Raw genomic sequence first — 57671 nt, forward strand, 5'->3', positions numbered from 1 at the left:
ATGAACCTCTGCCACCACGCCATCGTGGGCTCCGCCACCAACCCCGTGGAGGTGCTGGAGAAGTCCCTGGCTGTCAACGGCGGCAAGGAGTACGACATCTCCATCCTCATCGTCAACGTGCCCGCCTGTGAGATGAGCGCCATTCTCCCCGTCCGGGACAACGGCACCGTCTACTGCTTCTCCATGGCCACCGATTTCGCCAAGGCCGCCCTGGGCGCCGAGGGCTGCGGCAAGGATGTCACCATGGTCATCGGCAACGGATACACCAAGGACCACGCCGAGATCACCCTGGCCGAGCTCCGGGAGAACCCCCAGCTCAAGGCCTACTTCGAGAAGAAGTATCTGTAAAGCGATCGACAGGCCAATAGAGCTCGGCCGCCGGCATCTGCCGGCCGCGCCTTCCGGCGCGCCCAAGGGTTTTGCGCAGCAAAACCTTGCCGCAGGGGCAATTCACTTGCCCCGAGGATGTCAAATCTCTGGGGTCCCCGCGCAATGAAATTGCGTGGGGCGCTCCGGGAGAACCCCCAGCTCAAGGCCTACTTCGAGAAGAAGTACCTGTAAGCGGAACCGGAGGGGCACGCCCCACCGGGGTCAAAAAAACGAATGTTTCTGTTCCGGTCCCGGCCTGACGGGACGGGGCCGGATCTTCAGAACGCCCACACCGGGCGCAGGCCGGGCCTGCGGGCCCAATACGACGAAAGGCGGTAACCAATTATGATCTATCAGAACGAATCTCGCCGTAAACAGCTTTTCCCCGATGTCTCTGATGCCGACTGGAACGACTGGCACTGGCAGGTCGCCAACCGGGCCGAGACTCTGGAGGATCTGAAGAAATACATCACCCTGACCCCCGAGGAGGAAGAGGGCGTCAAGGCCTGCCTGGGCACTCTGCGCATGGCCATCACCCCCTACTATCTCTCCCTCATCGACCCCAATGATCCTTACGATCCCATCCGGAGACAGGCCATTCCCACCGCCAAGGAGCTCCACCAGTCCTGCGCTGATCTGCTGGATCCCCTCCACGAGGACTCCGACTCCCCCGTGCCCGGCCTGACCCACCGCTATCCTGACCGTGTGCTGCTGCTGACCACCGACCAGTGCTCCATGTACTGCCGTCACTGCACCCGCCGCCGCTTCGCCGGCCAGCACGACACCAGCGTGCCCGTGGAGCAGATCGACAAGTGCATCGAGTACATCCGCAACACCCCCACCGTCCGCGACGTTCTCCTGTCCGGCGGCGATGTGCTGATGATCTCCGACGAGATGCTGGAGTACATCATCTCCCGTCTGCGTGAGATCCCCCACGTGGAGATCGTCCGTCTGGGTTCCCGCACCCCCGTGGTGTGCCCCCAGCGCATCACTCCCGAGCTGTGCAACATGCTCAAGAAGTATCATCCCATCTGGCTCAACACCCACTTCAACCATCCCAAGGAGATCACCAAGGAGGCCGCCGAAGCCTGCGCCCGTCTGGCCGATGCCGGTGTGCCTCTGGGCAACCAGTCCGTGCTGCTGGCCGGCGTGAACGACTGTGTCCACACCATGAAGAAGCTGGTTCAGATGCTGGTCCAGATCCGGGTCCGCCCCTACTACATCTATCAGTGCGACCTGTCCATGGGCCTGGAGCACTTCCGTACTCCTGTCAGCAAGGGCATCGAGATCATCGAGGCCCTCCGCGGCCACACCTCCGGTTACTGCGTGCCCACCTTCGTGGTGGATGCCCCCGGCGGCGGCGGCAAGACCCCCGTTATGCCTCAGTACGTCATCTCCCAGACGCCTCACAAGGTCATCCTCCGCAACTACGAGGGCGTTATCACCACCTACACCGAGCCCGAGCACTACGAGGAGACCTGCCAGTGCGAGTACTGCAAGGCTGAGCGCGAGGGCAAGCGCAAGGTGGAGCTCATGGGTGTGGCCGGTCTGGAGCGCGGCCAGGCGCTGTCCATGGAGCCCGCCAACCTGGAGCGCCACAAGAGAGAAATGCACTGATCCTTTGTCCCCCTAACGGGACGAGAGACCGGACGTGGACCTCAGACGGTGAGACCGCCGGTCCGACCCCGGACCCCAAGCCGGGTCCGGGGCGTCCCCTCTCTCGTCTCGTTCCCTTTTCCCAAATATATGGAATGGAAGTGATATGTGTTGGAATCCAAGCTCAATCTGAACTTTGACCTGGTGGAGCAGGCCCGTAACCATGCTTCCAAGGTGGCTGACGACACCCAGCGCTTCATTGACCGGCACACCACGGTGGCCGTGGAGCGCACTGTGTGCCGTCTGCTGGGTATCGACGGCGTCAACAGCTTTGACGTGCCTCTGCCCAACGTGGTGGTGGAGCACCTGACCGCCAAGGGCGCTCTGGCGCAGGGCGCCGCCTTCTGGATCGGCAACGCCATGGTGGAGACCGGTAAGGACCCCCAGGCCATTGCTGAGGCCGTGGCCGACGGTTCCCTGGATCTCACCTCCCTCCCCGCCCACGCCGACGCCGACATCGACAAGGCCCTTGACCCTGTGGTCCAGGACGCCCTGAAGAAGATCGCCGCCCGCCGCAACCGCCGCGAGGAGCTTTTGGCCAAGTACGGCGACAAGCAGGGTCCCTGGATCTACCTCATCGTGGCCACCGGCAACATCTATGAGGACATCGTCCAGGCTACCGCCGCCGCCCGTCAGGGCGCCGACGTCATCGCCGTCATCCGTACCACCGGCCAGTCCCTGCTGGACTACGTGCCCTACGGCGCCACCACCGAGGGCTTCGGCGGCACCTATGCAACCCAGGAGAACTTCCACCTCATGCGTGAGGCCCTGGACAAGGTGGGCGAGGAGCTGGGCCACTACATCCGTCTGTGCAACTATTGCTCCGGCCTGTGCATGCCCGAGATCGCCGCCATGGGCGCCTTCGAGGGCCTGGACGTGATGCTCAACGACGCCCTTTACGGCATCCTCTTCCGCGACATCAACATGCAGCGCACCCTGGTGGACCAGTCCTTCTCCCGCGCCATCAACGCCTATGCCGGCGTGGTCATCAACACCGGCGAGGACAACTACCTCACCACCGCTGACGCCGTGGAGGAGGCCCACACCGTGCTGGCCTCCCAGTTCCTCAACGAGCAGTTCGCTCTCCGCGCCGGCCTCCCCGAGGAGCAGATGGGCCTGGGACATGCCTTTGAGATCGACCCGGACGTGGAGAACGGCTTCCTTTACGAGCTGGCCCAGGCCGAGATGGCCCGGGAGATCTTCCCCAACGCCCCCCTGAAGTACATGCCCCCCACCAAGTTCATGACTGGCAACATCTTCCGTGGCCACGTGCAGGATGCCCTCTTCAACATCGTCACTATCCTCACCGGTCAGAAAATCCACCTGCTGGGCATGATGACCGAGGCCATCCACACTCCCTTCCTCTCCGACCGCTTCCTGGCCATCCAGAACGCCCAGTACATCTTCCGCACCATGCAGGACCTGGGCTCCGAGCTGGTCTTCAAGGAGGGCGGCATCATGCAGAACCGTGCCAACGACGTCCTCACCAAGGCCAACGACCTGCTGGCTGAGATCGAGCGGGTGGGCATCTTCGAGACCCTGGAGAAGGGCATCTTTGCCGACATCAAGCGTCCCCGTGACGGCGGCAAGGGCCTGGACGGCGTGTTCCAGAAGGCACCCGGCTACCGCAATCCCTTCATAGAGCCCATGATGAAAGGAGGCGCTCGCTAATGAGTTCCGGACTGTATCAAATCAGAGATAAGGACCTGGACACCACCCTGGACCTCACCAAGCTGCGCCCCTACGGCGACACCATGAACGACGCCAAGGTCCAGATGTCCTTCACCCTTCCTGTGAAGGACGACGACAAGGGCGCCGCCGCCGCTGTGCAGCTGGCCCAGAAGATGGGCATTGCCGATCCCAACGTGGCTCTGCGCCAGAAGCTGGACGAGAACTTCACCTTCTATGTGGTCTACGGCGCCACCACCCACAGCGTCAACTACAATGAGATCGAGGTCCTCACCGTGGCTGACGAGGCCATGAGCATGGAGGAGACCAACGAGTACATCAAGGAGCACATCGGCCGCAAGCTGGTGGTGGTGGGCGCCTCCACCGGCACCGACGCCCACACCGTGGGCATTGACGCCATCATGAACCGGAAGGGCTTCGCCGGCCACTATGGCCTGGAGCGCTACGAGATGGTGGAGGCCTACAACCTGGGCTCCCAGGTGCCCAACGACGAGTTCCTCCACAAGGCTGAGGAGCTCAACGCCGATATCCTCCTCATCTCCCAGACCGTCACCCAGAAGGACGTCCACATCAAGAACCTCACCGAGTTCATCGAGCTGGCCGAGGCCGAGGGTGTCCGCGACAAGATGGTCCTCTGCTGCGGCGGCGCCCGCATCACCCACGCTCTGGCCAAGGAGCTGGGCTTCGATGCCGGCTTCGGCGCCGGCACCTATGCCGACGACGTCATCACCTTCGCCGCCAAGGAGATCGCCCGCCGTATGGGCCGGGAATAAGCCCTTCCCACCTTATATATAATGAATGTATCCCCCCGTGCCCCGGCAGACATCCTGTCTGCCGGGGCACTTTTTACATATCAGGAGAGCTGTGTGGGAAAAATTTTCATGCCCAGGTGCTTTACAGGGAAGGGGATTTGCGGTATTCTGGTGGTACCAATTTTGAAATGAAAGGGACGAAGGTTTCATGAGAGGAGTAGAGACCCGGATCCAGGAGATCCGGCATCGGATCTTCCGGGAGGTGGCCCGGATGGCCTACCACACGGAGTGGCCGGTAGACAAGCGGATCGAGGCCCTGCCCTATAAGATCATTCCCGGCGAGGTAGGTAACTTCCGCAACGACGTATTTCTGGAGCGTGCCATCGTGGGCGAGCGCCTGCGGCTGGCCATGGGCCTGCCCTGCCGGAGCGCGGCGGAGCATGCTCCCCTCTCCGACAATATTGAGGCGGCAGACCGGCCGGAGACCTACTATACTCCGCCCCTCATCAACGTCATCAAGTTTGCCTGCAACGGTTGTACCGAGAAGCGGGTGCTGGTGACCGAGGGCTGCCAGGGCTGCCTGGCCCACCCCTGCGTGGAGGTGTGCCCCAAGGACGCCATCAAGCTGGACCGCTACAATGGCCGGTCGGTTATCGACCAGGAGAAGTGCATCAAGTGCGGCCGCTGTGCCGATGTGTGCGCCTACCACGCCATCATCACCCAGACCCGGCCCTGCGCCGCTGCCTGCGGCATGGACGCCATCCACAGCGACGCCAACGGCAAGGCCGAGATCGACTATGACAAGTGCGTCTCCTGCGGCATGTGCCTGGTGAACTGCCCCTTCGGCGCCATCGCCGACAAGTCCCAGATCTTCCAAGTCATCCGGGCCATCCAGTCCGGTGAGCGGGTCTACGCCGCCGTGGCTCCCGCTTTCGTGGGCCAGTTCGGCCCCAAGGTCACCCCGGGCAAGCTCCGTGCCGCCATGAAGCAGCTGGGTTTTGCCGATGTCTTCGAGGTGGCCATCGGCGCCGACCTGTGTGCCGCCCAGGAGGCCGACGACTTCCTCCGGGAAGTGCCGGAGGAGCTGCCCTTCATGGGCACCTCCTGCTGCCCCGCCTGGTCGGTGATGGCCAAGAAGCTCTTCCCCGACCACGCCAACTGCATCTCCATGGCGCTCACCCCCATGACCCTCACCGCCCGACTCATCAAGCATGAGCATCCCAATGCCAAGGTGGTCTTCATCGGGCCCTGCGCCGCCAAAAAACTGGAGGCCATGCGCAAGAGTGTCCGCAGTGAGGTGGACTTTGTCCTCACCTTTGAGGAGATGGACGGCATTTTTGACGCCAAGCATGTGGATCTGGAAAACATTGCAGAGGACCCCAATGGCGTCAACGACGCCTCGACGGATGGCCGGAACTTTGCCGTCTCCGGTGGTGTAGCCCAGGCGGTGGTCAATGTTATCAAGGACCGCTATCCAGACAAGGAAGTCAAGGTCACCGGTGCGGAAGGCCTCCGGGAGTGCCGCAAGATGCTTCAGGACGCCGTGGCCGGCAAGTATCCCGGCTACCTGCTGGAGGGCATGGCCTGTCCCGGCGGCTGCGTGGCCGGTGCCGGCACCATGCAGCCCATCAAGAAGTCCCAGGCCATGGTGGGCATCTATGCCAAGCAGGCCGGTCATAAGATCGCCAGCCAGACCGAACACATTAAGGAGCTGGACAAGCTGGTGGACTGAGTTCCACACATAAAAGACGGCGGACGCCGACCTGTAAAAGGTCGCGTGTCCGCCGTCTTTGTGGTATGATGGGGAGGAGAGGGGGAAGGCATATGGCCATCAGAGAGGACCGGCGGCCCACGCTGGCGTCCTGGCCCAAGCGCATTTACGACTGGGAGGAGCTGCCGGAGCGGTTCCGCCCGGCTCTGGAGGTGTGGCGGGCACAGGGCCTGCCGCCGGGGAACGTGACCTACATCCCAAAGGTCCACCAGTACAAGAAGGGCGTGGAGTATGTGACGGCCTGGCTGGGGGAGGAAGTCCTCCTGCTGGCAGGCGACGACCAGAAGGTGGAGTCCATTTTGGTCCGGCCCGGGGATGTGGCCCGGATGACCTATACCATCCAGCTCCTGAAATGTTTCGAGGAGGTGTTGCTGGACCGGGGTGGGGAGACCGTAACGGTGGGCTTTTCCTATAATCGGACCAAGGAGGACCAGCTTTTTCCTGTTTTGAACCTGCTGCTGGGCAACGCTCCGGACCATCGGCCTGGTTTGACGCACCCTGCCGATCCCCCTTTGGAGCGGCTCCTGACAGACAGCTATGCCATGTATAACAACTCCAAGCTCTGCTACCGCTTCGGAGATACGATACGGGACAGCCTATGGGTGCCTGGCCGGAATTACGGCCTTCAGACCTTCCGCAAGCAGAAGCCGGAGTATTTTGTGGGGAGAATGGACCGAGGTGTGGTGGCCATCCACACAGATTTCTACGCCCGCCGGACGGTCTACCTCACCTGGGACCGCATCAGAGAAGTGGCGGTGGAGGAGGCGGCCTTTCGGGGACCAGGTCCCCGGCGGCGTCCTGCCCTGGTCCTGAAGACCACCTGCGGCGAGCCGGTGGCGCTGCCCCTGCTTCCAGGCCAGGAGGAGGCGGCCAAGGCGTTCGCAGCCCGGCTTCTATAACAAAAAACAGAGGGATCTTGAAGATCCCCCTGTTTTGATGCAAAAATGGTTACAGCACGAAATCCTCGTCCCGCAGCCGGGAGAAATCGGGGGCGTTGGGCCGGGGAGGCACCCGCTTCAGGGGGTCGTACCGAAAGGCGCGGCAGTGGGAGGCGGCCGGCATGACGCCCTTTTTCAGGCACATGACGGTCTCCTCATCCAGGGGAGCGCAGCGGGTACAATAGGCGCACCGGGGTTCGATCTTCTTTTCAAACAGCATCACAAAAGGCTCCCCTCTGATCCAATGGGCCGGACCCGAAAGGGGACCTGGCCAGAGGACATTATACTACACCTTTGCGCCTTTTTCTACTGGTTTTTCCCACGGCTGCCGCGGCGGCCAGGAAAAAGAGGAGCCACATGATCCAGGCGGCGGCCAGGGAGATGGTGAGGGCGCTGGAGAAGTCCACCCCGGCGATGCCCTCCACCTGCTCTGCAAGGTAGGCCGCCACCGGCTCCTCTAGGGGGAAGACCCGCAGCAACAGGCCGATGAAGAGGGCGGAGAGGCCGCCGTGGAGGAGCTTGCCGCCGATGTAGGTCTTGACGGACAGGCCGCTGCCGCCGATGAAGGAGAGGACCTGGCAGTGGACGGAGAGGCCGGCCCAGCCCAGGAGGAAGGCGGCCATGGACAGCTTTCCCGAGGTGGAACCGTCGCCGGTGAGGGTCCACACCCCGCTGGTGAGCTCGATGAGGCCGGTGAGGAGCCGCTCCGCCCACCGGGTGGAAAAGCCCAGAGGGGAGAGCAGGGCGCCCAGCAGACCGGCCAGGCCGGGCAGCAGCCCGGAGAGGAACAGCAGCTTGATGACCACCGTGAAAAAGACCACAAAGGCGCAGATGTTCAGGGTGGAGAGGAAGGAATTTTTGATGGCGCCGGTGAAGGCGGTGGTGATCCGCTCCGCCTCGAAGGTGGGGGAGACCCGCCGCTCCCGGCGTTTCCCATCCCGCTTGTAGAAGCGGAAGAGGAGCCCTACGCACACCGAGGCGGCGGCGTGGGCCAGGTAGAGGAGGAGACCCACCCTGCTGCTGGCAAAGACACCGGCTCCCACCACGCCCAGGATGAAGGCGGGCCCGGAGTTGTTGCAGAAGGCAAGCAGCCGCTCCGCCTCTGTCTTGGTGCACATGCCCTTCTGATAGAGGGAGAGGGCGGTGCGGGCGCCCACAGGGTAGCCCCCCACGAAGCCCAGGGCAAAGGCGGAGGCACAGGCACCCGGCACGTTGAAGAGGGGGCGCATGAGCCCCTCCAGGGCCCGACCGATGTAGCCCGCCAGCCCCAGATCCACCACCAGTGTGGAGAGGACGAAGAAGGGGAAGAGGGAGGGGAGGATCACGTTGTAGCACAGCCTCAACCCCTCCCGGGCCGCCTCCATGGCCTCCTGGGGCCAGAACATGAGGGCCAGGGTGGCGCACAGCAGCCCCAGCCCCAGACACAGATCCCGCACCCCCTGCCGGGAGAGCAGCTTGGACATGGGACATCACCTCCGCAGAGAAAAGCCTATGCGGGACTGGGGCTGTCCCATGCGAGAAAAAGGAGGACAAAGACCCATGGCCGAGGAACTGCGCCGGGTGGACACCCCACTGGGGCCCATTGAATACTTCCTGACGGTGAAGAGCGTCAAAAACATCAATCTCCGCATCCGGTCCGACGGCACGGCGGCGGTGTCAGTGCCCCGGCGGGTGTCGAAGGCCAGGGCCGATGACTTCGTCCGCAGCCGGGCGGCCTGGGTGATGGAGCACCAGCGTCGGCGCTCAGAGCTGGGGATACCTCTGGCGCCGCCGGAAAAGAGGGAAGCCCTGCCGGTGCTGGCCGCCGCCCTGGAGCGGGTGTATCCGCTGACCGTGCCTTTGGGGGTGAAAAAGCCGGTGCTGAAGGTCCGGTTTATGACCAGCCGGTGGGGGAGCTGCCACTGGACCAAGGGGATCGTCACCCTCAACACCGCCCTGGCGGTGGTGGAGGGTGAGCTCCAGGACTATGTGGCCCTCCATGAGCTGGTCCACTTCCTCCACCCCAACCACGGTCCGGGGTTCTACGCCGTCATGGACGCCCTCATGCCCGACTGGCAGACCCGGCGGAGGGCCCTGCGGCGCTATACCCTGGAACGTCCGGCATCCTAGAGAAGGAGACTGACCACTTTGCCTGGGACAGGCAAGGTGGGCGGCCTTTTTTCATACACATAGCCCCAAAGGGGGAGGCGCCATGGAGAAGAAGCGCAGGGAGAGCCTGCTGGAAAAGACGGCGGAGGTCTTTGACCTGCCGGGGGACGTGGTGGCGGGGCTGCCCCGGGTGGAGCTGCTGGGGGACCACCAGCTGCGGATGGAGAACCACCGGGGTATCCTGGCCTACGGCACCGACGAGATCCACATCAGCGGCGGAAAGCTCATCATAAAGGTCCGGGGGAGCGGCCTGACCCTGCGGGCCATGAACGCCTCGGAGCTCCTCATCACCGGGGAGATCGCCGGGGTGGATCTGACCTGAAAACGGGGGAGCGAGCATGCAGTTTATCGTCAATTTTCTCCGGGGGAGCGTGTGCTTCACCGTCTGCGGACCCTTCCCCGAGCGATTTCTGAACCTCTGTGCCCAGAACGGAGTGGGCTTCTGGGGCCTGGTCTGGCTGGACGCCCAGACCCTGGAGCTGAAGGTGGCCCGGCGGGACGCCCGGCGGGTGCGGGGGCTGGCGGAGAAGGTCCAGTGTGAGGCCAGGGCCAAGGGGCGGAAGGGAATGCCCTTCTTCCTGGGGGGCTTCCGGCACCGGTATGCCCTGCTCATCGGCCTGGCCCTCTCCCTGGCGGCGGTGGGGGTCCTCTCCCGGTTCATCCTCACCGTGGAGGTCTCGGGCAACGAGAACGTCCCCTCCGCCGTCATCCTGGCAGAGCTCTCCCGGCAGGGGGTTCGCCCCGGCGCCTACGGTCCGGGGCTGGACCTGCGGCGGATCAGCCAGGAGACCCTCAGCCGCATTGAGGGCCTCTCCTGGATGTCGGTGAACCTCCACGGCACCCGGGCGGAGGTGCTGGTCCGGGAGCGCAGTCCGGCGCCGGAGCTCCGGGATGAGACCACCCCCGCCCACATCGTGGCCGCCGCCGACGGCGTTTTGGAGGACGTGGAGGTGCTGGAGGGGCAGGCCCTCTTCCAGGAGGGCCAGGCGGTGCTGGCGGGGGAGGTGGTCATCAGCGGAGTGGTGGACCTGAAGGAACCCCAGTATGCCACCGTAGACGCCGGACAGCGGCTGGTCCACGCCCGGGGGAACGTCTGGGCGGCCACCTACCGCACCCTGGAGGCCTGCATCCCCCTGGAAGCCGACACCAAGGTCTATACCGGGGAGGAGGAGACGGCGTGGAGCCTCAGCGTTTTGGGTCACACGGTGAATTTTTTTGGAAAGGGTAGTATTTCCACAGCCGGTTATGATAAAATGACTACGACCCACATCCTCACCCTTCCCGGCGGCCGGGAGATGCCTCTGGCCCTGGTGAAGACGGAATACCGGGCCTATGAGACCCAGTCCGCTGCCATTCAGACGGACGCCGCCCAGGCCCTGCTGGAGGACCGGCTGCTGGAGCGGCTGGAGGGGCTCATCGGGGACGACGGCAGCGTCCTGTCCACCACCTTCTCTGTGCGGGAGGGGGACGGCCTGCTCACCGTGACCCTGAAGGCCCGATGCCGGGAGCAGATCGGCCGTGAGGTGACCTTTGCCGGCCAGGTGGGGGAGATCATCCCGGGGACCCAGACAGGGTAAGGCCCGGGAACGTGCAAGGAGCGAAGGAATTTGATCGAACAGAGCATCAATGTGGAGCGTCTGGAGGAGGCCGCGGCCCTCTTCGGCTCCTTTGACGAAAATATCCGTATCATCGAGCGGGAGCTGGACGTGTCGGTGGTGAACCGGGACGGCAGCCTGAAGGTGTCCGGCGAGGCCGAGGCGGTGATGTACGCCGTCAAGGCCATCCAGGGCCTGCTGGAGCTCTCAGGCCGGGGAGAACCCATCAATGAGCAGAACGTACGCTATATCCTCCAGCTGGTGAAGGCCGGCCAGGAGGACAAGATCGGCCAGATGGCCCGGGACGTGCTGTGCGTCACCGCCAAGGGCAAGCCCATCAAGCCCAAGACCCTGGGCCAGAAGCGGTATGTGGACGCCATCAAGGAGAACACCATCACCCTGGGCATCGGCCCGGCCGGTACCGGCAAGACCTACCTGGCGGTGGCCGCCGCCGTGGCCGCCTTCCGGGTGGGGCAGGTCAACCGCATCATCCTCACCCGGCCCGCCGTGGAGGCGGGGGAGCGATTGGGATTTTTGCCCGGCGACCTCCAGAGCAAGGTGGACCCCTACCTGCGGCCTCTCTACGACGCCCTCTTCGACATGCTGGGGGCGGAGACCTATAACAAATACCTGGAGCGGGGCAACATCGAGGTGGCGCCCCTGGCCTATATGCGCGGCCGCACCCTGGACGACTCCTTTATTATTCTGGACGAGGCCCAGAATACCTCCCGGGAGCAGATGAAGATGTTCCTCACCCGTATGGGCTTCGGCTCCAAGATCGTCATCACCGGCGACGTCACCCAGATCGACCTGCCCAAGGACACCGTCTCCGGCCTGAAGGAGGCCATGCGGGTGCTCAACGGCGTGGAGGACATCGCTATCTGCAAGCTCAGCGGCGCCGACGTGGTCCGCCATGTCATCGTCCAGCGCATCATCAAGGCCTACGAGGAGGATGAGCACAGCCGCAAGTCCGAGGAGGGCAAGCGGAAGTGACCGCCAGAGAGGGGAGAGAGGACCCGTGAGCACGGAGCATAGTATCATCATCGAATCAGAGCTGGAGGAGGATACCGGTACCTGGGAGACGCTGCTCAGCAGGGTCATCCCGGCGGCCCTGGAGGCCGAGGGGGTGACCGTTCCCTGTGAGGTGGACGTGCTCCTCACCGACGACGAGGGCATCCACCAGATCAATTTGGAGCAGCGTGAGGTGGATCGCCCCACCGACGTGCTCAGCTTCCCCATGTTTGAGTTTGCCCCCGGTGAGCCGCCCACCGACGACGCCGACGCTGACCCGGAGACCGGCCTGGTGCCCCTGGGAGACATGGTGATCTCCCTGGAGCGGGCCAGGGCCCAGGGGGAGGAGTACGGCCACGGCACTGAGCGGGAGGTGGCCTATCTGGCCGTCCACTCGGTGCTCCACCTGCTGGGCTACGACCATATGGACGAGGGCCATATGAAAGCCCAGATGCGGGCCCGGGAGGAAGCCATTTTGAACAGCCTGGGGATCTCCCGGGACTGAACCAGTATGACAAGCAGATAAACTAAATGCTCAAGAAAGTTGAGGATCACCTATGAAAATCAAAAAATCCGGCATGATCTCTATTGTGGGCCGGCCCAACGTGGGCAAGTCCACCCTGACCAACGCCCTGGTGGGGGAGAAAATCGCCATCGTCACCAACAAGCCCCAGACCACCCGGAACCGCATCTGCGCCATCGTCAACCGGGGGGAGTGCCAGTATGTGTTCATGGATACCCCCGGCCTCCACAGAGCCCGGACCCGGCTGGGCGAGTATATGGTGGGGGTGGTGAAGGAGAGCGTGGCCGACGTGGACGCCGTGCTCCTGCTGGTGGAGCCCATCCCCAACGTGGGCGCCCCTGAGGCTGAGCTCATGGAGCGCATCAAGGCCCTGGGTGTCCCTGCCGTGCTGGTCATCAACAAGATCGACACGGTGGAGAAGGAGAAGCTTCTGGCCGTCATGCAGACCTACCAGGCCGCCCACGACTTCCAGGCCATCGTCCCCATCTCCGCCAAGACCGGCGAGGGGGTGGAGGAGCTGCTGGACCTCCTGGCGGCCTATCTGCCCGAGGGTCCCCAGCTCTTCCCCGAGGACATGGTCACCGACCAGCCCGAGCGGCAGGTGTGCGCCGAGATCATCCGGGAAAAACTCCTCCTGTGCTTGGACAAGGAGATCCCTCACGGCACGGCGGTGGAGCTCACCAAGTTCTCCGAGCGCATCGACAGCGGCATCATCGACATCGACGCCACCATCTTCTGTGAGAAGGCCAGCCACAAGGGCATCATCATCGGTAAGAACGGTGCCATGCTGAAAAAGATCTCCTCTCTGGCCCGGAAGGACATCGAGACCTTCATGGGCGCCAAGGTCTACCTGGAGACCTGGGTAAAAGTGAAAGAAAATTGGAGAGATAATTTGAATTTTATCCACGACGTGGGTTACCGGGAGGACTGACCGCAAAATTTACCGTGTATGACCCGTTATGGCATCAGGCAACCTAAGCACAAAGGGGGCCTGATGGATTGTGAACAGTCAGATGCTTTGGGAACTCTTTCTGGCCACCGGACTGCCGGAGGCCTACGCCCTCTACCGCCTCCTGCTGGAAGCGGAGGAGGCGGAAAAGACCGCATAGGGGCGCGCTCAGCGCCCCTTACATACAGGTGATGCTATGCACATCAAGACCCAGGGACTCATCCTCCGAGAGACCAACTACAAAGAGGCGGACAAGATCCTCACCGTGCTCACCCGGGAGGGAGGCAGGCGGACGGTGAAAGCCCGGGGCTGCCGCCGAAAGAACAGCCCCCTGGCCGCCTCCGCCCAGCTGTTGGTGTGGTCGGACATGACTCTCTTTGATTATCGGGACAGGCTCACCCTCAATGAGGCTGAGCCCCTGGAACTCTTCTGGGGCGTGCGCTCCGACGTGGACAAGCTGGCCCTGGGCTCCTACTTTGCTGAAGTGGCCGAGGCGGTGGCCGAGGAGGGACGGCCCGACCAGGCCCTTTTGTCCCTGGTGCTCAACTCCCTTTACGCCTTGGACAAACTGAAAAAGCCCCTCCCCCTGGTAAAGGCGGCCTTCGAGCTCAAGCTCCTCTGCGTGGCGGGCTATGAGCCCCTTCTGGACGCCTGCGCCGTCTGCGGCGAGGAGGAACCGGCAGATCCCCGGCTGGACATCGAAGAGGGCGTCCTCCACTGCGCCGCCTGCGGCCTTGGGGACGGCGCCAGCCGCACTCTGGACTGCACCAGTCTGGCCGCCATGCGCCATGTGGTGTATGGCGACCCAAAGCGGCTCTTCTCCTTCCCCATGGACGCCCCCGGCATGGCCAAAATGTCCACCGCCTGTGAAGATTTCCTTCGCACCCAGCTGGACCGGGGCTTCCGCACCCTGGACTTTTATCATCAGCTCACCGACGCCGCTCCAGCGGCGTCTCAACCACAACAAGGAGGTGCTGCGCCGTGAAGCTCTATATCGTGGACGCCTTTACCACTCAGCGTTTTTCTGGCAACCAGGCGGGGGTGGCCCTGCTGACTTCAGAGGAGCCGGAGCTCACTGATGCCTTCTGTCAGGCCCTGGCCGCTGAGCTCAAGCATTCCGAGACCGCCTTTGTCCGGCCCACCGGACCGGCCTCCTTCCGCCTGCGCTATTTCACCCCAGAGGGGGAGGTGGACCTGTGCGGCCACGCCACCATCGCCGCCTTCACCACCCTGCGGGAGGCCGAGGGCCTGGCGCCGGGTACCTACCGGGCCTCCACCCTGGCGGGGGAGCTGAGCATCCAGGTCTCCGACCAGGCGGTGTGGATGGATATGGCGCCGCCGGTAGAGGGACGGGGCTTCTCCCCTGAGGAGACGGCGGAGCTCTACGCCGCTTACGGCCTGAGCGCGGCAGACTGCCCGGAGGGCTATGCCCCCATGGTGGTGAGCACCGGCCTCCAGGACATCCTGCTGCCTGTAAGCAGCATGGCGGCCCTGAAAAAGGCCCAGCAGGACGAGCGGACCGTCACCGAGCTGTCTAAACACTACGGCGTGGTGGGCGTTCACATGTTCTGGCCCTGTCTCAATGAAGAGGCTACTGCCCACTGCCGGAACTTCGCTCCCCTCTATGCCATCCCCGAGGAGGCCGCCACCGGCACCTCCAACGGTGCCCTGACCTACTACCTTTACCGCCGGGGAAAGATCGCCGCCGGGGCGGAGAACCGCTTTGTCCAGGGGGAGAAAATGGGCAAGCCCTCCGAGATCCTCAGCCGCCTCACCGAAGGGGCGGACGGGGTCAAGGTCCAGGTGGGGGGACGGGCGGTGCTGGCCATCCAGGCTCAACTGCTCTGATACATCGTAAAACCTGCAAGGAGAACCATCCATGACCGATCTGTTTGAAAAATCCATCCAGACCCTGGAGCTGCCCAGAGTGCTGGAGTTATTGGCGGCCCAGGCGGCCACCGAGGAGGGCAAGGACCGGTGCCGGGCCCTGCGGCCATTTACCGACCCCGATGACGTCCAGCGTCTTCAAAAGGAGACCTCCGCCGCCTGCTCCATGATCGTCCTCCGGGGCACCCCGCCCCTCTCCGGCGTCCGGCCGGTTGCGGCCTCCCTCCAGCGGGCCGATATGGGGGGCGCCCTCAACACCCGGGAGCTGCTGGACATCGCCGCCCTCCTGCGCTGCGCCCGCTCCGCCAAGGAGTACGCCACGGGGGAGGGGAACGCCAAGACCTGCATCGACCACCTCTTTTCCTCCCTCCAGGCCAACCGGTATCTGGAGGACCGGATCAGCGGGTCCATCCTCTCCGAGGAGGAGATCGCCGACGCCGCCAGCCCCGAGCTGGCCGACATCCGGCGGCACATCCGGGCCTCCTCCTCCAAGGTCCGGGACATCCTCCAGAAGCTCATCTCCTCCTCTCAGTCCAAGTACCTCCAGGAGTCCATCATCACCATGCGCTCCGGCCGGTACGTGGTGCCGGTGAAGTCGGAGTGCAAGAACGAGATCCCCGGCCTGGTCCACGACGTGTCCGGCTCCGGCGGCACCTTCTTCATCGAGCCCATGGCGGTGGTCAAGACCAACAACGAGCTCCGGGAGCTCCAGTCCCGGGAGGAGAAGGAGATCGAGCGCATCCTCCGGGAGCTCTCCGCCGAGTGCGCCGCCCACAAGGAGGACATCGCCCAGGACTACGACCTCCTCGTCCTCATCGACTGCATCTTCGCCCGGGCCCGGCTCTCGGACAAGCTTCGCTGTACCGAGCCCAGGCTGGCCAAGAAGGGGATCACCCTGCGGAAGGCCCGCCACCCACTGCTGGACCCCAAGAAGGCGGTGGCCAACGACCTCCACCTGGGGGACCAGTTTGACACCCTGGTCATCACCGGCCCCAACACCGGCGGCAAGACGGTGACCCTCAAGACCATCGGCCTGCTGACCCTCATGGCCCAGTGCGGCCTCCACATCCCCGCCGATGACGACAGCACCGTGGTGGTCTTTGACCATGTCCTCTCCGACATCGGCGACGAGCAGTCCATCGCCCAGAGCCTGTCCACCTTCTCCTCCCACATGGTGAACATCGTGGGCATTCTGGAGGAGTGCGGTCCCGGCTCCCTCATCCTCTTCGACGAGCTGGGGGCGGGCACCGACCCGGTGGAGGGCGCCGCCCTGGCCGCCGCCATCATTGAGTCGGCCCGGGAGCGGGGCGCTCTGGTGTGTGCCACCACTCACTACGCCGAGCTGAAGGTGTACGCCATGACCACCAAGGGGGTGGAGAACGCCTCCTGCGAGTTCAATGTAGAGACCCTGGCCCCCACCTATAAGCTCCTCATCGGGGTGCCGGGCAAGTCCAACGCCTTCGCCATCTCCCGCCGCCTGGGGCTGCCCCAGGCCATCATCGACAAGGCCGCTGCCCGCATCGACGCCGAGAATGTCCGCTTCGAGGACGTCCTCACCCAGCTGGACCGGCAGCGTCAGCAGATGGAAAAGGAGAAGGATGAGGCCCGAAAGCTCCGCCGGGAGATGGAGGAGTCGGCTAAGACTGCCCGGGAGTACCGGGAGAGGCTGGAGAAGGAGAAGGCCAAGGCGGTGGAGAAGGCTCAGGCCGAGGCCAGGGCCATCATCCAGGAGGCCCGGGATACTGCCGACAAGGTCTTTGCCGAGCTCAACGAGATGCGCCGCCGCCAGGAGAAAGAGGCCGACTGGCTGGAGCAGAACCAGCGCCGGTCCGACCTGCGTCGGCAGCTCAATGAGGCCGAGGACGCTTTGGGGTCCCACGAGGACCTGCCCGTACCGCCGCCCACCCGGCCCGCCAAGGCGGGGGACACGGTGGAGCTGGTAAAGATGGGTACCCGGGCCAGCGTCATCTCCGTCAACAAGGACGGTTCCCTCCAGCTCCAGGCGGGCATTTTGAAGATCACCGCCAAGCAGGAGGAGGTCCGTGTGGTGGAGGATGCCGACGGCGGCAAGAAGCAGGCCGTTCAGATCGCCCAGCGGGCCGAGCACAAGCTGCGTTCTCTGGGCGCCTCCCCCGAGGTGGACCTGCGGGGCATGATGACCGACGAGGCTCTGCTGGTGCTGGACCGCTTTTTGGACAGTGCCGTCATGGGCCGGCTGGATACGGTGACGGTCATCCATGGCAAAGGTACCGGCGCCGTCCGCAAGGCGGTACGGGATCATCTGAAGCGGAGCAAGTACGTCAGATCCTTCCGACCCGGTCGGTTTGGCGAGGGCGAGGACGGCGTCACCGTGGTGGAGCTGCGCTGAATGTTTTTCTCCAAAAGGACTTGCGGAGAGAAAAGAGTTAAAGCTGGATAAAAGTGCCATGATTTCTCTAAAGAATGGGTAAAATGAGTCTATTTTGACGAAGCACTGAGCACAAGAGCGAATTTTTCTTGGGAATCTCCGTGAATTTGTGCAAAATGTCATTGACGGTTTCACCGAAATTTGGTATGCTAGATACGCAAACATTGCATTGTTTGAGGGGGGAACACAATTGTATATCAAAGAGGCTGTTGTGAACAATCAGGTGGGTCTCCACGCTAGGCCGGCTACGTTTTTCATCCAGAAGGCCAATGAGTTCAAGAGTTCCATCTGGGTGGAGAAGGACGAGCGCAGGGTGAATGCCAAGAGCCTGCTGGGTGTCCTCTCTCTGGGCATCGTAAAGGGCACCGCTATCAACCTGATCGCGGACGGTCCCGACGAGAAGGAGGCCGTCGAGGCGCTCATCGAGCTGATCTCCAGTAACTTCTCGGAGTAATCCGATCTCTGCAGAAAAAGCGCCGCAATGCGGCGCTTTTTTTGATCTTATGGAAGTGATACCATTGGGTGAGCTGGTACGGGAATACGACCGGCAGCTGGAGTGGCTCCGGCGCCGGGAGGAGCAGCTGTTTCGGCGGGATGCTGCCCGGCGAAAGGGGCGCGTGATGTCCTGGGCGGAAAAGCGGGTACCGGACAAGCTGATGGCCACTATGGACGCCGCCTTTTATACTGCTTTCCAAGTGCTGTTCCAGCGGGGGACCGGCCTGCTGGGACGAACCATTCCGACCAGAAAGCTGTTGGGAGAGCGGTATCTCAAGGAGTATGCCATCAAAAAGGCGCCGGGTGCCAGGAGCATGGGTGCCTTTCACCGGAGCGCCGCGCTCAGCGGCGCGCTGACCACGGCGGCGGCCACGGCGGAGGGGTGCGTGCTTGGTCTGCTGGGCATGGGGCTGCCTGATATCCCCATCCTCATGTCCATCCTGCTCCGGGCGGTCTACCACACGGCGGTGCGGTATGGCTTTGCCTACGATACCAAAGGGGAGCGCTCCTATATCCTCCTGCTCCTGTGTGCCGCCCTGACCACCGGTCCCGACCGGAAAACTTATAGTGACAGGGCGGATGAGCTGGGGCGGCTGCTGGATCAGGAGCAGGTCCCTTGGGTGGATCTGGAGGCCCAGATGCGGGAGGCGGCCAAGGCTCTGGCCGGCGCCATGCTGGTGGCCAAGTTCCTCCAGGGCATGACCATCATCGGCGTGGTGGGCGGCGCCAGCAACTTTTCCACCAGCCGCCGGGTGACTGAGATGGCCAATCTGAAGTACCAGCGGCGATTCTTGGAAAAAAAGCGCCGCAAACTGACCAAAGCCTGACCGGATGATAGGAAGAAAGGAGATGACCTCGGATGACTTTTGACGAATTAAAGGAAAAAGCCCATGCCCTGCCGCTGAAGCCCGGCGTCTACATCATGCAGGATGCCAAAAACGAGGTCATCTACGTGGGCAAGGCCAAGGCGCTCAAGAACCGGGTGAGCCAGTACTTTGCCGACCTGGCCTCCCACACGGAAAAGACCCGGGCCATGGTGAGCCAGATCGACCACTTCGACGTCATCATCGCCGACAGCGAGTTTGAGGCACTGGTACTGGAGTGCTCCCTCATCAAACGCCACCAGCCCCGTTACAACATCCTTCTGAAGGACGACAAGGGCTACCCATATATCCGCCTCACCGTCCAGGAGGCGTACCCCAAGTTCTCTCTGGCAAACCGGCCGGCGGAGGACGGCGCCCGGTACTTCGGTCCCTACGGCAGCCGGGGTGCTACCCAGGACATCGTTGAAGCCATCCAGTCCGCCCTGCGCCTGCCCAAGTGCCGGAAGAAGTTTCCACGGGATATCGGCAAGGAGCGGCCCTGCCTCTACTACCGCATGGGCCAGTGCGACGGCTACTGCCGCCCGGAGATGGACCAGAGCCGCTATCAGGAGAACATCGACCAGGCCATTCGCCTTTTGGAGGGAAAGTACGAGGAGGTCTGTGACGACCTCCGGGCCGAGATGGAGCAGGCCGCCGAGGAGCTGCGCTTCGAGCGGGCCGCCGAGCTCCGGGACCGTATCGCCGCCATGGAACTGCTGGGCAAGCGGCAGAAGGTGGTGGCGGGGAGCCTGTCCGACACCGACGTAGTGGGCTTTCACCGTGGGGAGGCCAAGAGCTGCTTTGTGGTCCTCCACTTTGTGGACGGCGACCTGGCCGCCAAGGACATGGACCTCATCGAGACCCCGGTGGAGGAGGCCAAAGAGGATACCGTCTCCGCCCTGGTGAAGCAGTATTACGGCGGACGGGGCGCTCTGCCCAAGCAGATTCTACTGCCCTGCGATATCGAGGACGAGGTGCCGGTGACGAGAATGCTCTCTGAGGCCTGCGGTCACCGGGTGGCCCTCATGACCCCCCAGCGTGGGGCCAAGATGGACCTCATCCGCCTGGCCAACAAGAACGCCGTGGAGGAGGTGGAACGGGCCACCTCCCGGGAGGAGCGGCAGTCCAAGCTCATGGAGGCCTTGGGGAAGATGCTGGGCCTTTCGGAGCCGCCCAGGCGGATCGAGGCCTACGATATTTCCAACACCGGAGACACCAACATTGTGGCCTCTATGACCGTCTTTATCGATGGACGGCCATTGAAACGGGATTACCGACACTTCAAGCTCAAGGACATGGTCCACGCTGACGACTACGGCTCCATGGAGCAGGTCCTCACCCGCCGGTTCCGCCGGTACCTGGATGGAGACGAGAAGTTCGGAGACCTGCCTGACCTTCTCCTCATCGACGGCGGCGAGAACCACGCCAAGGTGGCCGTTCGGGTGCTGGAGGAGGTGGGACTCTCCATCCCCGTCTTCGGCATGGTGAAGGACGACCGCCACCGCACCCGGGCCCTGGTGGACCCGGCAGGCAGCGAGATTGGCATCCAGCAGATCCCGGCGGTCTTTGCCCTGGTGGGCCGCATCCAGGAGGAGACCCACCGCTTCGCCATCGAGTTCCAGCGCCTCCAACAGTCCAAGGGGGTGAAGGGCTCCGCCCTGGACCAGATCCCCGGGGTGGGGGAGAAGCGGCGAAACGAGCTGCTGCGGCACTTCAAGAGCATCAAAAACATCAAGGCGGCCTCTCTGACGGCGCTGGAGGAGGCCGTGCCAAAGAATACCGCCCGGGCGGTTTACGACCATTTCCATCCGCGGACAGCGGAGGAGGGAGAGCCATGAAACGGAAAACGCCGATTTTGCTTCTGACGATGCTGTTCTCCCTTGTTCTCGCCGCCTGCGGCGGGCAGGAGGCGGCCACTCCAGCCCCCGCCGACGTAACGGCGGCGGAGCTGGCACGGACGGTGGTGGAAAGCCAGGATGATCTGTCCGGTCTGCCCACTCTGGAGGGGCAGGACCTCACCGACCACCTCTCTGCCTTCTGCGGCCTGGAAACATGGGAAGACGGAGCGGTGTACGCCGCCGGCGGCATGGACGCCCGGGAGGTCACTGTGGTGCTGCTCTCTGACGAAGAGGCGGCGGAGACGGCGGCGGACATTTTGGAGAACTACCGGCTGGAGCGGCAGGGGGACTTCTTCGGCTACGCCCCGGAGGAGGCCGACCGGCTGGACCGGGCGGCGGTCCTCCAGCGGGGCTGCTACGCCGCCCTGCTGGTCTGCGACGACCCGGAGTCGGCCAGGGAGGCCTTTGACGCCTGCCTGGCAGGAGAACTTGCATCACCGGTGGAAGAAGAGGGGGAGCCGGTCCTCTCCGTACCCCCTGAGGAGCCGGAGGCCACCCAGGTGATGGCGCCGGAGACCGAGCTTCCGGAGCCCACGACCACACCCACGCCTAGTCTTACGCCGGAGCCTTCAGAGCTGCCGGAAGAGTCGCAACGGCCCATCCTGAACCCGGATTTGGACACCAGCGGTTTTGTCCCGTTCACGGCGCCCAACGACGCCAACATGGAGCTCTACGAGACCTCCGCTATCCAGACGGCGTGGGAGACCGGCAACGAGGACGGACTATCCGACAAGGATGCCGCCATTCTGGAAAAATGCCGGGAGGTGCTGGGGGAAATCATCACCGATGACATGACCGACTTCCAGAAGGAGCTGGCCGTCCACGACTGGATCGTGGAGCACGGCAGCTATGACCAGACGGTGCACAGCAATCCCGGCCACAGCGGCCGTACCGGCTACCGGGACCCCTATGGCATCCTGGTGGGGGGCTATGGAAACTGCCTGGGCTACTCCACCACCTTCCAGCTCCTCATGGATCTGTGCGATGTAGAGTGCATCACCGTGGTGGGTGCCGCCTTCGACTCCATGGAGGACCACGCCTGGAACATGGTGAAGCTGGACGGGGAGTGGTACTGCGTGGACGTGACCTGGGACGACCCCACCATGGGGAACGGCAACACCAATTCTGTGATCCGCCACCGCTACTTCAACGTGACCAGCGACCGGATGCGGGACACCGACCACCAGTGGGACTATCTGTACGTACCGGAGGCCACCGCCACCCATTACTTCTGGGATGGGGCGGGGGCGCTGCCGCAATAAAGCAAAAGGAGGGTGACCGCCATGCGCGTCATCACAGGAACGGCCCGGGGCCGGAAGCTCAAGGAGCTCCAAGGTATGGAGACCAGACCCACCACCGACAAGGTGAAGGAGTCTCTCTTCAACATCATCCAGTTCGACATTGAGGGCCGGAAGGTGCTGGACCTCTTCGGCGGCACTGGCCAACTGGGCATCGAGTGCCTGAGCCGTGGGGCGGCCCACTGCACCTTTGTAGATCTGCGGAAGGAGGCCGCCGCCCTCATTCGGGACAACGTGGCCCTGTGCGGCTTCACTGACCGGGCCAAGGTGATCCAGGGGGACTACCTCTCTTTCCTCACCAGCTGCCGGGAAAAATTCGATCTCATTCTGCTGGACCCGCCCTACGCCAGTGGATTGCTAGAAAAAGCCCTGGAGACAGCGGCGGGAATTGACATCTTGTCGGAAAATGGTATAATGGTCTGCGAAAGTGCCGCGGAAACTGTCCTGCCCACGCTTTCCGAGCCCTATCGGAAGGGGAAGGACTACCGCTACGGCAAGATCAAGCTCACCGTCTACCGCAGGGACGCGTGAGCCCATTCCCGCATTAGGGGGCAAACGACATGAAGACCGCCATTTACCCCGGCAGCTTCGACCCCATCACCCTGGGGCATTTGAATATCATCAAGCGTGCGGCGCTATGCTTTGACAAGCTCATCGTCTGCGTAATGGTCAATTCCCAGAAGAATGGGCTGTTCACCCCGGATGAGCGGGTGGAGCTCATCCGGCGGGTGGTCTCCCAGCTGCCCAACGTGGAGGTGGACGCCTCCTCCGTACTCCTGGCCGAGTACGCCAGGCAGCGCCGGGCCAGGGTCATCGTCAAGGGACTCCGGGCCGTGTCCGACTTCGAGAGCGAGGTCCAGATGGCGGTGGTCAACCGGAAGCTCAACCCCAATGTGGACACCATGTTCCTTCCCTCCAACGAGAAGTATACCTACCTCAGCTCCACCGTGGTGAAAGAGATGGTGCGTTACGGTGTGGAGCTGTCCGACTTTATCCCGCGGGAGATCATCGAGGACGTGAAAAAGAAAATGAACGACAGCAGGAGGGACGTCTGATGGCGACCGGCGTAGAAGAATTGGTGGATATGCTCTTTTCCATGATCGACGAGGCGAAGGGTGTGCCCCTGAGCAGCGATAAGTGCATCATTGAGCGGGACAAGGCCCTGGATCTGCTGGATGAGATCAAGGCCCAGTTCCCCGTGGAGCTGGGTGAGGCCAAGAAGCTCCTGGCTGCCCGTGCGGATTACATCGCCTCTGCCAAGCGTGAGGGAGAGCTCATCCGCAAGCAGGCCGAGGAGAAGGCCCGGCAGATGCTGGCTGAGGACGAGCTCACCGCTCAGGCCAAGCAGAAGGCCAACGAGATGATCAAGGTGGCCGAGGACCGCAGCCGGGAGCTGCGCCGGGCCGCCAACGAGTACTGTGAGGATGCCCTCCGCCGTACCGAAGAGGCTGTCAGCGAGGCCTATGATGAGATTAAGCGTTCCCGTGCCCGGTTCCGGGCGGCGGCGGCCGGTGTGCAGCAGCCCGCCGCCGGCGGTGGCGCCCCCGCTCAGGGCAGCCGTACCGTTTATGACGCCGCGGCTGACGAGTAAAAGAAGAGACCATTTGCAGCGGGACAGGTCCAGGGACCTGTCCCGCTGAGCCTGTCGACAAAGTCGACAGGCTCTCTCAAAAATGCAGGCATTTTTTCGAAAAGATGCAGGCCGCTGCATCGCACTCGCTTCGCTCGCACGTTTGCGGCCTGAGCAGTGTTTTTTCCGAGGCACATGTCCCCGGAAAAAACAGACTGTACTTGATTCCGTCGTCTGCGGACGACGGAACTCTGCGAGGCTCTTGCACAAAATCTGACGTATATGCCCTTTTTCGACAACCTGAGCGGGACAGGTCCAGGGACCTGTCCCGCTTTTTTGATTTCTTCTGTGATGCGAAAAAGTTTTCCACAAACGGTGCAAAAATGTACCGAGAAGTGACCCCTCCGGAAAAGAACGGACCCTTTTCTAAAATAATGCCAAAAAAGGGCAGAGAAAATCAGCTTCAAAATTACAATAGAACAAATGTTTTATTAAAAAATGGCCGATTTTTCCCGAAATATCTAGGATATTCAGAGAAAAAAGAGGGAATAAACCCTTGCAATTTTGGGGCGGAACCATTATACTGGAACTACTGGTGGAGCGAAATGGAGTAAAGTAGAGCGAAATGGAGGGAGGGGCACAGCTTGGGCAGCGTGACCGGCACCTATGAACACAGTGTCGACGCCAAGGGCCGGCTGTTTATCCCAGCCAAGCTCCGGGAGGAGTTGGGCGAGACCTTCTATCTGGCCATGGGCGTGGATACCTGCCTGGCCATCTACCCCCAGGAGAGCTGGGACCGCTTTACGGAGAAATTCTCCTCCCTGCCCATTAGCAAATCAAAAGCCATGCGCTCTCTGTTTGCCAACGCGGTGAAATGCGTTCCGGACAGCCAGGGGCGCATTGTCATCCCCCAGCGGCTGCGGACGTACGCTGACCTGGGGAAGGACGTGGTGATCATCGGCGTCCACGACCGGGCGGAGATCTGGAGCGCGGAGCGCTGGAACGCCGAGGAGGAGGAAATGACGCCCGAGAAGATGGCGGCGCTCATGGATTCCCTGGAGCTGTAAGACAGAGGGAGGCGTGCCGCCGTGACCTATATCCACAAGCCTGTACTCCTGCAGGAGTGCCTGGAGGGCCTGAAGATCCGCCCAGATGGAACCTATGTGGACGGTACCCTGGGCCGGGCGGGCCACTCCCGGGAGATCGTCTCCCGTCTCACCACCGGCCGGCTCATCTGCATCGACCGGGACCAGGCTGCTCTGGATGCGGCGGAGGACAGGCTGGCCGGCCACATGGACAAGGTGAAGCTCATCCACGGCAACTTCGGCGATCTGGCCGAATTGCTGGACGAGCGGGGGATTTCCGGAGTGGACGGCATGCTCTTTGACCTGGGGGTGTCCTCCCCTCAGCTGGATGACCCGGAGCGCGGCTTTTCCTATATGCACGACGCGCCGCTGGACATGCGGATGGACCGCTCCGAGGCCCTCACTGCCCACACGGTGGTGAATGAGTGGTCCCAGGAGGAGCTAAGACGGATCCTGTGGCAGTATGGTGAGGAGCGGTATGCCCCTCAAATTTCTGCTGCTATCGTGCGTCGGCGGGCAGAGGCGCCCATCGGCACCACGCTGGAGCTGGTGGATGTGATCCGCAGCACCATGCCTGCACAGGCCCTGCGTGAGAAGCAGCACCCGGCCAAGCGGAGCTTTCAGGCCATCCGCATCGCCGTCAACGACGAGCTTGCCGCCGTGGACCGGATGCTCCGGGCAGCGGTGCCCCGGCTCTCGCCGGGCGGGCGTCTGTGTGTTATCTCCTTCCATTCCCTGGAGGACCGCATTGTGAAAAACGCCCTGGCGGAATTCGCCAAGGGCTGTACCTGTCCGCCGGACTTCCCGGTGTGCGTGTGCGGCAAGAAGCCGCAGATCACGCTGACGCCCCGGAAGCCCATATTGCCCACAGCGGAAGAGATTGAGGAAAATCCCCGTGCCCGCAGTGCCAAGCTGCGGGTGGCGGAGAAGCGATAGAGAGGCGCCCCCGAGGGGGCGGGAGGGAGCGCTGCGCTCCCAACACGAAAGAGATTGGAGTGACCTGCATGGCGAGCGCTGCGGCCAGGAGAAAAAGCAGATACGACCACCCGCGTGGTACCTATGGAAACCTGGCCTATGCCCAGCCCGCCACCCGTCCTCTGGAGCGAGGCGGGTCTGAGGTCCTTCGTCCCCAGCCCAAGGTCCGTCCCAGAGAGCGGGCCCTCACCCGGCCCAAGGTACGGGTCCGGGAGGCGGGGCAGATCTCCGTCTTCGCGGTGGTGGGCTTCCTGGCGGTAGGTGTCTTTGCCGTGCTGCTCATGCTGAGCACCGTGCAGCTCACCATGGTCAGTGACGAGGTGGTCTCCCTGCGGAGCGAGCTCTCCGACCTTCAGAGTGAAGAGGCCAAGCTCATGGCCCAGTACGAGCTGGCCTTTGACCCCAGCACCATCGAAGAAAAGGTGACCGCTGACGGGAGCATGGTTAAGCCCGCGGCGGGACAGATCTATACCCTGGATCTCTCCGAAGCCGACAGTGTGGTCCACTACGACCAGGAAAGCACGGGCACGGGTTTCCTGGCTACGGTGCAGGGGATGATCGACAGCGCACTGTCATATTTCCGCTGAACCCACGCATACAGTGGGAGAGAAGCGGGCCATAGAGAGAACGAAAGGGCGTAAGAAAACAGAGCTTTTCTTACGCCCTTGTTCATCATCCAGAGCATAAGGAGACCAGAATGGCACAGAAAGAGCGCAAAAACAATACAGGCGGTACCGACCGCCGCCAGAACCGCACCATCCTGGGGCGCACCATCTTCCTCATGGTGGTGTTCGGGGTGCTGGCCTTTGTCCCCCTGCTGTGGAAGCTGTGGCAGATCCAGATCGTGGACTACCGCTTCTACCAGGAGAAGGCCATCAGTCAGCAGACCAGAGACATGCTGGTCACCGCCCCCAGAGGGACCATCTATGACTCCCAGGGAAATATTCTGGCGGTCTCCACCGACGTCTACAATGTGGTCATCTCCCCCAAGGACATTCTGGCCGCGGAGGAGACCAAGGCCGAATCGGGGGAGAAGAAGGCCGCCAAGGGCGACGAGCTCACCGACGCTGAGAGTGCTGCCATGGCCGGCCGGTACCAGGAGTACGTGGCCGAGGGCCTGGCGGAGATCCTGGGAATGGAGACCGACACCATCCTCAAGCGCATGGAGAACACCTCCTCCCAGTATGAGGTGCTCCAGTGGCGGGTGGATGACGACGTCTCCACCGCCGTGCGCACCTTCCAGGAGGAAAACGGCCTCTATCCCGGCGTCTACCTCCTGCCCGATACCAAGCGGGTCTACCCTTACAGCTCCCTGGCCGCCCAGGTCATCGGCTGGGTCAATGTCAATGACGGCAACCGGGGCGCTTACGGCATCGAGGCCAAATATGAGGACCAGTTGGCCGGAGAGCCGGGCCGGGTGGTCACCGCCAAGAAAAACGACGGCACAGAGATGCTCTCCAGCTATGAGAGCTACGTGGATGCCCAGCCCGGTCTCAACGTCCAGCTCACCATTGACGCCACCATCCAGAGCTATTGCGAAAAGGCACTGGCCGACGGCATCACCTCCTATGAGGTCCGCAATGGCGGCTTCTGTATTGTCATGAATCCCAAGACGGGGGCCATCCTGGCCATGGCCTCTTCTCCCAACTACGACCTCAACCAGCCCCGGAGTGTCACCGATCCTGTCCTGGCATCCTATCTGGAGAAGGTCCAGAACGACCCCTCCGCCAGCGAGGACGCCTATGCCGAGGCCCTTCAGGAGGCACAGTACACCCAGTGGACCAACCGGGCAGTCACCGATACCTATGAGCCCGGCTCCACCTTTAAAATCATGGTCCTGGCCGCAGCCCTGGAGGAGGGCGTGGTCAATGAAAACTCTCACTTCTACTGCCCCGGCTATAAGGTCGTAGCGGACTGGCGCATCAGCTGCTCCAAGCACGAGGGCCACGGAGACCAGACCTTGGCCCAGGCGGTGGCCAACTCCTGTAACCCCGCCTTCATCGAAATCGGGCAGGCCTTGGGGGCGGAGAAATTCTACCAGTATCTATTGGACTTCGGTGTGATCGGTAAGACGGGCATCGATATCCAGGGTGAGGCCGACAACACCAACCTGGTGTGGACCCGTGATTACTTCACTGGCATCTACGGCGAGACCTCCCTGGCCACAGCCTCCTTCGGTCAGACCTTCCGTCTCACCCCCATCCAGCTGGTTACCGCTGCCAGCGCCGCCGTCAACGGCGGCCACCTGATGCAGCCCTATGTGGTGCAGGCCCTCACCGACCAGGACGGCAACGTGGTGGAGCAGAGCGAGCCCACCGAGGTCCGTCAGGTGGTCAGTGAATCCACCTCCGCCATGGTCCGGGAGATGCTCTACGGTGTGGTCAACGGCGGCACCGGTAAAAACGCCAACGTAGAGGGCTACCGCATTGGCGGCAAAACGGGTACCTCCGAAAAGCGAGACGAGGACACCGGCGACCTCATCGTCTCCTTCCTGGGCGTGGCCCCCGCCGACGATCCTCAGATCGTGGTCCTCATCGCCTTCGACAGCCCCACCCCCGTGGTGCCGGGCAGTGACTACACTTCCCATGGCTTCTACATCAGCGGCGGAAATATGGGCGCCCTGTCCGCCGGTTCCCTCATCGCCGACATCCTGGACTATCTGGGTGTGGAAAAGGTATACAGTGACAGCTCTTATGCCGATGTGGTAGTGCCCAACACCGTGGACCTGAGCGAGGCCGACGCCATCAAGCTCCTGCAGTCCAAGGGCCTGGGCTACCGGGTGGTGGGCGACGGCGCCGCCGTCACCGATCAGCTCCCCGCCCAGGGCGTCTCCATCCCGGGCAAGAGCGAAGTGGTCCTGTACCTGGGTGCCGAAAAGCCCACGGATCAGGTCTCCGTCCCCGACCTCACCCGCATGACGGCGTCGGCGGCGGAGCAGGCACTGGAAAAGCTGGGCCTGTATATGCGGCCCATCGGCGTCACTGACTATTCCGATACCACCATCGCTACTGAACAATCCATCGCGGCGGGTACCATGGTAGACCCGGGCACCGTGGTGGAGGTCCACTTCATGGATACCGCGGTGCAGGATTACGCTGCCAACGGAAACATCTCCAACATCCATTGAGTGAGGGAGGCGCGTCATGCGACTGGAGGAGCTGCTGAAGGGAGTGCCCCTGACGGGCGGGACGTGGAAAGATGACACGGAGATCACCGGCATCAGCTACGACACCCGCACCATAGCGCCGGGGAATCTCTTCGCGGCCCTACCGGGCTACAAGGCCGACGGTCAGGACTTCATCACCGAGGCGTTGGAAAAGGGAGCATCGGCGGTCCTCTGCCGCTGTGCCCCGAGTGTTCCCGGTCCTTGGCTGGTGACGGAGGACCCTAGGGCCACCCTGGCCCTGATCTCCGCCAACTGGTTCGGCCATCCGGCGGAAAAGCTCACCTGTGTGGCTGTCACCGGCACCAACGGCAAGACCACCACCACCTATCTCCTGAAGGCGGTGCTGGAGAGTGCGCTGGGAGCCAAGGTGGGCCTCATCGGCACCAACCAGAACCTGATCGGGGACCGTGTGCTCCCCGCCAGCCGCACCACCCCGGAGTCCTATGAGCTCCAGGCCCTGCTCCGGGCCATGGTGGGAGCCGGCTGTACCCATGTGGTGATGGAGGCCTCCTCCATCGCTCTGGACCAGCGGCGGACCTTCGGTATCCGCTTCGCCGCCGGGATCTTCACCAACCTCACTGAGGACCATTTGGACTACCACAGTACCATGGAGGCCTACCGGGACGCAAAGGGCCTGCTCTTCAACCAGACCGATCTGGCCGTCCTCAACCTGGACGACGAGGCGGGGAGATGGTACGCCGAACACGTTTCCTGTCCCGTTTTCACCTACTCCGAGCGGAGGGACCTGGCCGACCTGGTGGCCAAGAACCTGCGGCTCTATCCCAGCCATGTGGAGTTCGACGCGGTGGCCCGGAATACCATCGGCCGGGTCTTCCTGCCCATCCCCGGCGGATTTTCCATCTATAACGCCCTGGGCGTTATCGCCTGCGCCCTGAATCTGGGCATCGGCATGGAGCGGATCGTCACCGCCCTCCGGTCGGCCCCGGGTGTCAAGGGCCGGGTGGAGGTGGTGCCGGTACCGGCGGCCTACACCGTTATCATCGACTACGCCCACACTCCGGATGCCTTGGAGAACATCCTCACCACCGTCCGGGACCTCACCGACCGGCGGGTGCTGTGCCTCTTCGGCTGCGGCGGCGACCGGGACCGGACCAAGCGGCCGGTGATGGGGGCCATCGCGGCGGATCTGGCCGACCTGGTGGTGGTGACCTCTGACAACCCGCGCACCGAGGAGCCGGAGGCCATCATCGGCGACATTCTCCGGGGTATGGATGGAACGGCCACCCCGGTGGTGGTGGAGCCCGACCGGGTGGAGGCCATCCATAAAGTCCTCACCCTGGCTGGTACCGGCGACGTGGTGGTGCTGGCGGGGAAGGGGCACGAGACCTACCAGGAGGTAGGGGAAGAGCGCCGCCACCTGGATGAACGGGAAGTGGTGGCTCAGCACTTCGCCCGGCGGACGACATTTGGAAAAAAAGAGGCCTGATGTCCACAATCTGTGGATTTCTCCGATTGTGGTTTCCAGTGGGCCGTGATATAATCCCCTTTCGGGACTTTCCCCAGGAGGTTGAAAATATGAGAATTTTAATTGCCGCGCTTTGTTCCTTTGTGTTGTCGGCTGTGGCCGGCAAGTTCCTCATCCCCGTACTGCGCCGGATGAAGGCAGGCCAGTCCATCAAGGAGGACGGCCCCACCTGGCACATGTCCAAACAGGGGACCCCCACCATGGGCGGACTGATGTTCATCTTTGGAATCCTGGTCACCATTATCCTCATCGGCTGGCCCGACCTGCTCCGGGGGGATTTTCGGGCCCTCTTTGTCTTCTGCTTCGCCCTGGTCTTCGGTGTCATCGGCTACCTGGACGACTATGAAAAGGTAAAGAAGCGGGAGAACACCGGTCTCACTGCCGGTCCCAAATTCTTGCTCCAACTGGCTGCCGCCATCGCCTTCACCGCCCTGCTGCGGTATTTCGGCTACCTGGCCCCCCACCTCTATATCCCTTTCCTCCAGATCACCATTGAGCTGCCCTGGGTGGTCTATATGGTCTTTGCCGCCTTCGTCATGGTGGGCACCGTCAACGCCGTCAACATCACCGACGGTGTGGACGGCCTGAGCTCCAGCGTCACCCTGCCCGTGGCAGCCTTCTTCTCCGCTGTGGCCTGGTATTGGGGTGTGGCCGACCTGGGCGTCTTCGGCGGCGCCCTCTTTGGCGGTCTGTGCGCCTTCCTCATCTACAACCACTATCCCGCCAAGGTCTTTATGGGCGACACCGGCTCCCTCTTCCTGGGCGGCGCCGTGTGCGGCCTGGCCTTTGCCTTCGACATGCCCCTGGTCCTCATCCTGGTGGGCATCGTCTACATCGCCGAGACCCTCTCCGATATCATCCAGGTGGTCTACTTCAAGGTCACCCACGGCAAGCGCATCTTTAAGATGGCTCCCCTCCACCACCATTTTGAGATGTGCGGGTGGAGCGAGAAGAAGGTGGTGGCCGTCTTTGCCCTGGTGTCCCTGATCTTCTGCGCCCTGGCCTTTGTGGGTGTGATGGACCGGTACGCCGCTTTCCTGGATGCAAATCTTTTCTAAAATCCTCAATTTTCCCTGAAAGGCAGGAGATCCCATGGCCCGAAAACTCAAACGTGACCTCACCGTGGAGGAGCAGCTGGCACGGGGACCACTGGACCTGCCCTTTCTCATGCTGGTGCTGCTGCTCACCGCCATCGGCGTCATCATGATGTTCTCGGCCTCCTATGCCGACGCTCTCTACAACATGGATGACCCCACCTATTATTTTATGCGTCAGGGTCTCTTTGCCATCGGCGGCGTGGTCATCATGTATGTCATAAGCAAGATCAACTACCAGACCCTGCGGTGGCTCTCCGTCTTCGCCCTGGTTGGGTCCATCATCCTGCTCATCATGGTGAAGATCCCCGGTATCGGCGCCAGCGGCGGCGGCGCCAACCGCTGGATCCGTGCCATCGGTCCTCTGCCCCGGTGGCAGCCCTCCGAGGCCGCCAAGCTGGGTGTCATCCTCTACTTCTCCGCACGGCTCTCCAAGCGAAATACGGAGAAGAAGCGCCATTTCGACAAGCGGACTTATTCCGGTCACTTTTTGGAGCTGCTGGACCGCATCGGTTTTCTGGAGCTGGTGCCCTACGGCGTGGTACTGCTCATCATCGCCGGATTGCTGCTCCTCCAGCCCCATCTGTCGGCTACCATCCTCATTCTGGCCATCGGAGCCTCCATCCTTTTTGCCGCTGGCATCAAACTGGGCTGGTTCGTGGCAGGCGGTGCCTTTATGACAGCTGCTTTGTGGCTGGTCATCAACACCACCGACTATATGGCCGACCGTATCGCCATCTGGCAGAACCCCTGGACTGATACCCAGGGAGACGGCTACCAGATCGTCCAGTCCCTCTACGCCATCGGCTCCGGAGGGTTGCTGGGCCTTGGACTTGGGAACTCAAGACAAAAATTCCTCTATCTGCCCGAGCTGCAAAACGACTATGTGTTCCCCATCGTGTGTGAGGAGCTGGGCTTTATCGGTGCGGCTATGATCCTCCTCCTCTTCGCCCTGCTCATTATCCGGGGTTATTGGCTGGCCCTCCACGCCCGGGATCGGTTCGGTGCCCTCCTCATTGTGGGCATCACCACACAGGTGGCCGTTCAGGTCTTTTTGAACATCGGCGTGGTTACCAATCTCATTCCCCCCACTGGCATCTCCCTGCCGTTCTTCAGCTACGGCGGCACCGCCCTGGTGATCCAGCTGGTGGAGATGGGCATCGTCCTCAGCGTATCCAGACAGATCCCGGCTCCCAAAGCCGGATGAGAAGGTGTTGAAGTGAAGATCCTTTTTACCTGCGGCGGAACCGCCGGCCACATCAATCCGGCTATCGCCCTGGCCCGGCTCTTTCAGGCCCGGCATCAGGACTGCCAGGTCCTCTTCGCCGGGGCAGACAACGGCATGGAGCGGACCTTGGTGCCCCACGAGGGCTATGAGCTGCGCACCGTCCATGTGAATACCATCCACCGGGCATGGAAGTGGAAGGACATCAAGCACAATATCATGACGGTGGTCACCCTGCCTCAGGCCCGGCGGCAGGCCAGGGCCATCCTGGATGAATTTAAGCCCGACCTGGTGGTGGGCACCGGCGGCTACGCCTCCTACCCCGTGGTGAAGGAGGCCGCCCGACGGGGCATCCCTACCGCTGTCCATGAGTCCAACGCTGTGCCCGGCCTCACCACCAAACTGCTGTCCAAGGTGGTGGACCGGGTCATGGTGGGTTTTGAGGACTCTAGAAAACACTATCCCCACCCGGAGCGTGTGGTGGTCACCGGCACGCCGGTGCGCCGGGATTTCTTCGACCACACCCGGAAGGAGGCGCGGCAGGCCCTGGGGCTGGACGATGACCGTCCTCTGGTGCTCTCCTACTGGGGGAGCCTGGGGGCCGACGTCATGAACCGGTATATGGTCGACTTCTTCCAGGCGGAGGCGGCGGAGAGTTTTCCCTTTCACCACGTCCACGGCGCCGGGCGGAACTATAAGAGTCTCACCGCCGCCCTCAAAGAGCGGGGGGTGGACCTGACCGGCGGAGCGGAGGTACGGGAGTACATCTACGATATGCCCCTGGTCATGGCCGCCGCCGACCTGGTGGTGTGCCGTGCAGGTGCCTCCACCGTCTCGGAGCTCACCGCCATCGCCAAGCCCTGTGTGCTGGTGCCCTCCCCCAACGTGACCAATAACCATCAGGAGAAGAACGCCAGGGTGCTGGAGCACCACGGAGCGGCGGTGGTGCTGCTGGAGCCGGAGATCGACGGCGCCGCCCTCTACCGGGAGGTCAAGGAGCTGCTGGCCGACCCAGAGAAACGCTCCAACATGTCCAAGGCGCTGACCGAGCTTTCGGTCACCGACGCCGCCGAGGAGATCTATCAGACCCTGATGTCCCTCATGAAGCGGGGGGAGTAACGTCCTCTGCTGTCACCTGTCCGCCCAGACGCATAGTATGGCCTGAAACCATCAACATGCGGAGGGTGGACGGTCATGAGCATTTATCAAGTGGAAGGCGGCAGAACGCTGGAAGGGACGGCCATAGTCCACGGGGCCAAAAACAGCGTCCTGCCCATTCTGGCGGCGGCGGTGTTGTGCCCCGGCGTCAGTGTGGTACATAATTGCCCGGATCTCTCGGACGTGCGGGCATCCATAGCGATTTTGGAGCATTTGGGCTGCCGGGTGGAGCGCTCCGGCGACACGGTAACGGTGGACGCCTCGGGGCTTACCCGAAACGATGTGCCCGATGCCCTTATGCGGGAGATGCGCTCCTCGGTGATCTTTCTGGGAGCCATCCTGGCCCGCACCGGAGCGGCAGAGCTGAGTATGCCTGGAGGCTGTGAGCTGGGCCCCCGGCCCATCGACCTGCACCTGGCGGCTATCCGGGCCCTGGGGGCGGAGATCCGGGAGGAGGGGGGCGCACTCCACTGCGCCCTGCCGAAGTGCGGGCTCCGGGGCTGTCAGATCGATCTCTCCATCCCCAGTGTGGGGGCCACGGAAAACGCCATGCTCTGCGCCTGCGGAGCGGCGGGGACCACCGTCATCAACAACGCCGCCCGGGAGCCGGAGATTGTGGATCTCCAGGGCTTTCTGCGCGCTCTGGGGGCCGACGTCCGGGGGGCGGGGACCTCCACGGTCACTGTCACCGGCAGAAAGACACTTCACGGCGGTGAGCATACCGTCATGCCCGACAGGATTGTGGCGGCCACCCTGCTCTCAGCGGTGGCGGCCGCCGGGGGAGAGGCGGAGATCCTGGGCACCGACTACCGCCAGCTCTCCACTGTCACGGCTATCCTGACGGAGGCGGGCTGCCGGGTCCGCAGCGGGGAACAGCGGATTACCATCCGCCGGGACGGTCCCCTCCAGGGGGTGCGGCCCATCCGCACGGCCCCCTATCCGGGCTTTCCCACCGATGCCCAGCCGCCGGTGATGGCGGCTCTGTGCAGGAGCCGAGGGACCACCGTCTTTGTGGAAAACATGTTTGAAAGCCGCTACCGCCATGTGGATGAGCTCTGCCGCATGGGTGCCCGGATTCGGGTGGAGGGCCGGGTGGCTGTGGTGTGCGGTGTGGAGAGACTCCACGGAGCGCCGCTGCGGGCCGCCGACCTGCGGGGTGGTGCCGCGCTGGTGGTGGCCGCTTTGGGGGCGGAGGGTGTGAGCCGCATCGAGGGCCTGAGTCACATCGACCGGGGTTACCACGGCCTGGAGGAGACGCTGCGGGGTATGGGCGCCCAGATCCGCCGTCTGGAGGACGGCGGGGGAGGCTTGCCCAACTTGTAAGGATTTCTTAACGATTTCCTTACCTTTGTATGGTATACTGACCCAACAAGGAAGAAAGAGAACGAATCCGGAGGCGTACCCATGGCATCACGGCGTTCCAATAAAAGAAAACAGCGAAACCGGGGACGCTTCGGTTTCCTCTATAAATTGCTCTCTCTCATCATCATCCTGGTGGTGATTGCTGCTGGCTGCGTGGTCTTTTTCCGTGTGGAGGAGATCACCGTCACCGGCGTGAGCCGGTACACAGCACAGGAGATCATCGACGCCTCCGGGGTGGAGACGGGGGATAACCTTTTCCTGGTGGGTGGGTCGCGGACGGCCCAGAAGATCTATTCCACCCTCCCCTATGTGGATGAGGTGAACATCCGCCACGCCCTGCCCGACGGACTGGTCATCAACGTCACAGAGCGTACCCCGGCCGCCGTCATTCAAGGGGATGAGGGCTGGTGGATCATAGACGCCAAGGGTAAGATTCTGGAGCAGGTCTCCAAGCCGGAGCAGGCGGGTGTGGCGGAGGTCTCCGGACTCACCGCCCTGCTCCCCGCTGTGGGGACCACTCTGGCGGTGGAGGATGCCGAGAGCCTCAAGCTGGAGAGCCTGATGGACCTGCTCTATGCTCTGGAACAGCGGGACATTCTGGGCGAGGTATCCTCCATCGACCTCACCTCCGCCGCTGAGATCTCCATGGTCTACGATGGGCGGCTTACGGTGAAGATGCGCATGAGCGACGATTTCATGTGGCAGACCCGGGTGCTCACCGAATCCCTGGCCCAGGGCATCATTCAGTCAAATGAGACAGGAGTGGTGGATCTCACCCTGGATCAACCCCGATTTATCCCGAAAACGGACGGAAGCTGACGGGGAAAGTGGAACGAAATCTTACGCAGGCTATTGACCTAACTGGGAAAGAGAGATACAATACAGTATATTGGAATCAGTCTGCATAGATTTACTATCACTAGTTGTTTACATAGGAGGAACGGGCATGGCTTTTGGATTGGATACAGGGCCTGAGAGTGTCGTCACCATTAAGGTCATTGGTGTGGGCGGCGGCGGCAGCAACGTTGTCAATCGCATGGTGCGCTCCGGCGTACAGGGCGTAGATTTTATCGCGGTCAATACGGACAAGCAGGCGCTGACCACTTCCAGCGCCACTTACAAGATCCAGATCGGTGAGAAGCTCACCGGTGGCCAGGGCGCCGGCTCCAATCCGGAGGTGGGCCGCAAGTCCGCCGAGGAGAGCCGCGGCCAGATTGCCAAGGCGCTGGAGGATGCGGACATGGTCTTCATCACCGCCGGTATGGGCGGCGGAACCGGTACCGGTGCGGCGCCCATCGTGGCCGACATCGCCAAGGAGGCCGGTCTGCTCACCGTGGGCGTGGTTACCAAGCCCTTCGCATTTGAGGGCCGCCGCCGCATGCTTCAGGCTGAGGCCGGCATCGAGGAGCTCCGGGGCAAGGTGGACTCCCTGGTCATCATCCCCAACGAGCGTCTGAAGTTTGCCACCGATCAGAAGATCACCTTCCAGAACGCCTTTGAAATTGCCGACGATGTGCTGCGCCAGGCGGTGCAGTCCATCTCCGACCTCATCAAGAACACCGGCTTCATCAACCTGGACTTCGCCGACGTCACCGCCGTCATGAAGGACGCCGGTATGGCTCACATGGGTGTGGGCCGTGCCGCCGGCAAGAACAAGGCCGAGGAGGCCGCCAAGATGGCCATTTCCAGCCCCCTGCTGGAGACCTCCATCAACGGCGCCCACGGCGTGCTGGTCAACGTCACCGGCTCCATGGACATCGGCCTGGAGGAGGTGGAGACTGCCGCCAACCTGGTGCAGCAGGCTGCCCACCCCGACGCCCTCATCATCTTCGGCGCTGCCTTCGACGAGGAACTGGAGGATGAGATTCGGGTCACCGTCATCTCTACCGGCTTTGAGGAGGGCGCTGGCGGGCTCTCCAACAATGTGTTCTCCAGCGGCCGTGATGCGGCCAGCAAGGAGCGGGCTGGAGGCGGCTCCAAGACACCGAGCGGAGCTAACGATCGTCCCGCGCTGGAGCCTCTTTCCGAGGAGCCGGAGGAGGACCCCTTCGTGGATATCTTCAAGATCTTCAACCGGGACAAGTAAAAAGTGGATCAGCAGGCCCGGAGCCGTAAGGTTCCGGGCCTTTTCCGTCGAAACTGCGCTGCTGCTGTCTGCGGCGGTATTTTGGCGGGAAAAGGATGGCATCAGCTCCAAAAAGGCTTGCAATCCGAGGGAAAGGGGCTTATAATAATACCTGCTGAATGAACCATAAAGTGGTTGATTCGTGGGCATACATCCCACAATTTGGAATAAAAGTGCTTTTCCACAGTGGGAAAGACGATTCGTAAACCGAAGGAGTGATATGCGCCGTGAGCGGTGACCCTTTGAGTCGAAGACATCATGTACGTAGCACGGCGTATGGGCTCTGCGTCTGACCGATTTGGCCGGTGAGGACCGCACGCCTGATTCGCCGTTCAAGCCCGGGCGGGGAGACCCGCAGGGGCGGCAAAATGAGGCGGTGCGGGATTTTTATACCCATTTTCCCGTACCGGGAAAGGCGTGATACCAATGCTGACCATTCACAAGACCATCAACGGCCAAATGACCAAGCTTGACAAGGCGGAGGACGGCTGCTGGGTGAACCTCACCTACCCTACGGAGGATGAGATGTCCACCGTCACTGCGCTGCTGGGCATTGATCCTGGCTTTCTGAGAGCTGCACTGGATGAGGAGGAGACCTCCCGAATCGATACCGAGGACGGCCAGACCCTCATCATCATTGACCTCCCGGCTGTGGAGAAGGGGGACGCGGTGGTCTATTCCACCCTGCCTCTGGGCATTATTGTGGCGGAAAAGTGCATCATCACCGTCTGTTTGAAGGAGACGCCGATCATTCGGGATTTCCAGGACGGCCTGGTGAAGAACGCTGAGACCCAAAAGAAGACCAGCTTTATTCTCTATCTGCTGCTTCAGGTGGCCAAGCGCTTTCTCCAGTATCTGAAGCAGATCGACAAGATCTATAACTATATGGAGCGGCAGCTCTACAAGTCCCAGCGGAATAAGGAGCTCATCCAGCTCTTGGACCTGGAGAAATCCCTGGTCTACTTCAACACATCCCTAAAGGCCAATGAGGTGACGCTGGAGAAGATCCTCCGCGGCCGCATCATCACCCTCTACGAGGAGGACCACGACCTGCTGGAGGACGTGCTCATTGAGGTGCGTCAGGCCATCGAGATGGCCAACATTTACTCCTCCATCATCTCGGGCATGATGGACGCCTTTGCCAGCGTGATTTCCAACAACCTGAACGTCATCATGAAGGTATTGACCTCCATCACTATCCTGCTCACCATCCCCAATATCGTCTTTGGCTTCTATGGTATGAACATCAATGGCAGCGGGCTGCCCCTGGATCAGTTCTGGTGGGTGCCGCTGATCATCACCGGTATTATCATTGGTGTCATTGCCGTCATCCTGAAGAAGAAGGACCTGTTTTAAACCAGCGACCCCGGGCCATGTTTTTGGCCCGGGGTCCTGTGTTTTTTGGCCTGTTCCCGATACGCGAGACAGAATTCTCGGACGGTGGGGTGGCGTCGGGAGCCGATTCCATGGTACAATGGCGCCAAAGAAAGGGGGCGAGACCCAAATGGAACAGAGCTTTTCAGATCGATTGAAGCAGTACCGGCGGGATAAAAACCTGACCCAGCAGGAGCTGGCCGATATGCTGGGCGTAAGCAATAAGACGGTCTCACGTTGGGAGAGCGGTGGGGGATACCCAGACATCCCTCTGTTGGTGCCTCTGGCTCGTGCACTGGGGGTGACGGTGGACGACCTGCTGGATGGGGAGAAGCCCATCCGGTCCCTGAGCCGGGCCGACTGGCAGAGCTTGCTGTCCTTCGCCTTCGCTCTGGGCGGCGGCGTTCTCTTCTATCTGTTGGACCTCTTTATGCCCATGGTGCTGTGCTACTGTGCCTACCTGGGCTGTATGGCCTATGGCGTCTACCTGCAAAAGTATTACACCTACCACAGCCGATGGTTCCGGATCGCCAACGCCCTGATGTGCCTGGCGGTGAATTTCACCTTTGTGACCAAGACAGTTATCACCGCAGCGGCTTTGGTGCTGTTCGGTTCCTCTCAGGTCATGATGGCGGGTTCTGCCCAGTCGCTCCTGCTGAACGGAAGGGACGAGTGGATCCTGCTGGCGGCGCTGGTGGACCTGGTGTGTACCCTGCTCCTGACCGCCGTGATTCAGACCATGATCTATCACTGGAGCGGTGACGATCTCCGGCGGCTCCCACGGCTGGTGCTGGTGCGTCCACCCCTCCGGCGGCTGCTACCGGGGCTGGTACCCTGGCTGGCAGCGGCCTTCTGGCTCTTCTACGAGCGGACTGACCTGCCTGTGGCTCTCTATGAGGAGCAGGAATCGGCCTTCTGCCTCTGTCTGGTCATCCTAGCGGTGCTGGGCTCTCTGCCCCTGCTGGGCCGGGGACATCGCCGGTGGATTCCGGGCGTGTGGTGTATGACGGCCCTGTGCTGGGGAATGATCGGTCTCCGGGTATATAAAATTGCCTGGTCGCCGGTCACCCAGCGGATCATCCCCTATTCCACCACTCTGGGGAGCATCTATGAGCCCATGGGTCAGGCCTCCTGGGCCATGCCGGTGGCGGCGGCGGTGTTGTGCGCCCTATGGGTGCTTCTCCAGTGTGTTCGGTTCTCCAGCGAGGAGAAAAGAAAGTTTGTCCCTCCGGAAACGCCGCCGGAGGAAGCAGAAAAAGAGCACGACCCATCTGAATGATGGGTCGTGCTCTTTTTCTCAATGATGGCCAGCTCCGATGTGTTCTTCTGTGGGGTCATCGGAACGTGGGACGGTGAGGGTCTGCTTATCATCCAATCCAGGAATGAAGAGAAATTTGCGGACAAGGAAGAGGGCGGCAATGGCGGCCACCATCAGCAGATTTTCCGCAGGGGAGGTGTGCTCAATGACCATCTGGCGGGAGATGGCGAAGAGGAGGACCTCCACTACGGAACTCAGGTTGTGTCGGCTGAGCATCTTTAGAAACTCGATACCGATGACGACAGTAAAGGCGGTGGACAGGAACGACTGAAGGCCGTCCACATCACTGGGGTTTGTAGCCATAAGGCCCAACTGATGAAAGATGGTGACAAAGGAAAACAGGATCGCAAGGATCACCAGAACGCTGACCAGAATTTCCAGCAGCTGAGCGATGCGGTAGATGGTGTTTGGGATCTTGATCTTCAGATAGTACATGATGTCCACAGTTGAGTCCCTCCTGTCTGTCAGCGCAGGGCGGCCAGGAAGCCGTCCACGTCCTCGGGGGCGGTGGCGAAGCAGGCAACAAAGCGGATCACAGTATGGCCGGGCTCCTGGGCGGGGCACCAGTCCTCATAGGCACACAGGGTGTCCAGCTTGGCCTTGGTGGCGTTGTCCACCACAGCAAAGACCTGGTTGGTGGGGGAGTCCACCCACAGCTTCCAGCCCAGGGACTTCAGACCGGCCTGGAGACGGGTGGCCATGGCGTTGGCGTGGCGGGCCATCTCAAAATAGAGGCCGTCCTTCAGCAGGGCCTCAAACTGGACCCCCAGCAGCCAGCCCTTGGCCAGCACTGCGCCCAGCTGCTTTTTGATGCGGAAGAAGTCAGGCTGGAGGGCGGGGTTGGTAATGACCAGGGCCTCGCCCATAAGGGCGCCGTTCTTGGTACCGCCGATGTAGAAGGCATCGGTGAGCCGGGCCAGGTCGGGGAGGGTCAGGTCATTTTTGGAAGAGGTCAGGGCGCAGCCAAGCCGGGCGCCGTCCAGGAAGAGGAGCAGGTCATTGGCCCGGCAGTACTCGGAGAGGGCGGTGAGTTCGGCCTTGGTGTAGACCATGCCGCTCTCGGTGGCGTCGGCGATCTCCACCAGCCGGGGCTTGACCAGATGTACGTCCTTGTGCCGCTCCAGAATGGGGGCAATCTGCTCCGGGGTGATCTTGCCATCTGGACCGGTCTGTATCTGGAGGAGCTTGTGGCCGGTGGCCTCCACGGCACCCACCTCATGGCCGTTGATGTGGGCGGAGTCGGCGCAGATGACACCTTCCCAGGGCCGCAGGAAGGCGGCAATGGCGGTGAAGTTGGTCTGGGTGCCGCCGATGAGGAACTGTACCTCGGCCTGGGGGCACTGGCACAGGTCCCGGATCAGAGACTTGGCCCGGTCACAGTAGGCGTCATCGCCGTAGCCGATGTTGCCCTCCAGGTTGGTCTCGGCAAGAGCGGAGAGGACCTTGGGATGGGCGCCGAAGGAGTAGTCGTTGCGGAAGAGATACTGCTTCATCTTATATGACCTCCAAGTGCGGAATCAAAAACGGCGGGCGGCCTCTGGCCGTCCGCCGTTCGCTGCCGCTTAGAATTTGAAAGAATCCTTCAGGCTCACAGAGCGGTTGAAGACCAGATGGCCGGGCTTGGAGTCCTTGTTGTCCACGCAGAAATAGCCCTGGCGCAGGAACTGGAAGGAGGCGGGGGCCTGGGCATCGGCCAGGCAGCGCTCCACCTTGGCACCGCTGAGGACCTCCAGGGAGTTGGGGTTCAGGCAGTCCAGGAAGTTTTTGTCGCCGGCGTCGGGGTCGGCGTCGGAGAAGAGGTTGTCGTAGAGCCGGATCTCGGCGTCCACGGCGGTGGCGGCGTCCACCCAGTGGATGGTGGCGCCCTTCACCTTCCGGCCGTCGGCAGGGTCGCCGCCGCGGCTGTCGGGATCATAGGTGGCGTAGATCTCCACCACATTGCCGCTTTCATCCTTCTTGCAGCCGGTGCACTGGATCAGGTAGGCACCCTTCAGGCGGCACTCGGGGCCGTTGGGGTAGAGGCGCTTGTACTTGGGCACGGGGGTTTCGAGAAAGTCCTCGGCTTCCACATAGATCTCCCGGGAGAAGGTGACCTCACGGGTGCCATCCTCGGGCCGGTTGGGGTTGTTCTCCACGGTGAAGGTCTCGCTCTGGCCCTCGGGGTAGTTGGTGATGACCAGCTTCACGGGGCGGAGGACCGCCATCCGGCGCTGGGCCACGTCGTTGAGGTCCTCCCGGAGGCAGTGCTCCAGGAAGGCGAACTCCACGGTGGAGGCGGCCTTGCTCACGCCGTTGCGCTCGGAGAAGTTGCGGATGGAGCGGGGGGTGTAGCCCCGGCGGCGCAGGCCGCACAGGGTGGGCATCCGGGGGTCGTCCCAGCCGGAGACCCGGCCCTCCTCCACCAGCTGGCGGAGCTTACGCTTGGACATGACGGTGTAGTTGATGCCCAGGCGGGCGAATTCGATCTGACGGGGCTTGGCGGGGACGGGGCAGTTGGCGATGACCCAGTCGTAGAGGGGCCGGTGGTCCTCAAACTCCAGAGAGCACAGGGAGTGGGTGATCCCCTCCAGGGCGTCCTCGATGGGGTGGGCGAAGTCATACATGGGATAGATGCACCACTTGTCGCCCTGGCGGTGGTGGTGCATGTGATTGATGCGGTAGATAACAGGGTCCCGCATGTTGAAGTTGCCGCTGGTGAGGTCGATCTTGGCCCGGAGGGTGTACTTGCCGTTGGGGAACTCACCCGCCCGCATCCGGGCAAAGAGGTCCAGGGACTCCTCGATGGGACGGTCCCGCCAGGGAGAACGGGCGGGGGTGTTGACGTCGCCCCGGTACTCCTTGAACTCCTCGGGGGTGAGCTCACAGACGTAGGCCAGACCCTTCTTGATGAGCTCTACGGCGTACTCGTACATCTTCTCAAAATAGTCGGAGGCATAGTAGAACCGGTCGCCCCAGTCATAGCCCAGCCAGTGGATGTCCTCCTGGATGGCCTCCACGTACTCCACATCCTCTTTGGTGGGGTTGGTGTCGTCCATACGCAGGTTGCACAGGCCGCCGTACTTCTCGGCGGTGCCGAAGTCAATGAAGATGGCCTTGGCGTGGCCGATGTGCAGGTAGCCGTTGGGCTCCGGGGGGAAACGGGTGTGGACGGTCATGCCTTGGAACTGCCCACCCTGCCCCAGGTCCTCGTCAATAAAATCATGGATGAAGTTTTGGGTCATCACGGGAGTCTTGGCTCCGGTGGCGGACTTGTGTTCCTCGGTCATGGTTTTGTCACTCCTTTAGTTTTCATGCAATTCTATATTTTACCCTGCCCTCGTCAAAAAAGCAACGGATTTCTCATAAAAAACAGGCGTGCCCTCTGTACAGCGGACACGCCTGAGAGAGACACAGAGAAAGGGACTCAGCCCAGGGTGCTCTCGTTGGTCTGGGGATTGAGGATGGTGATGCGGCCCTCCAGCGCGGGGGCGATGGTGCCCTGCTCCTTGATGTACTCGCTCACCACGGTGCGGTAGTAATCGTTGGTGCGGTAGACCAGCTTGCAGCCGGGCAGCTCCTGAACGGCCATCTCGCCGTTCCCGTCGCCGCCGTCCTCCGGGTTGAGGACGTTGAACATGGTGTAGCCGTCGCCGCCGCCGCACATGAAGTCGTTGCAGGCCAGGGTGTACCAGCCGTCCATATCCAGGGGAGTGCCGTCAGGCAGGGTGACGGAGACGATGCGCTCTCCGGCGGGCTTGGAGCCGTCAAAGGTGTAGTGGATGCCGGAGACCTGGGGGAACTGGCCGTAGGTGTCGGGATAGCCGCTGACGCCGTTCTCCAGGGCGTCCCACACGGTCTGGCCGGTGACCTCCACCAGAGTGACCTTGTTGTCGAAGGGCAGCATGGCAAAGATGTCGCCCACGGTCACGTCTCCTGCGGTGAGACCGGCCCGGATGCCGCCGCCGTTCTGGATGGCGATGTCGGCGTCACAGTAGTCCCGCAGGGCGTCGGCGGCCAGGTTGCCCAGGGGGCTCTCCTGGGTGCGGACCAGGGGGCTGGACCAGGCGATGTCGGAGGCACACTGGCCGATGACCTCCTCCATCTGGGCGTCCAGATCGGCCTGATAACCGGCGATGATCTCGTTGACAGCCTCCACCTCAGGCACGTCGGAGGAGAGAATGATCTGGTTGAAGGTGTAGCCCAGCACCTGACCATCCTTCACGTTCAGGTTGGTCTGGTTGACGCAGGTGCCCACGCCGCCGGGATTGACCACCACGGTGTCCTCAATGTTCAGAGGACGGCCAAAAATGTCGTTGCCGCCGCCGATCTCCATGTCGATGCCGTCGATCTTGGTGGGGACGTCGTTGTTGGCGCCGTGGAGGTGAGAGAGCAGGATGACCACGTCGGACTCAGCGTCGGCCTTTGCCACCACGTCCTGGCCCACCTCCCACTGGTCGTGGAACTCGATGTCCTGGGTGTTGGAGAAGTGGGTGGTGGCCTTGCTGCCGTCGTCGGTCAGACCCACAATGGCCACGTCCACGCCGCCCACCTCCTTGACGATGTAGGGGGCGAACTGCTCAGGAAAGGAGCCGTCCTTCCAGTAGGTGTTGGCAGAGAGCATGGCGTACTCCGCACGCTCGGCCAGGGAGAGAAGGTTTTCAAAGGAGTAATCGAAATCATGGTTGCCCAGCACAGTGGCGTCATAGCCCTGGGCGTTCATCACGTCCACGCTGGACTGGCCCAGGGAGATGTTGGCCAGGTCGGTGTTGTAGGGGGAGTCGCCACCGTCCAGGATCAGGGTGTTGGGGTTGCGGCGCTCGGCCTCCTGGAAGAGCCAGGCCGCCTTGGCGGAGCCGCCCACCTCGATGGCGGAGCCGGAGGGGGTGTGGGGGGTCATGTGGCCGTGGATGTCGGAGGTGGACATGGTGGTGATGATGGTGAGGTCACGGGTGGCGGTGTCCAGCAGCAGGGCGGCTTCGCCGCGGGTCATCACGGTGTCGTCCAGGGTGAGTTCCTCGGGCAGCAGACCGTCGCTCTGGCCCTGGGCCAGGAAGTCCATGTCCTTGTCCGCGCCGTAGATGGCCTTCATTACGGCCAGGGCAAACTCACTGCGGGTCATGGTTTTGTCGCCCTGGAAGGAGCCGTCGATCTGGTCCATCAGCTGGGCCTCCAGCACGGTGTTGGCCACGGTCTCGGCCCAGGTGCCCACGGCGTCGGGGGCGGCGGGCATCAGGACGGCGTCCAGCGTGGCCACGGTGGTGGAGGTGGAGTAGAACTGCTTGGTCAGAGGCTCAGGTATGGAGCCGTCCTCGTTGGCCTGGGGAGCGGGTGCCTCCATGGAGAACACGGGGACCAGGTAGAAGGCCTCGTAGAGCAGGGAGGCGGCGGCAGACCGGGTCAGGGGGTCCTCCGCCCGGTAGGAGCCGGTGCCGTCACCCTTGATCACACCCCGGTCGGTCAGGGCTTGGATGCTCTCGGCATAGGGAACAGCAGGTTCAGCGGCAGCGACGGGCGCGGCCAGGGAGACGCTCAGGGCCATGGCAAGAGACATCGGAAGGATACGCTTGCGCAGGTGTTGCATGTGGATACTCCTCTCTATTAAATTGCCGTTCCATTATATCATAATTCTGGAGGAAGGCGCAGTAAAATTCCAAATAAACACGTAAAAAGCCAGTAAAAGAAAAAAGAGGCAGGGGGAGAAAAATTTTTTGAAAAGGAGTTGACAAATTAGAATATTCGAATATAATAATATTAGAACAAGCGAATGAGGTGAGGACCATGGAGGACAGCAAGGTGCTGTACCAGGAGAAGACGGAGCTGCTCAAGGCCCTCTCCCACCCGCTGCGGCTCCAGATTGTACGGGGGCTGCTGGTGGGCGGCTGCCGAAACGTGCGCTGTATGGAGGAGGGGACGGGCCAGAGCCAGTCCACCATCTCCCAGCATCTGATGCGCCTGAAGGCGGCCGGAGTGGTGAAATGTCAGCGATCCGGAAATGAAATGTACTACGAAGTGGCCGATCCGGGCGCCGCTGCCGTGGTGGCGGCCCTGTTCGGAGATGAAGCGGGGGATTACAGCTGCCCCTGTGCCGGACTTCAAAGCGAGGAGGGGTGACCGTTGCCTTATGATATTGCCGTGGTAGGCGGGGGTCCTGCTGGACTCAGCGCCGCTATCAATGCCCGTGCCCGTGGCAAGTCGGTGGTAGTGGTGGGCAATGACTACCGGGAGAGCCCCCTCTATCGGGCCGAGCGTGTGGACAACTATCTGGGTATGCCGGGCCAAACCGGCGCGGAGCTGATGGAGGCCTACCGGCGCCATGCCGAGGCCATGGAAGTGGATTTCTGTGCCGGACGGGTACTGAATATCATGCAGATGGAAGGCACATGCTACCTGAGCATCGGCAGTGAGATGGAGATGGCCAAGGCCGTGGTCCTGGCCACCGGAGTGGTCCGGGGGAAGAAGCTGCCCGGTGAGGCTCGATACTTGGGCCAGGGCGTGAGCTACTGCGCGACCTGTGACGGTATGCTCTACCGGGGCAAGCCGGTGGTGGTGGTGGGCATGGCCCCCGACGCACCGGAGGAGGCCAACTTCCTCCAGGGCATCGGCTGCCAGGTGACCTATGTCTCAGCCCACGCTCCCAAAAACCTGATCCCCGCCATCCCCCATATGAAGAGCGGAAAGCTGGAAATCGTAGGGGAGGAGACGGTGACTGCCCTTCGGGTGAACGACACCGAACTCCCCGCCCAGTGTGTCTTCCTCCTCCGCAGCGCCATGCCACCCACGGACCTGCTCCCCGACCTGGCGTTGGAGGACGGGTACATCACGGTGGACCGGCAGATGAGGACCAACCTGCCCGGCATCTATGCCGCCGGTGACTGTACCGGGCTGCCCCTTCAGCTCTCCAAAGCGGTGGGTGAGGGACTGGTAGCCGGTCAGGCCGCCGCCGAATATGTGGATCAACTGTCCAACAGCTAACATACTATTTTACTGATAAAAAGGAGAATGAATCATGTCTGTTCTGCATCTCAATGAGTCTGAATTCAACGCTAAGATCCCTGCTTCCTCCCTGGCCATGGTGGACTTCTGGGCCACCTGGTGCGGCCCCTGCAAGATGCTGGCCCCTGCCATCGAGAGCATTGGCGGCAAGTACGGTGACAAGGCTGTCATCGCCAAGGTGGACGTGGACGCCAACCCCGGCCTGGCCGCCAAGTACGGTGTGATGAGCATCCCCACCGTCATCTTCTTCAAGGATGGCAAGGAGATCGATCGGAAGGTGGGAGTCCAGCCCGCTGATGTCTACACCAAGACCCTGGACGCCAACCTGTAAGCAAAAAGCGAAAAACCGGAGGTCCCGCAGCGGCGGGATCTCCGGTTTTTTATCTTTCCTTTTCCATGATGAAATTGGGGAGAAGGATGCCATGGCGTTCCACCTGCTGTGCCTTTACGGCCCGGTAACCACGTTTTTCAAAAAAAGGGCGGGCGGTGAGAGAGGCGTGGGTGGTGAAGCAAGGAGCACCACATGCAGTCTCCAAGGTATCGCACAGAGCGGTGGCGATTCCCCGGCCTTGGTGGTCCTTATGGATATAAAGACGGTCCAGATAGCCGTCCGACGCCATGTCGGCAAAGCCCAAAATGATACCATCTTCCTCCGCCACCAAGGTATGGTGAGCGATAAAGGAGGCATCCCAGGCGGCCAGATCTACTGTTCCTGTTGCCCAGGCATCCACCTGAGCCTGCGTGTAGTCCCGCCGGTTTACCGTATGCACCGTTTCATAGAAAAGCTGTGCCAAGGTGGGGCAGTCCCGGCTCTCATAGTCCCGCAAAAACATGACGCTCTCTCCTCAGTGCTGCTTGGCCTCCAGCATGGACCATACCTCGACCCGGTTGCAGCGGTAGTCGCCGTCGCCGCTGCGGCGGTAGGAGCCCCGGAAGGGATCGCTGCCTAAATAGATGGGGAGCTGGTCACGCTCTCCCTGGGGGACCTGGATGACCACCACACTGCCGTCGTCGGTACCAGCCACCCAGATGTCCTCCGGCCGCAGGATGTTGGCGCTGACCACGGTGGGGTCATTGACCTTCTCCCAGAACTCCTGGACCATCTCGTGGGGTTCCAGCAGGCCCTGGACCCGCAGGCTGTGATCAGGCAGCTCCTCGACGCCCAGCAAAATGATGCCGCCGACGCTGTTGGCAAAGGCGGAATAAGTCTCCCAGATGCTGTGGGGCAGACCTCCGGTGGCCAGCTTGGCCTCCAGGCGGTTACCCTCCCGGTACTGCTCCATATGGTTGAGATCCAGCATGGTGGCATCCTCCTTTGCTCTGTTGGCACCATTATATCTGATTTGAGCTGTTCTGTGAAGTCACTTCATCACCGACGCCACCCGGTTCAGGATGCGGGCGTGGGTCTGGTCCAGTAAGTGGGTGTAGATCCGTCCGGTGGTGGAAGGGGTGGAGTGGCCAAGAGCTTTGCCGATGTCGAAGAGGGGGGCGCCCTGAGCCGAGGCCACGGTGGCAAAGGTGTGCCGCAGACCGTGCAGGGTGATTTTGGGCATGTTATTGCGGCGGATGAATCGCGTGAAGGCTAGGCTCACTGCGTTGGGGGCGTAGGGCTCTCCATGCCGGTCCAACAGCACCATGCCGGTGTCGTCCCAGTCGCGGTCGGCCCGGATACAGGCCTGCTGCTGCCGCTGCTGCTCCCGCAAAAGCAGAGCATACAGGTCATCGGATAGATAGAGGGTGCGGGTGGAGGAGCGGGTCTTGGTCGTTTTCTGTATGATGGAAGCTCCGGCGGAGGTCCGCGCCTCTTTGATGCGCACCACCCGATTGGCGAAGTCTACGTTGAGCCAGCGCAGGCCGCAGATCTCCTCACGGCGCAGTCCCAAGCCGGCGGCCAGCTTGACCACCAGTTCCAGCCAGGTCCCCTCTGTGAGCAGACAGAGTCTCCGCAAGTCATCCGGGCCGTAGAATTTGGCCTCAAAGGGGATCATACGAGGCGGCTCCACACGCTCCGTCGGACAGCGGGCCAGGATATCCTGCTTGACTGCCATGCGCAGAGAGGCGGAGAGCAGGTCGTGATGCCGCCGCACAGTATTTGGAGAAAGCCCCTTTTGCTTCATGAGCATGGTGTAATATTTTTGGATATCCTGCGGCGAGAGTTTTTGGAGGAGAATATCACCCAGAGCGGGTGAAAGGTGGTTGTCAATGATCTTGCGGTAGCCGTATAGTGTGGTCTCGGCGCGGTTCGGACGGATGACCTCTTCCATCCAGTATTCCAGCCACTGGTCCAGAGTGATTGCCCGGGGCAGGACCTGACGGGAGAGGTCCCGCTCTGTCTCAAATTGACGGAGTGCTTTTCTGGCCTGGGCCAGACTGACAAAGGTGTGATAGGTACGGACGCGTCGTCCATCCTCATCCAGGCCGTAGTCCATATTGACATAATAGAGCTGACGGACGCTGTCGTAGGAGATGTTACGCTCAATGCTCTTCCTTGACATAATGACCCCTCTTTTCCAAAAATTTGAGGAATCCAGTCTAGCATATCGAGAAACAAAAAAGTAGCATATGGATCAAAAAACGCATAAAAACACCCTGATGCAGCACTGATCATGCTATATCAGGGTGTTTTTACAACATTTAACAAAAAGAAACCGGTCTAAATACAGGCTACGTGCTCAGCAATTCTGATCCCATCTGCGGCTGCGGACATGATGCCGCCCGCATAGCCGGCTCCCTCCCCGCAGGGGTAGAGACCGGTAAGAGAAGACATGCCGTTGCCGTCGCGCAGGATACGGACCGGGGAGGAAGAGCGGGTCTCCACACCGGTGAGCACGGCATCGGGACAGGCGAAGCCGTGGACCTTTCGGTCCAGAAGGGGGATGGCGGCCCGGAGACTGCCGATGACGTAAGGGGGCAGACAGGGGTCCAGAGCGGTCCAGGTGACGCCGGGCCGATAGGTGGGAGAGATGGCGCCGGCGCCGGTGGAGGAGCGGCTCGCCAACAGATCACCCACCAGCTGTGCAGGGGCGGAGAAAGGGGTGGAGCCACCTGACGTGCCCAGTGTCCAGGCGGCGTGCTCCCAGGTCTCCTGGAAGCGAACACCGGCCAGCGGGTCGGTACCGGGGAAGTCCTCAGGCCCTACGCCCACCAGCAGTCCGCCGTTGATGTTGACGCCTGCCCGGTCACGGTAGCTCATGCCGTTGGTGACCACCTGGCCGGGGGCGGAGGCGGCGGCCACCACCTGACCGCCGGGACAGACACAGAAGGAGAAGACAGAGCGGCCGCTAGGCAGATGGCAGGCCAATTTGTAGTCGGAGCGGGGGAGGGCTTGCCAGGCGGGACCGTATTGGGCTTCGGAAAGGGCGGCCTGAGCATGCTCGATGCGGACCCCGATGGCGAAGGCCTTCTGCTCCATGGGAACGCCCAGGTCATGGAGCATGGTGAAGGTGTCACGGGCGGAGTGGCCGGGGGCCAGAACGAGGGTATGGCAGGGGAGCGTATAAGGACCCTCAGGCCCTTCCACCGTGAGGCCGCAGACCCGCCCATCCCGGGTTTGGATGGCATCCAGCCGATGTTCAAAACGGATGTCACAGCCCAGCGCCTGGAGCTCCAGCCGAATGGATTTTACCACCTGCCGAAGTACATCGGTGCCCACGTGGGGCTTGTGGGAATAACGCACATCCTCCGGCGCGCCGTGCTCGATCAAAACGTCCATGACGGCAGACAGGCGGGGATCGTGCGTGCCGGTGGTCAGCTTGCCATCGGAGAAGGTGCCTGCGCCGCCCTCACCGAACTGGACGTTGGAGCGGGGGTCCAGACTGCCGGTGGACCAGAAGGCTTCCACGTTGGCAGTGCGGGTATCTACGTCGCGGCCACGCTCCAGTACAATAGAGGGAATTCCGGCCCTGGCCAGAAAGAGAGCGGCGAAGAGCCCAGCAGGACCCATGCCAACCACCACCGGCGTAAGCGCAGGCTTGTGGACGGGGGTTGGGAAACGGTAGGGCTGTGGGACGTGAAGGGTCACGTTTCGGTCGTTGGCCCGCCGGACCAGGGTGGCCTCATCGGCGGCGTCCACATCCACGGTGTAGACATAGTGGACATCCTGCTTTTTTCGGGCGTCAATGGACTGACGGACCGGCGTAAAGGTCCGGATGTCGTCGGAACGGATGCCCAGACGCTTGGCAGCCTTCTTCCGCAGATCAGAAAGGTCCTTGCCAATGGGCAAAGACAGATTGGAAATTCGTATCATATTCGTATCACCTGGGATAGAGTCTACCATAAAACAGCGAAGATTTCTATGATATTTCAGAGGAAAGACAACAAAAGAGGCCGCCACTCTGTTTGAACAGCTCCAGTAAAACCGGACAATAGACAAAAGGCCCCCTAATGTAGGAAAATAAAGCTACATTAGGGGGTCTTGCTATGTCCGGAAAAAAAGGGATGAAAAAGTATCCGGTAGGGATACGAGAAGAAGTGGTGTCACGAATCCGTGGAGGAGAAAGCCAGCGTGCTTTATGTCGGGAGTATGGGATCAGCCGGTGGGCTATTCAGTGCTGGCTAAAGGAGCCTGTCCTTCCAAAAGCGCGGGGGCGTAAACCCGCAAAAACACTGGCGGAGTACAAGTATGAGAACAAACGGCTAAAGATGGAAAACGAGCTGTTGCGGGATTTTCTGCGCTCCACAGGAAGGAAGTGAGGCCAAGGGCAAAATACGCAGTAATCTACCGGCACAGAAACGAATATCCGGTAACCGTTATGTGTCGCTTCTTTCAGGTATCCCGCAGCGGATACTATGATTTCGTCCATCGTTTGGGCAGGCCGGAGAAAGACGCGGCCCTTGCAGAAATCATCGCGGAACAGCGAGAGCGCAGCTTTCGTACGTATGGCTACCGCAGAATGTGGCTGGTGCTGAAGAAGCGAGGCATCCACCGTAATCCCAAGACCATCCTGCGTATCATGGAGAAATATGGTTTGCTTGCGGAGATCCGGAGACGCAGAAAATGGCAGCAGATGGGGCAGCAAGTCCACAAGTACAAGAATCTGCTGAATAGGGAGTTTTATGCGAACAGGCCCAACAGCAAATGGGTGACGGACATCTCCTACATCCACACCAAGCAGGGCGTATTGTACCTGTCCATGATCCGGGACCTTTACGACAACAGCATTGTTGCCTACAAGACCGGCACAAAGCAGACAGTCAACCTGGTGCTGGACACCATTCGCCTGGCCATGCGCAAGGAGAAAAAGAGGGCCGCTGCGGAGTTGCAGCTCCACAGCGACCAGGGGTTCCAGTACACCTCGCAAGCATACTTCGACCTGACAAAATCTTATGGCATTACGCCTTCCATGTCAAGACGCGGAAACTGTTACGACAACGCTATGGCGGAAAATTTCTTTTCCATCCTCAAGACAGAGTGTATCTACCGCCATAAACCGGCCTCATTCTGTGAGGCCAATGAGATGATTGACCGCTATATCAATTTTTACAACCACGAGCGCATCCAGCTAAAAACTGGAGTGGCGCCGCTCACGCTGCGCCACTCTGCTTAAAACTTCATATTTCCCTACATTGAGGCCTTTTTGTGCTGTCCGCACAATTTGGGGCGGTTCAGTTTGGAGTGGCGGCCTCTTGCACGGCTACTACCGTACCGCCTCGGGTGGCGGCCGGTAAGCCATATGATTTTTGGTGTCCCAGCGCCTCTTAGTAGCTCACACCCTGCCACAGCATGGCGTCCTCCGCCCCAAAACGCGGAGCGTTTTGGGGGCCCCATTTGACTTCACATCCTCGGGCGGAGTGAATGCGCCCTGCGGCAAAGAGGCTGGCCCACGCGGGCCAGCCCCCTTTGTACGGCGCTGATCGCGCCGCCCCGGCGGAGCCGGGGCCCCGGTGGCGGACGGTAAACAAAGTATGTGTCTTAAGTCAATACAGATGCGCTTAGTAGGAAATGCCCTGCCACAGCATGGCGTCCGCCACCTTGAGGAAACCGGCAATGTTGGCGCCGGCCACCAGGTTGCCGGGCATGCCGTACTCCTCGGCGGCCTTGGCGGCGTTGTGGTAGATGTTGGTCATGATGCCGTGGAGCTTCTCGTCGACCTCCTCGAAGGTCCAGCTCAGGCGCAGGGAGTTCTGGCTCATCTCCAGACCGGAGGTGGCCACACCGCCGGCGTTGGCGGCCTTGGCAGGCCCAAAGAGGATGCCGTTGGCCTGGAAGATGGTGACGGCCTCGGGGGTAGAGGGCATGTTGGCGCCCTCGGCGACGGCGAAGCAGCCGTTCTTCACCAGGGCCTGGGCGGAGGCGCCGTCCAGCTCATTCTGAGTGGCGCAGGGAAGGGCGATGTCGCAGGGGACGGTCCAGATACCGGAGCAGCCCTCCACGTACTTGGCGGAGGGGACATAGTCCAGATAGGTCTTGATCCGGGCCCGCTTGACCTCCTTGATCTCCTTGATGATCTTGTAGTCGATGCCGGCTTCATCCACGATGTAGCCGTTGGAGTCACTCATGGCGATGACCTTGCCGCCCAGCTGGGTAGCCTTCTGGTTGGCGTAGGTGGCCACGTTGCCGGAGCCGGAGATGACCACACGCTGACCGGCGAATCTCTTGCCGTTGGCCTTGAGCATCTCATCGGTGAAGTAGCACAGGCCGTAGCCGGTGGCCTCGGTGCGGGCCAGGGAGCCGCCGTAGGTCAGGCCCTTGCCGGTGAGCACGCCGGTGAATTCATTGCGCAGGCGCTTGTACTGGCCATACATGAAGCCGATCTCACGGGCGCCCACGCCGATGTCGCCGGCGGGCACGTCGGTGAACTGGCCGATGTGGCGCTGCAGCTCGGTCATGAAGGACTGGCAGAAACGCATGACCTCGGCATCGGACTTACCCTTGGGGTCGAAGTCGGAGCCGCCCTTGCCGCCGCCCATGGGCAGGCCGGTGAGGGAGTTTTTGAAGATTTGCTCAAAGCCCAGGAACTTGATGATGGACAGGTTTACGCTGGGGTGGAAGCGCAGACCGCCCTTGTAGGGGCCGATGGCAGAGTTGAACTGTACACGGAAGCCGCGGTTGACCTGCACGTTGCCGGCGTCGTCCACCCAGGGCACCCGGAACTGGATGACCCGCTCGGGCTCCACGATGCGCTGAAGGATGCCAGCTTTCTGGAGGTCAGGGCGCTTTTCCACCACGGGCTGGAGAGACTCCAGCACCTCGCCCACCGCCTGGAGGAACTCAGGCTGGTTGGGGTCCTTCTTCACTGCCGCGTCATATACGCTCTGCAAGTACTCGTTCTTGAATTCCATTTTCCAAAACCCCTTTGTTTTGACGGGTGGCCCCGCCTGATTTTGTAGCGCATCCGGAGAACACCTGCCCGTCCGGGGGGAACGCCGGAATTTGGAATGTATTATACTTCACCTAGATAAAGATTGCAAGAAAAAAATGAAAAGTTGCATGTCGAGTGCTGTGATTTTGGCAGGATACCGAAAATGGCGCCCTGGTGGGCGGGGCAATGATGCAAAATAAAAAAGATGGACCTCCAATCAAACGGAGGTCCATCTTTAAAGTGCTTGAAACGGGGAGGCTTACTTGCCGACAATAGCGGCAGTATCCTGGGCGATGACCAGCTCCTCGTTGGTGGGGATGAGGAGGGTGTGGACACGGGCGTCGGCAGCGGAGATGTCCTTCTCCTCGCCGCGGGTCTTGTTCTTCTCGGGGTCGATCTTGATGCCCATGAAGCCCAGGTTAGCCACGATCTGCTCACGCAGCTCGGGAGAGTTCTCACCCACGCCGGCGGTAAAGACCACGGCATCGATGCCGCCCATGGCGGCGGAGGCAGAGGCGATGCGCTTGGTGGTCTTGTAGCAGAACATATCCAGGGCCAGCTGAGCGCGCTTGTTGCCCTCAGCGGCGGCGGACTCGATGTCGCGGAAGTCGGAGGACACGCCGGAGACGCCCAGCACGCCGGACTTCTTGTTGAGGATGTTCATGACCTCCTCGATGGTCAGGTGGTGGGTCTCCATGAGGTACTCGATGATGGACACGTCGATGGAGCCGCAGCGGGTGCCCATGGGCAGGCCGTCCAGGGGGGTGAAGCCCATGGAGGTCTCGATGGACTTGCCGCCGTCAATGGCGCAGACGGAGGAGCCGTTGCCCAGGTGGCAGGTGACGATCTTCAGCTCCTCGATGGGCTTGCCCAGAATGTCGGCAGCACGGCGGGACACATACAGGTGAGAGGTGCCGTGGAAGCCGTAGCGGCGGACATGGTTCTCCTCATAGTACTCGTAGGGGATGGCATAGATGAAGGCGCGGGCGGGCATGGTCTGATGGAAGGCGGTGTCGAACACAGCCACCATGGGCACACCGGGCATGACCTTCTGGCAGGCCTTGATGCCGGTGATGTTGGCGGGGTTGTGCAGGGGGGCCAGGGGGATGCACTCCTCAATGGCGGCCATGACGTCGTCGTCGATGAGGACGGAGGAGGCGAACTTCTCGCCGCCGTGCACCACACGGTGGCCAACGGCGTCGATCTCGGACATGCTCTTGATCACGCCGTGCTCAGCGTTGGTCAGGGCGTCCAGCACAGACTGGATGGCCTCGGCGTGGGTGGGCATGGGAATCTCGAACTCATACTTGCCGTTGGTGGCGGGGACCTTGTGGGTCAGACGGCCGTCGATGCCGATGCGCTCGCACAGGCCCTTGGCCAGGACCTCCTGGGTCTGGGGGTCCATGAGCTGGTATTTCAGAGAAGAACTGCCGGCGTTGATGACGAGAACTTTCATTGTGTGATCCCGCTCCTTTGAGATGAAATATAATTGGCGGTCCTTGCGTATCTGCGCTCGTTCCGCTAAAATGACATTATAATTGTAGCCCATTCCACAGAAAAGAACAACCCATTCTTTCAGAAAAAGTCAAAAAATTTCCTTTCGGAGGTAGCACCAATGAACGTTGCGGGCATCATTGCTGAATACAATCCCTTTCACCGGGGACACGCCTGGCAAATTGACGAAACCAGACGGGCCCTGGGGGCGGACACGGCGGTGGTGTGTGCCATGAGCGGGCATTGGGTCCAGCGGGGGGAGTGCGCCGTCACCGACAAGTGGACCAGGGCGGCCATGGCCCTGCGAGGGGGCGCCGACCTCATCCTAGAACTGCCTACCCCCTGGGCCTGTGCCTCGGCGGAGACCTTTGCCCGGGGAGGTGTGGGGGTGCTGTCCGCCACAGGGGTGGTGGACACGCTGTCCTTCGGAAGTGAGTCGGGGGACCTGGGAGTGCTCAAAAGAGCGGCGGAATGTCTGGATTCGGAGGACTACCGGACTGCCCTCCGGGGCTTTTTGGACCAGGGCCTGCCCTTTGCGGTTTGCCGCCACCGGGCAGCAGAGGTGCTGCTGGGGGCGGAGGGTGCCGCCTGCCTGGAAAACCCAAACGACAACCTGGGTGTGGAGTACCTTCGGGCGCTGCCGCCGGAAATGAAGGCGCTGACGGTGAAACGGGTGGGCGCCCGCCACGACGGGGTGCCGGAGGAGGGGGTTGCCTCGGCCTCCACCCTTCGGGGCTGGCTCCGTCAGGGGAAGCTCGCCCGGGCGGAGGCCTACCTCACTGAGGCCTGGCAGGGGGACATCGCCTCCATGGAGTGGTGTGAGCGGTGGGCCCTGGCCCGGCTGAGGACTATGAGCCTGGCGGAGGCGGAGTCCCTCCCCGACAGCGGGGAGGGACTGGCCGCCCGGCTGCTGGCGGCGGGACAGCAGGCGGGGAGCCTGGAAGAGGTCTACGACCTCGCCAAGACCAAGCGGTATGCCCACGCCCGGGTGCGGCGGCTGGCGGCCTGGGCCATGCTGGGGCTGACCTCTGCCGACCGGCCGCCGGAGATCCCCTACCTCAAGGTCCTGGGCTTCACCGACCGGGGCCGGGAGGTGCTGCGGGAGATGGGGAAGAGGGCCAGTCTCCCCGTCATCACCAAGCCGGCCCACGCCAAGTCCCTGCCCGGAGCGGGGGGCAGGCTGGCCGAGCTGGAGGCCCGGTGCACCGACCTCTACGGACTGTGCTTTGCCGCGCCCTGGCCCGGGGGCATGGAGTGGCGGACAGGGCCGGTGGTGCTGTCCAAACAGAAAAATGATGGGGAAGAGGAGGGGACGATATGATCACACCGGTACTGGACCCCAGCCTGAGCACCCCACTCTATGAGCAGCTTTACCGCCAGATCCGTAGAGACATCGAGTCAGGGGTCCTCCCCGCCGGGGAGAAACTGCCCTCCAAACGGGCCCTCTCCGCCCATTTGAAGGTGAGCGTGGTGACGGTGGAGGGGGCCTATGGCCAGCTCCTGGCCGAGGGTTACCTCCGCTCTGAGCCCAAGCGGGGCTTTTTTGTCTCGTCTCTGGAGCCGGCGGCGCCACCGCTTCCATCCACGACGCGTCGGGAGGAGCCGCCCACTGCCACGACAGCCGCGCCCCGGTACGACTTTGCCACCAACGCCGTAGACGCCGCCCACTTCCCCTTCGCCACCTGGGCCAAGCTCATGCGGCAGGTCCTCACCAAGG

54 protein-coding genes (2 of these 54 cut by a window edge) are annotated in these 57671 nt (G+C 62.0%); 42 read left to right on the plus strand and 12 right to left on the minus strand.

Annotated elements, in window-relative coordinates:
* The 6 genes from kdd to E0E29_RS07400 all read left to right on the plus strand — a co-directional run.
* Positions 1-348 carry the 3' end of an L-erythro-3,5-diaminohexanoate dehydrogenase gene (kdd, locus tag E0E29_RS07375; protein ID WP_130849313.1) on the plus strand. Its footprint begins 693 nt before the window's first position, so only the last 348 of its 1041 coding nucleotides appear in the window; its start codon lies off the left edge, out of view; it ends in the stop codon at positions 346-348.
* 366 nt (positions 349-714) lie between these two features.
* Positions 715-1986, plus strand: a complete 1272-nt coding sequence (gene kamA, locus E0E29_RS07380) for a lysine 2,3-aminomutase (RefSeq protein ID WP_130849314.1) — start codon at positions 715-717, stop codon at positions 1984-1986.
* Between the two features lie 150 nt (positions 1987-2136).
* Positions 2137-3696 carry a lysine 5,6-aminomutase subunit alpha gene (gene kamD / locus E0E29_RS07385; RefSeq protein ID WP_207303624.1) on the plus strand — a complete coding sequence of 520 codons (1560 nt, stop codon included), beginning with the start codon at positions 2137-2139 and terminating at the stop codon, positions 3694-3696.
* Entirely contained in the window at positions 3696-4487 is a 792-nt protein-coding gene (gene kamE / locus E0E29_RS07390; RefSeq protein ID WP_130849316.1) for a lysine 5,6-aminomutase subunit beta, read from the plus strand. Before kamD ends, kamE begins: the two co-directional genes overlap by 1 nt.
* A gap of 187 nt (positions 4488-4674) precedes the next feature.
* Positions 4675-6198 carry a 4Fe-4S dicluster domain-containing protein gene (locus tag E0E29_RS07395; RefSeq protein ID WP_130849317.1) on the plus strand — a complete coding sequence of 508 codons (1524 nt, stop codon included), beginning with the start codon at positions 4675-4677 and terminating at the stop codon, positions 6196-6198.
* Positions 6199-6290: 92 nt separating this feature from the next.
* Positions 6291-7136, plus strand: a complete 846-nt coding sequence (locus tag E0E29_RS07400; RefSeq protein ID WP_130849318.1) for a hypothetical protein — start codon at positions 6291-6293, stop codon at positions 7134-7136.
* Between the two features lie 49 nt (positions 7137-7185).
* On the opposite strand, the gene E0E29_RS07405 is transcribed toward E0E29_RS07400, so the two are convergent.
* A complete protein-coding gene (locus tag E0E29_RS07405) occupies positions 7186-7395 on the minus strand; it encodes a hypothetical protein (RefSeq protein WP_130849319.1) in 210 nt (69 codons plus the stop codon).
* Between the two features lie 61 nt (positions 7396-7456).
* The gene (locus E0E29_RS07410) at positions 7457-8638 is read right to left on the minus strand and encodes a nucleoside recognition domain-containing protein (protein ID WP_130849320.1); all 1182 of its coding nucleotides are present in this window, start codon (positions 8636-8638) and stop codon (positions 7457-7459) included.
* A gap of 76 nt (positions 8639-8714) precedes the next feature.
* Here E0E29_RS07410 and E0E29_RS07415 point away from each other — a divergent pair, with 76 nt between their 5' ends.
* From E0E29_RS07415 to E0E29_RS18435, 29 genes are all read left to right on the plus strand, one after another.
* The gene (locus tag E0E29_RS07415; RefSeq protein ID WP_165449834.1) at positions 8715-9284 is read left to right on the plus strand and encodes a M48 family metallopeptidase; all 570 of its coding nucleotides are present in this window, start codon (positions 8715-8717) and stop codon (positions 9282-9284) included.
* A gap of 82 nt (positions 9285-9366) precedes the next feature.
* Positions 9367-9645: a YabP/YqfC family sporulation protein gene (locus E0E29_RS07420; RefSeq protein WP_130849322.1), complete on the plus strand. Its 279-nt coding sequence runs from the start codon at positions 9367-9369 to the stop codon at positions 9643-9645.
* 16 nt (positions 9646-9661) lie between these two features.
* Positions 9662-10900: a sporulation protein YqfD gene (locus E0E29_RS07425; protein WP_130849323.1), complete on the plus strand. Its 1239-nt coding sequence runs from the start codon at positions 9662-9664 to the stop codon at positions 10898-10900.
* 30 nt (positions 10901-10930) lie between these two features.
* Positions 10931-11911, plus strand: a complete 981-nt coding sequence (locus E0E29_RS07430) for a PhoH family protein (protein WP_130849324.1) — start codon at positions 10931-10933, stop codon at positions 11909-11911.
* A 25-nt stretch (positions 11912-11936) separates the two neighbouring features.
* Positions 11937-12434, plus strand: a complete 498-nt coding sequence (gene ybeY, locus E0E29_RS07435) for an rRNA maturation RNase YbeY (RefSeq protein ID WP_242622429.1) — start codon at positions 11937-11939, stop codon at positions 12432-12434.
* Positions 12435-12486: 52 nt separating this feature from the next.
* On the plus strand, positions 12487-13383 hold the full coding sequence (gene era, locus E0E29_RS07440) for a GTPase Era (protein ID WP_130849326.1): 897 nt from the start codon (positions 12487-12489) through the stop codon (positions 13381-13383).
* Between the two features lie 214 nt (positions 13384-13597).
* Positions 13598-14386: a DNA repair protein RecO gene (gene recO / locus E0E29_RS07445; protein ID WP_130849327.1), complete on the plus strand. Its 789-nt coding sequence runs from the start codon at positions 13598-13600 to the stop codon at positions 14384-14386.
* Positions 14383-15249, plus strand: a complete 867-nt coding sequence (locus E0E29_RS07450; RefSeq protein ID WP_130849328.1) for a PhzF family phenazine biosynthesis protein — start codon at positions 14383-14385, stop codon at positions 15247-15249. Before recO ends, E0E29_RS07450 begins: the two co-directional genes overlap by 4 nt.
* 31 nt (positions 15250-15280) lie before the next feature.
* On the plus strand, positions 15281-17656 hold the full coding sequence (locus tag E0E29_RS07455) for an endonuclease MutS2 (protein ID WP_130849329.1): 2376 nt from the start codon (positions 15281-15283) through the stop codon (positions 17654-17656).
* A gap of 229 nt (positions 17657-17885) precedes the next feature.
* Positions 17886-18149 (plus strand): HPr family phosphocarrier protein, encoded by a 264-nt coding sequence (locus E0E29_RS07460; RefSeq protein ID WP_033116234.1) that lies wholly within the window; start codon positions 17886-17888, stop codon positions 18147-18149.
* 64 nt (positions 18150-18213) lie between these two features.
* Complete coding sequence (locus E0E29_RS07465; RefSeq protein WP_165449835.1) at positions 18214-19017, plus strand: EcsC family protein; 804 nt, start codon at positions 18214-18216, stop codon at positions 19015-19017.
* A gap of 32 nt (positions 19018-19049) precedes the next feature.
* The gene (gene uvrC, locus E0E29_RS07470) at positions 19050-20891 is read left to right on the plus strand and encodes an excinuclease ABC subunit UvrC (protein WP_130849331.1); all 1842 of its coding nucleotides are present in this window, start codon (positions 19050-19052) and stop codon (positions 20889-20891) included.
* Complete coding sequence (locus E0E29_RS07475) at positions 20888-22213, plus strand: transglutaminase domain-containing protein (RefSeq protein ID WP_130849332.1); 1326 nt, start codon at positions 20888-20890, stop codon at positions 22211-22213. The genes uvrC and E0E29_RS07475 overlap by 4 nt, the downstream gene beginning before the upstream one ends.
* Before the next feature lie 12 nt (positions 22214-22225).
* The gene (rsmD, locus tag E0E29_RS07480) at positions 22226-22780 is read left to right on the plus strand and encodes a 16S rRNA (guanine(966)-N(2))-methyltransferase RsmD (protein ID WP_341273103.1); all 555 of its coding nucleotides are present in this window, start codon (positions 22226-22228) and stop codon (positions 22778-22780) included.
* A 29-nt stretch (positions 22781-22809) separates the two neighbouring features.
* A complete protein-coding gene (coaD, locus tag E0E29_RS07485) occupies positions 22810-23304 on the plus strand; it encodes a pantetheine-phosphate adenylyltransferase (protein ID WP_130849334.1) in 495 nt (164 codons plus the stop codon).
* Positions 23304-23840 (plus strand): hypothetical protein, encoded by a 537-nt coding sequence (locus E0E29_RS07490; RefSeq protein ID WP_242622430.1) that lies wholly within the window; start codon positions 23304-23306, stop codon positions 23838-23840. Before coaD ends, E0E29_RS07490 begins: the two co-directional genes overlap by 1 nt.
* A gap of 632 nt (positions 23841-24472) precedes the next feature.
* On the plus strand, positions 24473-24886 hold the full coding sequence (gene mraZ / locus E0E29_RS07495; RefSeq protein ID WP_130850821.1) for a division/cell wall cluster transcriptional repressor MraZ: 414 nt from the start codon (positions 24473-24475) through the stop codon (positions 24884-24886).
* 21 nt (positions 24887-24907) lie between these two features.
* Positions 24908-25840: a 16S rRNA (cytosine(1402)-N(4))-methyltransferase RsmH gene (rsmH, locus tag E0E29_RS07500; protein WP_130849335.1), complete on the plus strand. Its 933-nt coding sequence runs from the start codon at positions 24908-24910 to the stop codon at positions 25838-25840.
* Positions 25841-25908: 68 nt separating this feature from the next.
* On the plus strand, positions 25909-26466 hold the full coding sequence (locus E0E29_RS07505) for a hypothetical protein (RefSeq protein WP_130849336.1): 558 nt from the start codon (positions 25909-25911) through the stop codon (positions 26464-26466).
* A gap of 110 nt (positions 26467-26576) precedes the next feature.
* A complete protein-coding gene (locus E0E29_RS07510) occupies positions 26577-29006 on the plus strand; it encodes a penicillin-binding transpeptidase domain-containing protein (protein ID WP_130849337.1) in 2430 nt (809 codons plus the stop codon).
* Positions 29007-29022: 16 nt separating this feature from the next.
* Positions 29023-30492, plus strand: coding sequence for a UDP-N-acetylmuramoyl-L-alanyl-D-glutamate--2,6-diaminopimelate ligase (locus E0E29_RS07515; RefSeq protein ID WP_130849338.1), 1470 nt, complete (start codon positions 29023-29025; stop codon positions 30490-30492).
* A gap of 89 nt (positions 30493-30581) precedes the next feature.
* Positions 30582-31589 carry a phospho-N-acetylmuramoyl-pentapeptide-transferase gene (gene mraY / locus E0E29_RS07520; RefSeq protein ID WP_130849339.1) on the plus strand — a complete coding sequence of 336 codons (1008 nt, stop codon included), beginning with the start codon at positions 30582-30584 and terminating at the stop codon, positions 31587-31589.
* Between the two features lie 34 nt (positions 31590-31623).
* Positions 31624-32832 carry a putative lipid II flippase FtsW gene (ftsW, locus tag E0E29_RS07525; RefSeq protein WP_207303587.1) on the plus strand — a complete coding sequence of 403 codons (1209 nt, stop codon included), beginning with the start codon at positions 31624-31626 and terminating at the stop codon, positions 32830-32832.
* 12 nt (positions 32833-32844) lie between these two features.
* Positions 32845-33969 (plus strand): undecaprenyldiphospho-muramoylpentapeptide beta-N-acetylglucosaminyltransferase, encoded by a 1125-nt coding sequence (gene murG / locus E0E29_RS07530; protein ID WP_130849340.1) that lies wholly within the window; start codon positions 32845-32847, stop codon positions 33967-33969.
* A gap of 75 nt (positions 33970-34044) precedes the next feature.
* Positions 34045-35331 (plus strand): UDP-N-acetylglucosamine 1-carboxyvinyltransferase, encoded by a 1287-nt coding sequence (gene murA / locus E0E29_RS07535; RefSeq protein ID WP_130849341.1) that lies wholly within the window; start codon positions 34045-34047, stop codon positions 35329-35331.
* Between the two features lie 81 nt (positions 35332-35412).
* Entirely contained in the window at positions 35413-36189 is a 777-nt protein-coding gene (locus E0E29_RS07540; protein WP_130849342.1) for a cell division protein FtsQ/DivIB, read from the plus strand.
* 127 nt (positions 36190-36316) lie between these two features.
* Positions 36317-37456 (plus strand): cell division protein FtsZ, encoded by a 1140-nt coding sequence (gene ftsZ / locus E0E29_RS07545; RefSeq protein ID WP_130849343.1) that lies wholly within the window; start codon positions 36317-36319, stop codon positions 37454-37456.
* A 465-nt stretch (positions 37457-37921) separates the two neighbouring features.
* A complete protein-coding gene (locus E0E29_RS07550) occupies positions 37922-38851 on the plus strand; it encodes a magnesium transporter CorA family protein (protein WP_207303588.1) in 930 nt (309 codons plus the stop codon).
* 148 nt (positions 38852-38999) lie between these two features.
* On the plus strand, positions 39000-40148 hold the full coding sequence (locus E0E29_RS18435; RefSeq protein ID WP_207303589.1) for a helix-turn-helix transcriptional regulator: 1149 nt from the start codon (positions 39000-39002) through the stop codon (positions 40146-40148).
* A gap of 18 nt (positions 40149-40166) precedes the next feature.
* Here E0E29_RS18435 and E0E29_RS07560 read toward each other — a convergent pair whose 3' ends face one another.
* The 4 genes from E0E29_RS07560 to E0E29_RS07575 all read right to left on the minus strand — a co-directional run bounded on the left by E0E29_RS07560 (position 40167) and on the right by E0E29_RS07575 (position 45747).
* Positions 40167-40622, minus strand: a complete 456-nt coding sequence (locus tag E0E29_RS07560; RefSeq protein WP_227604011.1) for a phosphate-starvation-inducible PsiE family protein — start codon at positions 40620-40622, stop codon at positions 40167-40169.
* 29 nt (positions 40623-40651) lie between these two features.
* Positions 40652-41680: a threonine aldolase family protein gene (locus E0E29_RS07565; RefSeq protein ID WP_130849345.1), complete on the minus strand. Its 1029-nt coding sequence runs from the start codon at positions 41678-41680 to the stop codon at positions 40652-40654.
* A gap of 69 nt (positions 41681-41749) precedes the next feature.
* Positions 41750-43453 (minus strand): glutamine--tRNA ligase/YqeY domain fusion protein, encoded by a 1704-nt coding sequence (locus tag E0E29_RS07570; RefSeq protein WP_130849346.1) that lies wholly within the window; start codon positions 43451-43453, stop codon positions 41750-41752.
* 137 nt (positions 43454-43590) lie between these two features.
* Positions 43591-45747, minus strand: coding sequence for a 5'-nucleotidase C-terminal domain-containing protein (locus E0E29_RS07575; protein WP_130849347.1), 2157 nt, complete (start codon positions 45745-45747; stop codon positions 43591-43593).
* Positions 45748-45944: 197 nt separating this feature from the next.
* Between E0E29_RS07575 and E0E29_RS07580 the strand changes: the two genes are divergently transcribed.
* Genes E0E29_RS07580 through trxA form a run of 3 tightly spaced genes read left to right on the plus strand, consistent with a single transcriptional unit; the run spans position 45945 to position 47490 of the window.
* Complete coding sequence (locus E0E29_RS07580) at positions 45945-46277, plus strand: ArsR/SmtB family transcription factor (protein WP_130849348.1); 333 nt, start codon at positions 45945-45947, stop codon at positions 46275-46277.
* Between the two features lie 3 nt (positions 46278-46280).
* Complete coding sequence (locus E0E29_RS07585; protein ID WP_130849349.1) at positions 46281-47138, plus strand: NAD(P)/FAD-dependent oxidoreductase; 858 nt, start codon at positions 46281-46283, stop codon at positions 47136-47138.
* Between the two features lie 34 nt (positions 47139-47172).
* Positions 47173-47490: a thioredoxin gene (gene trxA / locus E0E29_RS07590; RefSeq protein ID WP_130849350.1), complete on the plus strand. Its 318-nt coding sequence runs from the start codon at positions 47173-47175 to the stop codon at positions 47488-47490.
* 49 nt (positions 47491-47539) lie between these two features.
* Here trxA and E0E29_RS07595 read toward each other — a convergent pair whose 3' ends face one another.
* The 4 genes from E0E29_RS07595 to E0E29_RS07610 all read right to left on the minus strand — a co-directional run bounded on the left by E0E29_RS07595 (position 47540) and on the right by E0E29_RS07610 (position 51405).
* Positions 47540-47992, minus strand: coding sequence for a GNAT family N-acetyltransferase (locus E0E29_RS07595; protein WP_130849351.1), 453 nt, complete (start codon positions 47990-47992; stop codon positions 47540-47542).
* A 12-nt stretch (positions 47993-48004) separates the two neighbouring features.
* A complete protein-coding gene (locus E0E29_RS07600) occupies positions 48005-48460 on the minus strand; it encodes an AlbA family DNA-binding domain-containing protein (RefSeq protein ID WP_130849352.1) in 456 nt (151 codons plus the stop codon).
* A gap of 60 nt (positions 48461-48520) precedes the next feature.
* Positions 48521-49654, minus strand: a complete 1134-nt coding sequence (locus E0E29_RS07605; protein ID WP_130849353.1) for a tyrosine-type recombinase/integrase — start codon at positions 49652-49654, stop codon at positions 48521-48523.
* 158 nt (positions 49655-49812) lie between these two features.
* Positions 49813-51405 (minus strand): NAD(P)/FAD-dependent oxidoreductase, encoded by a 1593-nt coding sequence (locus tag E0E29_RS07610; protein WP_130849354.1) that lies wholly within the window; start codon positions 51403-51405, stop codon positions 49813-49815.
* Positions 51406-51578: 173 nt separating this feature from the next.
* Between E0E29_RS07610 and E0E29_RS07615 the strand changes: the two genes are divergently transcribed.
* Both E0E29_RS07615 and E0E29_RS07620 read left to right on the plus strand, forming a co-directional pair.
* Complete coding sequence (locus E0E29_RS07615; protein WP_080907005.1) at positions 51579-51851, plus strand: hypothetical protein; 273 nt, start codon at positions 51579-51581, stop codon at positions 51849-51851.
* On the plus strand, positions 51848-52705 hold the full coding sequence (locus tag E0E29_RS07620; protein WP_130848714.1) for an IS3 family transposase: 858 nt from the start codon (positions 51848-51850) through the stop codon (positions 52703-52705). Before E0E29_RS07615 ends, E0E29_RS07620 begins: the two co-directional genes overlap by 4 nt.
* A 385-nt stretch (positions 52706-53090) precedes the next feature.
* Here the strand turns inward: E0E29_RS07620 and gdhA are convergent, their stop codons facing one another.
* Positions 53091-54440 carry an NADP-specific glutamate dehydrogenase gene (gene gdhA / locus E0E29_RS07625; protein WP_130849355.1) on the minus strand — a complete coding sequence of 450 codons (1350 nt, stop codon included), beginning with the start codon at positions 54438-54440 and terminating at the stop codon, positions 53091-53093.
* 279 nt (positions 54441-54719) lie between these two features.
* On the minus strand, positions 54720-55916 hold the full coding sequence (locus E0E29_RS07630) for an acetate/propionate family kinase (RefSeq protein ID WP_130849356.1): 1197 nt from the start codon (positions 55914-55916) through the stop codon (positions 54720-54722).
* A 159-nt stretch (positions 55917-56075) separates the two neighbouring features.
* Between E0E29_RS07630 and E0E29_RS07635 the strand changes: the two genes are divergently transcribed.
* Both E0E29_RS07635 and pdxR read left to right on the plus strand, forming a co-directional pair.
* On the plus strand, positions 56076-57275 hold the full coding sequence (locus E0E29_RS07635; RefSeq protein WP_130849357.1) for a tRNA(Met) cytidine acetate ligase: 1200 nt from the start codon (positions 56076-56078) through the stop codon (positions 57273-57275).
* Positions 57272-57671, plus strand: the 5' end (the start) of a protein-coding gene (gene pdxR / locus E0E29_RS07640) for a MocR-like pyridoxine biosynthesis transcription factor PdxR (RefSeq protein WP_130849358.1). The gene runs 1001 nt beyond the window's last position; only the first 400 of its 1401 coding nucleotides appear in the window; its start codon is at positions 57272-57274; the stop codon falls past the right edge of the window. The genes E0E29_RS07635 and pdxR overlap by 4 nt, the downstream gene beginning before the upstream one ends.

The sequence above is a fragment of the Intestinimonas timonensis genome, assembly GCF_900626145.1.
GTDB classification, from domain to species: Bacteria; Bacillota; Clostridia; order Oscillospirales; family Oscillospiraceae; genus Intestinimonas; species Intestinimonas aquisgranensis.

What these genes read in the sequence shown, in the direction of transcription:
- E0E29_RS07490 (WP_242622430.1), top strand. Translation starts at nt 23,304, where the DNA reads ATGGCGACCGGCGTAGAAGAATTGGTGGATATGCTCTTTTCCATGATC.
- kamA (WP_130849314.1), top strand. Translation starts at nt 715, where the DNA reads ATGATCTATCAGAACGAATCTCGCCGTAAACAGCTTTTCCCCGATGTC.
- murA (WP_130849341.1), top strand. Translation starts at nt 34,045, where the DNA reads ATGAGCATTTATCAAGTGGAAGGCGGCAGAACGCTGGAAGGGACGGCC.
- E0E29_RS07595 (WP_130849351.1), bottom strand. Translation starts at nt 47,992, where the DNA reads ATGTTTTTGCGGGACTATGAGAGCCGGGACTGCCCCACCTTGGCACAG.
- E0E29_RS07420 (WP_130849322.1), top strand. Translation starts at nt 9,367, where the DNA reads ATGGAGAAGAAGCGCAGGGAGAGCCTGCTGGAAAAGACGGCGGAGGTC.
- E0E29_RS07540 (WP_130849342.1), top strand. Translation starts at nt 35,413, where the DNA reads ATGGCATCACGGCGTTCCAATAAAAGAAAACAGCGAAACCGGGGACGC.
- E0E29_RS07415 (WP_165449834.1), top strand. Translation starts at nt 8,715, where the DNA reads ATGGCCGAGGAACTGCGCCGGGTGGACACCCCACTGGGGCCCATTGAA.
- trxA (WP_130849350.1), top strand. Translation starts at nt 47,173, where the DNA reads ATGTCTGTTCTGCATCTCAATGAGTCTGAATTCAACGCTAAGATCCCT.
- E0E29_RS07505 (WP_130849336.1), top strand. Translation starts at nt 25,909, where the DNA reads ATGGCGAGCGCTGCGGCCAGGAGAAAAAGCAGATACGACCACCCGCGT.
- coaD (WP_130849334.1), top strand. Translation starts at nt 22,810, where the DNA reads ATGAAGACCGCCATTTACCCCGGCAGCTTCGACCCCATCACCCTGGGG.
- E0E29_RS07610 (WP_130849354.1), bottom strand. Translation starts at nt 51,405, where the DNA reads ATGATACGAATTTCCAATCTGTCTTTGCCCATTGGCAAGGACCTTTCT.
- E0E29_RS07405 (WP_130849319.1), bottom strand. Translation starts at nt 7,395, where the DNA reads ATGCTGTTTGAAAAGAAGATCGAACCCCGGTGCGCCTATTGTACCCGC.
- E0E29_RS07575 (WP_130849347.1), bottom strand. Translation starts at nt 45,747, where the DNA reads ATGCAACACCTGCGCAAGCGTATCCTTCCGATGTCTCTTGCCATGGCC.
- E0E29_RS07550 (WP_207303588.1), top strand. Translation starts at nt 37,922, where the DNA reads ATGCTGACCATTCACAAGACCATCAACGGCCAAATGACCAAGCTTGAC.
- E0E29_RS07565 (WP_130849345.1), bottom strand. Translation starts at nt 41,680, where the DNA reads ATGAAGCAGTATCTCTTCCGCAACGACTACTCCTTCGGCGCCCATCCC.
- gdhA (WP_130849355.1), bottom strand. Translation starts at nt 54,440, where the DNA reads ATGGAATTCAAGAACGAGTACTTGCAGAGCGTATATGACGCGGCAGTG.
- E0E29_RS07635 (WP_130849357.1), top strand. Translation starts at nt 56,076, where the DNA reads ATGAACGTTGCGGGCATCATTGCTGAATACAATCCCTTTCACCGGGGA.
- E0E29_RS07600 (WP_130849352.1), bottom strand. Translation starts at nt 48,460, where the DNA reads ATGCTGGATCTCAACCATATGGAGCAGTACCGGGAGGGTAACCGCCTG.
- E0E29_RS07615 (WP_080907005.1), top strand. Translation starts at nt 51,579, where the DNA reads ATGTCCGGAAAAAAAGGGATGAAAAAGTATCCGGTAGGGATACGAGAA.
- E0E29_RS07395 (WP_130849317.1), top strand. Translation starts at nt 4,675, where the DNA reads ATGAGAGGAGTAGAGACCCGGATCCAGGAGATCCGGCATCGGATCTTC.
- E0E29_RS07580 (WP_130849348.1), top strand. Translation starts at nt 45,945, where the DNA reads ATGGAGGACAGCAAGGTGCTGTACCAGGAGAAGACGGAGCTGCTCAAG.
- E0E29_RS07410 (WP_130849320.1), bottom strand. Translation starts at nt 8,638, where the DNA reads ATGTCCAAGCTGCTCTCCCGGCAGGGGGTGCGGGATCTGTGTCTGGGG.
- E0E29_RS07400 (WP_130849318.1), top strand. Translation starts at nt 6,291, where the DNA reads ATGGCCATCAGAGAGGACCGGCGGCCCACGCTGGCGTCCTGGCCCAAG.
- E0E29_RS07515 (WP_130849338.1), top strand. Translation starts at nt 29,023, where the DNA reads ATGCGACTGGAGGAGCTGCTGAAGGGAGTGCCCCTGACGGGCGGGACG.
- recO (WP_130849327.1), top strand. Translation starts at nt 13,598, where the DNA reads ATGCACATCAAGACCCAGGGACTCATCCTCCGAGAGACCAACTACAAA.
- E0E29_RS07455 (WP_130849329.1), top strand. Translation starts at nt 15,281, where the DNA reads ATGACCGATCTGTTTGAAAAATCCATCCAGACCCTGGAGCTGCCCAGA.
- E0E29_RS07425 (WP_130849323.1), top strand. Translation starts at nt 9,662, where the DNA reads ATGCAGTTTATCGTCAATTTTCTCCGGGGGAGCGTGTGCTTCACCGTC.
- ftsZ (WP_130849343.1), top strand. Translation starts at nt 36,317, where the DNA reads ATGGCTTTTGGATTGGATACAGGGCCTGAGAGTGTCGTCACCATTAAG.
- E0E29_RS07510 (WP_130849337.1), top strand. Translation starts at nt 26,577, where the DNA reads ATGGCACAGAAAGAGCGCAAAAACAATACAGGCGGTACCGACCGCCGC.
- E0E29_RS07630 (WP_130849356.1), bottom strand. Translation starts at nt 55,916, where the DNA reads ATGAAAGTTCTCGTCATCAACGCCGGCAGTTCTTCTCTGAAATACCAG.
- ftsW (WP_207303587.1), top strand. Translation starts at nt 31,624, where the DNA reads ATGGCCCGAAAACTCAAACGTGACCTCACCGTGGAGGAGCAGCTGGCA.
- kamE (WP_130849316.1), top strand. Translation starts at nt 3,696, where the DNA reads ATGAGTTCCGGACTGTATCAAATCAGAGATAAGGACCTGGACACCACC.
- E0E29_RS07605 (WP_130849353.1), bottom strand. Translation starts at nt 49,654, where the DNA reads ATGTCAAGGAAGAGCATTGAGCGTAACATCTCCTACGACAGCGTCCGT.
- E0E29_RS18435 (WP_207303589.1), top strand. Translation starts at nt 39,000, where the DNA reads ATGGAACAGAGCTTTTCAGATCGATTGAAGCAGTACCGGCGGGATAAA.
- uvrC (WP_130849331.1), top strand. Translation starts at nt 19,050, where the DNA reads ATGACTTTTGACGAATTAAAGGAAAAAGCCCATGCCCTGCCGCTGAAG.
- era (WP_130849326.1), top strand. Translation starts at nt 12,487, where the DNA reads ATGAAAATCAAAAAATCCGGCATGATCTCTATTGTGGGCCGGCCCAAC.
- E0E29_RS07570 (WP_130849346.1), bottom strand. Translation starts at nt 43,453, where the DNA reads ATGACCGAGGAACACAAGTCCGCCACCGGAGCCAAGACTCCCGTGATG.
- E0E29_RS07560 (WP_227604011.1), bottom strand. Translation starts at nt 40,622, where the DNA reads ATGTACTATCTGAAGATCAAGATCCCAAACACCATCTACCGCATCGCT.
- E0E29_RS07475 (WP_130849332.1), top strand. Translation starts at nt 20,888, where the DNA reads ATGAAACGGAAAACGCCGATTTTGCTTCTGACGATGCTGTTCTCCCTT.
- mraY (WP_130849339.1), top strand. Translation starts at nt 30,582, where the DNA reads ATGAGAATTTTAATTGCCGCGCTTTGTTCCTTTGTGTTGTCGGCTGTG.